Source organism: Arthrobacter sp. 01T428 (assembly GCF_056398685.1).
In genome coordinates this window covers 224,555-282,225 of sequence record NZ_JBFTPW010000008.1, presented here as the reverse complement: position 1 = coordinate 282,225, position 57,671 = coordinate 224,555, and the positions used below count along the sequence as shown (strand labels likewise).

The following is a 57,671-nucleotide window of genomic DNA, read 5'->3' as shown; positions in this document are numbered from 1 at the left end:
TTCCCGGCCACGGCCCACGCGGCCACGCAACTGGTGGAGCTGGGAGAGGCCGTACTTGTCCGCACCGTCCACAATCAGGGTGTTGGCATTGGAAATATCCAGGCCGGTTTCAATGATGGTGGTGCAGACCAGGACGTCAAAACGCTTCTCCCAGAAGTCCACGATGATCTTTTCCAGGCGGCTCTCGGACATCTGCCCATGCGCCACTTCGACGCGGGCTTCGGGGACGAGTTCCCGGATCTGGGCGGCGATGCGCTCAATCGAGGACACCCGGTTGTGGACGAAGAAGACCTGGCCTTCGCGCATAAGTTCGCGCCGGATCGCCGCGGAGGTCTGCTTGTTGGTGAACGGCCCGACGTACGTCAGCACGGGGTGCCGCTCCTCCGGCGGTGTGGCCAGCGTGGACGTTTCGCGGATGCCCGTGAGGGACATCTCCAAGGTACGCGGGATGGGAGTGGCGCTCATGGCCAGGACGTCCACGTTGGTGCGCATCTTCTTGAGCGCTTCCTTGTGCTCCACACCGAAGCGCTGCTCCTCGTCCACGATCACCAGGCCAAGGTCCTTGAACTCGAAGTCCTTGGACAGCAGGCGGTGCGTGCCAATGACGACGTCCACGGAGCCGTTCTTGACTCCCTCCATGGTTTCCTTGGCTTCCTTCGCGCCTTGGAAGCGGGACAGCGGCTTGACGCGCAGAGGGAATCCGGAGAATCGCTCGGTGAATGTCTCATAGTGCTGCTGGGCGAGCAGCGTGGTGGGAACCAGTACCGCGACCTGCTTGCCGTCCTGCACCGCCTTGAACGCGGCCCTGACCGCGATCTCGGTCTTTCCGTAGCCGACGTCTCCCGAGACCAGGCGATCCATGGGGATCTCGCGTTCCATGTCGGCTTTGACCTCGTTGATGGTGGTGAGCTGGTCCGGCGTCTCCACATACGGGAAGGCTTCCTCAAGTTCCCGTTGCCACGGCGTGTCCGGCGCGAAGGCATGTCCGCGCGAGGCCATGCGGGCGGAGTACAGCCTGATGAGCTCGCCCGCGATTTCCTTGACGGCCTTCCGGGCCTTGGACTTGGTGCTCGCCCAGTCCGCCCCGCCCATCTTGCTCAACGAGGGCGTATCGCCGCCGACATAGCGGGTCACCTGGTCCAGCTGGTCCGTGGGCACGAAAAGCCGGTCGCCGGGGGCACCGCGCTTGGACGCCGCGTATTCGAGCACGAGGTACTCGCGAAGACCGGCGTCTCCCCCGGAAGAACCGGCAGACGAGCCGGCCACCTTGCGCTGGATCAGCTCCACGAACTTCCCGATCCCGTGCTGTTCGTGGACCACGAAGTCACCGGCGTGCAGCTGGAGGGGGTCGACGGCGTTGCGCCGCTTCGAGGGCATGCGCCGCATGTCTTTCGTGGACCCGGCCGACGAGCGGCCCAGAAGGTCCGCTTCCGTGAGCAACCCCAGCTTGAGGCCGTCCAGCACAAAACCGCGTCCGACGGCGGCAGTGGTCACCTCGATGATGCCGGCCTGGGGTTCGTGGGCCAGGGAGTCGACGCGGGAACACGGGATATCAGCATCATGGAACAACTCGGCGAGACGCTGGGCAGGACCGGGCCCGTCCGTGGCCACCACGATGCGCCACTGCTCGCGCACGTGGGAGCCGATGAATTCGAGCATCTCCGCGACGTCTCCCTGGTAGCCGCGCGGTTCACGGGCGTGCAGGTTCAGGACGTCGATGTCGAGGACCAGGTCTTCGTCGGTCGCCAAGGACGTGATGGACCACCAGGAGACCCCGTGGGCCAGTGCTGCGCTCCGGGTGTCCGTCAAGGATTGGAAGCTGGCCGCATGCAACGCCGAGGCGGCTTGGGAGCCCAGTACCGAGTCGAGATCGAGGGGAGCCGTCCCGCCGTCGGACGCCGTGGACCAGGCTGCCTCGAGGAATTCCTCGTTGGTAGCCGCGAGGTCATGGGCTCGGGTCCGGACCTTTTCCGGTTCGATGACCACACCGATGGAACCGGCCGGCAGCTGGTCCACGAAAGGCACCATGGCGTCCACCAGGACAGGCGCCAGGGACTCCATGCCCTCGACGGCGATGCCGCCCGCGATCTTTTCCAACATGTCAGCGGCGGCCGGCATCTCGGCCTTGAGCCTTGCCGCCCGGGACATGACGGACGGCGTGATGAGGATTTCCCGGCACGGCGGGGCGTGCAATTCGCTGGGGTGGTGCACGGCCGGACCGGAGAGCGAACGCTGGTCTGCCACCGCAAACCAGCGCATCTGGTCCACTTCGTCGCCGAAGAATTCCACCCTGATCGGGTGGTCCTCGGTGGGTGGGAAGACGTCCAAAATACCGCCCCTGACGGCGAATTCACCACGGTGGGTCACCATGTCCACGCGGGAATAGGCAGCGTCGGCAAGGCGGCGTACCACGTCGCTGAAGGGCATTTCCTGCCCCACCCTCAACGTCACCGGGACCAGTTCTCCGAGGCCCGCCACGACCGGCTGGACCACGGCGCGAACCGGCGCCACGACCACCCGCAAGGGACCCGCCGTCGAGCTCTCCGGGTGGGCAAGGCGGCGAAGGACCGAGAGCCTGCGGCCCACTGTGTCCGAGCGCGGGGAGAGCCGTTCGTGCGGCAGGGTTTCCCAGCTGGGGAAGGCCGCCACCGAGTCCGCCGGGAGATAGGCAGCCAAGGCCTCGGTGAGGTCCTCGGCTTCGCGGCCCGTTGCCGTCACGGCCAGCACCACGGCGCTGTCTTCAAGACTCTGGGAGGCGAGGCCATCGGCCATCTCGGCCAGCAGCGCGGCCCGCAGACCCGCGGGGGCGCTGATCTGGTAATCGGAACTGCGTTCGGTGAAGGCCCGGGAGGCCTCGGGCCGGACCCGGGCGAAGGTCCGGTCCTCACCCAGGGCCCGACGCAATCCATCAAGGGATGCGACAGTGCCGGCAGGGCTGATTCCTGAGTTGACCGCTGACGGTTGGCCTTTGGGGCTCATGGATGGCACTCCTGGAGTGGGGAAGGCAGCACGAAAACCCGAAATTCTCTCGAATCCCGGGGCGTTCCTAGCCTACCCCGCCCACACCGTAGGATGTTTGGGAGCCGCAAGAGCTTTCAACCGAGATATTCACGGAGGACCCCCATGGCCCTGAACGCATCCACCACCCTGCCCTACGGCGTCGACCGCGTAGCCGCCACTTTCATCGACGAAGACTTCCTGCGCCACACGAGCGAGTATGTCGGCGGCACTTTGGAATCATTCCAGATCGACGGCGACGTCGCCGGACCCTTCACCACCACAACGGTCCGCACGTTGCCCACCACGCGCCTCCCGGAGATCGCCCGGAAGTTCGTGGGCGAGAAGCTCACCGTCACCCAGACCGAGAAGTGGGACGCCCCGACGGCCGATGGCTCGCGAACCAGCAACATCTCCCTCAAGATCTCCGGCGCCCCGCTGGATGTCACCGCAACGCAGCGCCTGGTGGCCGACGGCGGCAGCACCCGCGTCGAGCTCGAAGGTGCCGTCACGTCGTCGGTTCCGTTCCTCGGCGGCAAGATCGCCGACGCAGCCGAACCGATGGTGGGCAAGGCCTTGAACATCCAGTCCCAGCAGGCCCAGGCCTGGCTCGAAAGCCACTAGCGTGCAGTTGGCAGCCGGGCTGTCGATCGTGCTGATCGTCGCGGGTGCGTGGTCCCTCATCGTGTGGCCACAGTTCCTGCGCCGCGTCATGGCCGACTCCCGTGCTCGCGACGCCAACGGGAAGGCCACGAAGTTCCTCACCGTCCACGTCGTGCTGGTCGCCATCTCCATGGTGCTCGGACTCGCGACGGCGGTCATCGGGATCACGGCGCTGCTCACGTAACGCCCCTTCCGGCCCCAACTGACTCGCATTTGTTGTCGTTATGACGCCTCATAACGACATTAACTGCGAGCTAGTTGGGGCCTCGGCGGGGTGGGTGACCGTTCCGCTAAAATAGAACACAGGTGCGCCGGGAAGTCTGGTCGGCAATAGTTTTGTCGACCCCGCACTCCCCAAGGAGCCACATGGCGAACCGCCCCCACGACGCTGCCCCCTTAAGGGTATTCAGCAGATCCAGTTTCCCGGAATATCAACGGATCCTGGCTATTCTCCGCACTGAAACCGTTGGTGGCGCGCTTTTGCTCGCCGCTACTGTGGCCGCACTCGCCTGGGCAAACTCGCCCCTTGCCAACGGCTACTTCGCGCTGCGCGAAGTGAAGATCGGCTACGCTCCCTGGCACCTGGAATTGAGCCTGGGCCACTGGGCCTCCGACGGGCTCTTGGCCGTTTTCTTCTTTATCGCCGGACTGGAACTCAAGCGTGAATTCGTGGCCGGGGAACTGCGGAAGCCGGCAAAAGCGATCGTTCCGGTGGCGGCAGCGGTGGGCGGCGTGGTTCTTCCCGCGCTCATCTACGTGGTGATCAACCTCGGCTCGGGCGCGGAAACACTCAAGGGCTGGGCCATCCCTACTGCCACTGACATCGCTTTCGCGTTGGCCGTCCTGGCGGTCATCAACACGCATTTGCCCGCGGCATTGCGGACCTTCCTGCTGACACTGGCAGTGGTGGACGACTTGATTGCGATCGGCATCATCGCCTTCTTCTACTCGAGCGGCCTACAGCCCTTCATGCTGCTGGTCGCGGCGGTGCCCTTGGCCCTCTTTACGTTCCTGGTCCAGAAACGCGTCCGCAGCTGGTACCTGCTGCTCCCCTTGGCCGCAGCCACGTGGGCCTTCATCCATGCCTCGGGCATCCACGCCACCGTGGCGGGGGTCCTGCTTGGTTTCGCGGTGCCGGTCGTAGCCTCAGGCAAGAACGGCGAACCTGCCGCCGGGCTCGCCGAAAGCTTCGAACACCGCTTGCGTCCCTTCTCCGCCGGCTTTGCGGTGCCTGTTTTCGCTTTCTTCTCCGCCGGCGTGGCTTTGGGCGGGGCCGAAGGACTGGGAGCGGCCCTGCGCGATCCCGTGGCGGTGGGCATCGTCCTGGCCCTCGTGGCCGGCAAGACGGCTGGAGTGCTCGGCACCACGTTCCTCATCACCAAGACCACCCGCGCGCGGCTGGATGACGGCCTGGCATGGATCGACGTCGCAGGGCTGGCCATGCTGGCGGGCGTCGGTTTCACCGTCTCCCTCCTGATCGCCGAGCTGGGCTTCGGTAGCGGTTCTCCGCACGACGACCACGCGAAAGTGGCCATCCTCGCCGGTTCCCTCGCCGCGGCGGTGCTTGCCGCCGTCGTACTCAAAGCCCGTAACCGGCACTACCGCCACGTGGTGCGGGAGGAGCTAAGGGACGACGACGGCGACGGCGTGCCTGACGTTTTTACCCGCGCCTGACGTGCCGGGACCGCATACGAGTAGCCCGCATTTTAATGCGAGTAATGCCCTTTTCAATTGGGGTGGTCGGCACGCTGTTTGGGCGGAATCTGCAGGAATACCTTGCTGCTATGGACGCGAATAGTATGGAACGAGTGTGGCATGGGGCCCACAGGAAAGCCCAAGAGAAGAACTGGTCATTGATCTTTGTTTGGGTAATTCTCGGTCTCATGTCGATTTCGGTGCTCATCGCAGCGGGTACCCAAATGATGCGATGACTAGGCCAATGGTACAAAAAAGCTCGGACCGGTTTTTCGGGTCCGAGCTTTTCTTTGCCTCGTGCGGTTTTCCAACCTTTATATAGTCAGCCGTGAAGGCCGCAGCACAGCTGCGGTGAACCATTCGGCCTTACCGCACGAATCCCGCGACGGCGGCAAGAATTGTCGCGGCGACGAGGGCGAGCAACAATCCCACAACCACGAATTCCGCCCGGCGGACCCTATGCTGGCTCTGGCGCCATTCGCGCCTGCTCTCCAAGGTAATCATGCTTCGAGGCTAAATCCGGACCACGGGCCGAAATAGAGTGGAGGGTACTCGACCTCGGCCCACCCGCACTAGAGAGCCTGGGCCAACCCTTGGCCCGCCTCGGCCTGGCGCAGCGCGTCCTCCGCGGCAACCCACGCGAGCATGGCGCACTTCACCCGGGCAGGATACTTGGCAACGCCAGCCAGGGCGGCAGCGTCTTGGAGAAGTTCCTCATCCGCTTCCAGCTTGCCGCGCGAACGCATCAATTCGCGGAAGTGGTCGATCGTGTGGCGAAGAGACACCGGGGACATGCCCGGTGCCATTTCACTGAGTATGGACGCCGACGCCATCGAAATGGCACATCCGTCGCCGTCCCAATGGATTTCCGTGACAGCCTGTCCGTCACCGGCGGTGCCAAGACTCAGCCGGAGGGTGATTTCGTCCCCGCAAATGGGATTCAGCTGGTGGCTCTGGCCCGTGTAGCTCTGTTCCGTGCCGGGGGTGCCGGTTCCCGGGGCCGGAAGCTTGGCAAGGTCTCCGCCGCTGCGCGCCTTGGAATGCTCCAGGATCAACTGCTGGTAGAGCGAGTCCAGGCCGCTCATGATGTGGCTCCAGGAGCCGCTACCCCAAAGTACGGCCTGATCCGGGCAACCGCATCCACCAACAGATCGACTTCATCGGATGTGGTGTAGAGGTAGGTACTGGCCCGCGTGGACGCGCTCAGGCCCAGCCTGCGGTGCAACGGCTGGGCACAATGATGGCCCACCCGGACGGCGATGCCCAGCTCGTCGAGGTACTGCCCGACGTCGTGCGCGTGCACTCCGGCGACGTCGAACGCGGCAAGACCAGTCCGTTCTTCTCCCGGCCTGGGGCCCAGCACACGCACGCCGTCGATGGCGCTGAGGCCGGTGACAAGCCTTTGGCCGAGCTCCGCCTCACGACGGGCGATCCGCTGCATTCCTGTTTCGCTGAGGTAGTTTGCTGCGGCAGCGAGGGCCACAGCCTGCGAAATAGGCTGGGTTCCAGCCTCGAAACGCTGGGGAGCAGGCAAGTATTGGGCTTCCTCCATGGTCACTGTGGTGATCATGGAACCGCCGGTCAGGAACGGTGGCATGGCATTGAGCAGTTCGCTGCGGCCATAGACCGCACCGATTCCCGTGGGCCCCAGCATTTTGTGGCCGGAGAACACGGCGAAATCCACGTCCAGCGCCTTGAAGTCCAAGGGGAGGTGCGGCGCGGACTGGCATGCGTCCAGGACCACCAATGCGCCTACTTCCCGCGCCATTCCGACCAACACGCCAACGGGGTTGATATTGCCGAGGACGTTTGACGTGTGGGTGAAGGCCAGAATCCGGGTGCGCGGGGTGATGAGGCGTGCTGCCTCCTCGAGACGCAGCGCACCGGCGTCGTCGAGGGGAATGTACTTGAGGCTTGCCCCGGTCCGCCGGCACAGCTCCTGCCACGGAATCAGGTTGGCGTGGTGTTCCATTTCGGTGACAAGGACTTCGTCCCCCGGCTTGAGGGCGAAGCGTCCGGCTTCCCCGCCCGCTCTGCCTACGCTGGCGTTCGAAAACGAATAGGCCAGGAGGTTCAGCCCGGCGGTGGCGTTGGCGGTCCAGATCAGCTCATCGTCCTCCACACCCACAAAACGTGCCACGGTGGAACGTGCGTCTTCGAAGGCGTCGGTTGCCTCTACCGCAAGGTGGTGCGCTCCGCGATGGACGGCCGAGTTCCGCTGTTCATAGAATTCCTGCTCAGCCTCGAGCACGCTCCGGGGATTCTGCGAGGTGGCCCCGGAATCCAGGTAGACCAGCGGTTTGCCGTTGATTTCCTGCCCAAGAACGGGGAAGTCGTTGCGGATGCGACCGACTTCATCGTCATCGAGTGCGGAAACCTGGGCATCTCCCCACGCGGGGGTGGAAACCATTGTCAAAACCGGTGCTCCTTGTCAGGACTACGTGGCAATCGCCAGCGGCGGACCGCCAGGACTGGCGGCGTCACCTTGTAATTGTCCCACCAATAGGAGCGTTGGCCCTACTCCTCCGGCTTCGCGAGCTCGTCCCACAGTTCGGAAAGCTTCTGCCTGCGGGACACTCCGAGCTTGCCGTAGACCCGCTGCAGGTGGGCGTTGACCGTGTTCACGGCGATACCCAGGCGGGCAGCCACCTCCGCGCTGCTCAGCCCGGAGGCCACCAGGGCAGTCACTTCGCGTTCACGCTGGGAAAGCTTGACGACGCCGGGAAGGACCGAGGATCCGGCCTCCGGACTGGCCGGGTGGGGTTCGTCAAAAACGAAAGCCTCCTCCTGGTCCAACGCTTGCTGAGGTTCTCCGATGCCTACTTGCCCAGTTCCCATTTCCTGTCCTGCTTCCTGTCCCGACGGCATGCCGGACTCGACACTCCACACCAGCTCGGACACTCCGGCCCCCAGCTGCCGGTCTCCCCGGGTGCCGGTACGGGCCGCAAGGCCGAGATTCAACATCTCAAGCGCCCGGTGCCCCTTCTTGGCGGCAGACCCGGCGAGTTGGAGCAGCTTCCGGTGCGAGTGCTCAGCGCCAATCAGCACTGACCGGGCGGCGGACGAATAGCTTTCGGCGAGCTGCGAGGCCAGGTAGTTCCCTCCGCTGGCCCGCGAATCGTAGGCAGCCAGGGCGCGACGGACCTGGTTGACGTCCCCCAGCAACCACGCAGCCGCGGCAAGTCCGCCGAGCGCCGGCGGGAGGAGCCCGTCAGGGTCGGCTTCATCCAGCCGGGCCTTGGCCTGGCGGAACTGTTCACATGCCAGTTCCAGGCTCCCCTGCCTGGCAAGTACGAGTGCCCTGTACAGATGCGCTGAGCCACCGAAATAGCTCATCCGGTTGCTGAAGCTGGAACTTCCGGCGCAGAACATTTCGGGCCCGCCCCATTGCCCGCGCCAGATCAGGTTGGACCCGTGGATGGTCAGCACAGTGGAGTGGAAGTCCACGGGGCAGCGCGGCAGCCGCCCCACCGCTTCGAGCGCCAGGGTCGAAAGTGCGACGGCGTCCGCGAACCGTCCGCTGACAGCCAGCCCCTGGGAGACGAGCGCCATCAACAGCACGCCGGCCTGGGTGGGCGGGGGTGGATGGCCCTCCGATCTCAATCCAGGATCGACCAATTGGCTATGGCAAAGCCTTTGGAACAGCTCGGTGTTGGCTGAAGGCCAGCTACCGTTTTGGGCGTCCAGATACAGCTGGAGGACGTCCAGTTCGTCCCGGACGGCGGACTCGCCAAGATGGGCTGGCTCGCCGGGCTGGATGCCGACGGCGGCAGCCTCCAGCCGCCGTCGGGCATCCTGGAGGACCGCCTTCAGCACATTGGCTCCCGGCGATGTCGGCAGAAGCGCATGCAGCAGAAGCCACACAGCGTGGGCGAAGTCGAGCGTCAGGACGTCGGGGGTGTTCGCCACCAGACCCTTCAAGACCGTCACAGCCCCGGGAAAGTCCCTCGTCTGATAGAGCGCCCTCGCCAGTTCCACGCCGGCAACCAGTCCGAGTTCCGGCGCCCGCACCGCTTCCGCGGCCCGCCGGGCCCTCCGGTTGTCGTGAATGTCGTTCGCGGCGATGGCCACGGCCAAAAGATCGGCGTCCGGCACCGGTAAACCGCTTGCCTGTTCTAGGTCCACGCGGCGGAACAGCGTCCACAGCGAATCATCGCCAACGGGTGAGGACGTCGCGTAGATGCTCCTCCGAAGTTCGAGGATCCGTTCAGGTCCCAAGTGCTGCCGGGCCAGCCTCGCTTCGATGGCATGGCTGAGCGTTGCCGTCTCCTGGCTGTCTTTCAGGACCCGGATGGTTCCGTCGGACCGCAGCGCTTCGATCGCCCGCTTTGGGCCGAGTTGTTCAAGGACGGCCAGCGGTATCGGCTCCCCCACCGCCAGAATGTCCACCACCTGCCGCTGTGGCACGGAATAGCCCTCAAGCCGGTGGCGGGTCAGCTCGAGCGCTTGCGAACCGTCCAAGCGGATTGGTCCGGACAACATCCAGGAATCGGCCTGTTCCACGATCTCGCCACGCGCTGCGGCTTCGTCCACCAACAACTTCGCGGTCTGCAGGTTTCCACCGGTGAGGGTATGGATGTCCCGGACCAGGCTGCGGGCTGCGCGCCCGCCGAGGCGATCATCAAGGAATTCGCGAAGCTGCTCCTGCGTGAGATCGTCCAGGGTCACCACCGACAGCTGCCGCGACACCACGGATTCCATGAGTTCCATTCTCAAGGGCCGGTCCGAGCGGTGGGTGGCAATCAGGCGGATGTCCGGTTCAACAAGCAGTTGGCTCAGGAGCCAAAGAGACATGTCATCCAGGAAATCTATGTTGTCCAGTACCAGCAGTGCGGCGGATCCGGAGGTCGCTGCGCCACGCACCGCTTTGCGGCAAGCCGCCACGATGGAACCCGGCCACACTTTGGCCCTCGCCGGCAGGTCCGGAACAAGTGCCATGGCGATTCCAAAGGGAATGTCCGCGAACGACTCCGAGACGTTGTGGGCGATCACGCTGAAGGAACCGCCCAGCACTGAAGCCGCTGCGTCCAAGAGGGTGGTCATTCCGGAGCCTCCCGGTCCCGAGATGACTATCCCGGCCGGTTCCGGCCCGGACAAGGCAATAACAATCTCCTGGAGCTCCGCGGCCCGAATAATCGGGGGCGGGGTGTGGGTCCCTTCGGTATCGTCCATGGTCCTGTCTCATCTTCGGGCCGCCGGACACACGTTCCTGACGGCTGTGGCACGGACCGGTGTCATTTCCAAACGTTACCTTCGGGTTTCAGTCCCTGGATTGAGTGGTAACTACTTGGTTTTCCGGGGCTACTTGCACGAAACATCCCCGCTCCACGGAGCCTCCGGGCGACGCACCACGACGCCGTTTCCACCCCGGTTTTCCCGCCGGATTTGCATCCTCTGTTACCGCTCTGTGATCTGACTGTGTAAGCTGGTGCCGCAAGAGTAAGTTCCGGCTGGCTACTTCTGGGGAGTTGAAGCGCAGCCGATTTCCGCAACAACTCTGTCGTGACACACCGTTTGGCCGTGTACGACGCTGCCGCACGTTCAGCTGCAGCTCGCCTTATCCATTGCCCAGGTCTCGTATGTCTATGTCCCCAACAGATATGTCACCCAAAATATGAAACACCTGTTCACAGCACTCATCGCCGTGGCTGTACTTGCCTTTGGTGGGTTCGCCACCATCTCAGCTGTCCAGTCATCACACAAATCCTCCTATCAGGCCGGCGACCGCGGTTCATATTCGCGGCCAAGCTCATCGCCTTCGCCTTCATCCGCGCAAACGCGCACCGCTACGCCGGCACCGACGCCGACGCCCACGCCCACGCCCAGCAATGTTCCGGCCGCGGCGCCGTCGAGCACGCCCGCTGCCGCCGCCCCCGCTCCGGCTGCAACAGCCGCCGGCGCACCCGCACCAACGGCAGCGCCCCTCCCCGTCACGGGAACCTACCCCCTCCACACCAACATCGTGAGCACCACGTTCTGGGTGGGCGAGATCTTCAATGCCAGCCTCTCGGACGGCTCCCAGGTCTGCTCCACCTACAACGGCCAGTGGGCCTTGCAGCACACGGGGGTCAACATGGGAACCACTCCGTCCAGCGCGAGCGGTTGTCCCGGCAGCACTTACGGCGGTTGCGACGGAGTCAGCTCCGGCACCGGCACGAGCTTCCAGTGCGCCACGGAACAGCGCGTAGCCAGCAATGGGTACTTCCCGCTGCACCAGCCCAAGCCTTTGCAGAACCCGTTCTACTTGGACCTGCCTTACGACGACGTCAATGACAGCGTCGCTTTCGCCGAGCGTTGCAATGTTATTCCGTGGGCCGCCGCGGACAACGCCAAAACGGGCGTCAACCACTGTGCGGACTCAAGCTACAGCTACATGAAGAACGCATGGGTCCAGATCACCGGCCCCAATGGCGCCGTTTGCTACGGACAAGTTGAAGACGCCGGGCCCTCGAGCGGTTCGCTCTACCACGATTCGGCCTACGTCTTCGGCGCGAACAACGCCCGTCCGGCCAACAAGTCCTTCTCCGGCGACCCGAGCCAGGGTGCAGGCATGGATGTCTCCCCTGCATTGAACGGCTGCCTGGGCTTCGCCGAGCTGAACGGCGACAATGACCACGTATCGTGGCGTTTCGTTGACCGTGCCAGCGTGCCGGCCGGTCCGTGGCTCAACGTTGTCACCACTTCGGGAGTCACCAACTAATATCCCGGGACCCACGGGTCAGCAGGACATTACCCACTCCGGGAGTGTCGGACGCCCATGCCACCCAGCCGCAATGGCTGCCTGGCATGGGCGTCCGCGTGTCCGCCACCTTTCCAGGGCTGTCCCTAGCCGGTCCGCACCACGGACGGCCCCGGCGTCGCGATTTCCTGAGGTTGGCGTTGGATCCTCCGAACCGGGCTGACCCACACTCCCGACGAACTCGCCGAGTACGCCTTGGGCAAGACCTGGAGGCAAATCACTGCGTCCAATATCCGCATCAACGGAAAGAAGGGCGCCATCAACAAAAAGCGCGGGTTGCGCATCGAAACTGCGGCAAGGACTGTCAAGAAGAGGTCCGGCAGGAAGACCCCAATGAGAACGTCCTGGGGCCGCAGGACGCCTGACAGAAAGATAAAAACCTCTGAGCGATTGCCGAAAATCCACACCTCGATGGCAGCGAGGGACGATAGCAGGAATGCCGGCACCAGAAGGACGAAGAAAAGGCAGCTGGCTACGAGTTCAACAATGTACAGCCCCAGGACAAACCAAAATCTGCTGAATTGCAGGCCGTGCCGCCTGACGGTTTGCCAGAAACCAAGAATCCACCGCCGCACCTGCTTGATATAGTCCTTCAGGTTGTCCGGATCCTGGGTGTACGCAACAGCCGCAGAGGGATGGAATGCGATCCTTCCCAGTTTCTTCGCATGGATTTCAAACGTCATGTTGAAGTCTTCGATCACCAGTCCCGGCGCCAGGACCTCTATTTTTGCGAGTGCACTGGTTCTGTACATGCTGGCGAATCCGGGCACGATGGAGACGACATTTGCCCCTTGCGCCGCTTGGCCGTATTTGAGGAGCAATTGGACCACGATGTACAAGCGCTCCCGGTAGGCCACGAGGAATCGGCCGATCGCCGTCGGAGGTGCCGGGCTCATGATCGATTTGGCCCGTCCCGCGACGGCAACCACCGTCGGATCGTCAAACAGCGGCAACCCCGTTTCGAGGTAATCCGGCGTCGGGCGTGTGTCCGCGTCCAGGAGCATGACCACCTTGAACCGCTTGCACAGGTCGAAGTGGGCGATGCCCGCCGCGAGTGCGCCTGCCTTGCCACGGTTCGGTTCAAGGTCAAGGACCTTCACCCCCGCGGCCCGAGCAATAGCTGCGGTGTCATCAGTGGACATGTCCGAAACGACGTGGATGTTGCGGCGAGGTACCAAAGCGGACGCGGCGAGGATTGTCTCCCTGATGACCAGGGCCTCGTTGTGGGCGGCCACGAGGACCGCGACATTCGCCGGGTAGAGCCGCACCCCCTTCGCACGATGGCGGGCCCGCGGACGCCGAGGGATCGGTACCGTGCCGCCGCGCAGCAGCGCGATCCACCCCCGGATCCGGGAAGACAACCCCTTGACCCGCCACGATTCCTCACCCGCCAGGCGGACCAGCCCGGCAACCGACCAAAAGATCGTACTGACCCCCAGAACCAAGAAGATCGAAAGCAGAACTATCACGGCGACGGAGCTCCCACTGTGTCGTACATTTCGTAATCATCGGTAGCAAGCTGGCCATCACTGAAGAGGTTCAGTCCAAAGCTGATGGCCTCGGCTCCTGCCGGAACGGGCGGCGTATCCCAGATCGCCTGCTCGTAACTGGTGTTGGCCGCGAACCACGGACTGGCCGTCCAGTAGGTCCACGTGCCCAGCTTGTTGCGGTAATACACTTCGAATTGGGTCTTCGCGTTGGACTGGTACCACGCCCTGAGCGAATAGCTGTGGCCGGTACTCACGCTCGGAGCGCATGCTCCCAGATCGAGGACGGGAAGCAGCTTGGCATCACCGGACGAGTATTCGCTCACGTCCAGGCGTCGGGCCACAGCGCCGGAGTGTCCAGGGGTCAAGGTGCTCAGGACCACAGCATTCTTGCCATAGGACGACACCTGCCAGCATTGCGGCAAGCCATACTTTCCAGCCGTTTCCAGCCCCGGATTCCGAAGGGCATTCGTTCCTGGTGCAGCCGGCGCCGCCATGGGACCGTTCACCACGGGTTTCGCCACGCCGCCGATCACGTCATGTACCGTGCGCACGGCCATGGTCCCTTGTTGTGTCCTGGCCGCCAGCCAAGTGGCGAACTGTTCGAACAACGCGGGGCTGATGGAGCGGGGGCTGCCGCTGTTGTCGACGTCGTAGAAGGTCAATTGCAACCAGCCCCCGGCCTTTTCGGCCTGCGTTACTGTCGCCTGAAGGTCGGCCAACGTCCACTTGCTGCCGACCTCGGATGTTGCCCGCGTCCGGAACAGGTCCGCCGGACGGACGGTTTCCGCTGCAGCGCAGCCCGCGCAGTCGATGGGAGTGGTTATCTCGCCGAGGCCACGCGCGCTGTTGTAGCCACATCCAGCGACCTGCTCTTCCGACTTCGTCGTCGAAGCCGCAAACGGATAGGCAAAGGAGGTGACCTTGAAGCCCCAGTCCGTAAGGTTCACGCGATCGTTGCAGATCTGCCTCGATGCTTCGTCAGGCTCTACGGAAGTCACATCGGCAAGGGTGACCGTATGGCCACCGATTTCATTCTGGTCCGCGGCCAGGGTGTGGAGATTGTCCGTTGTCATGTAGTCAGGCGCTCCAACAAAGCCCGAATCGATGAAAAACGTGCCCCGGAGGCCGTGGTCCTTCAAGATCCGGGCCGCCTCCATCTGGCTTGACCGGCCCGCATCAAACGTCAAGCTAACGGATGAGAGCGGGGCGGCAGACGGCGTGGGGCTGGTGGTTCCGGATCCGGATCCGGAGGGAGCCTGGCTTCCGTTGATCAGCGATGTTGCGCCCGTCAACAGGAGCAGCACCGACACCCACGAGGCAGCCCAAAGACCTGCCCGCTTCCTCGACATGCGGATCGGTCCGGATGCGATGCCCTTCCCCCGCGGACTCATCGCCAACCCGCACTGCCGTGGTTCCTGAAGGGGCCGGTGGCGACTGGGGGAAGCCTCGGTCTCAAAGGCTTATTCACCACCGGCCCCCGCTCAGGGGCCCTCTCGATGAGGGCGCGCTGCCGTCCGGCAGCGCCGTCAATTGGCGCAGGGTCCATGGGAGGGACCGTGCTGGATCCCCCAAGAGCAGGTTCGAACTCCAGGCAAACGCCTTCTCGGTTTAATCCGCCGCGTCCTAATGCCGCTCGGACCAGAGCGTCCATTTCCATTGTGAGACCTGTCTTTCCCCCGTTGCCCTCAACCAACTGACACCATCAGCGTAAGAACCAGGGCGACGACGGACACGAGTACGCTCTACCCGTCTTTACACTCAACCTTGACGTCCGGACGGTGCCACTACTCGTGCGCTGCGCGCGCAACACCGGGCTCAAACGTCGGGGCGCGGGCAGGGGCGAATCCGATCCGTTCGTGGTCAAATGGTGCAATCAGGCAGTCGGAATTTAAGGATGGCGGAAGAGAGTGTCCAGGAACCGGGGAAGCGGCGCGTCCGTTTCGACTGAGTCGGACGGCGCGCGGGACGCCCGTCGCTCGTCGTCCCCGGCCAAGGGACCTCGCCGCCAGCTGTCAGCTTTCGCCCGGGCCTGCATTGCCGCAATCCTTGTGGCGGTGGGGATGGGAGGCATCCTCGTGTGGCGTTTTACCACGGACGCAAACGGTTCCCTCGAGCCCCCGTGGTTTTCCGGCTACGTCGACGTGACTGTGGTCCCTCAATACGCTTTCGAGACACCCGTGGGCGAGGGCACCAAGAATGTCACGCTGGCGTTCGTGGTGGCAATGGCTGGACAGCCCTGCACACCGAGTTGGGGTAGCACATACAGCCTCGATGCCGCGAAGACCTCGCTCAAGCTCGAAGAACGTATCGCCAAGCTTCGGTCAAACGGCGGCGCCTTCGCTGTGTCCTTCGGCGGCTCAGTCAACAGCGAGCTCGCCAACTCCTGCTCGAATACAACAGATCTGGAAAGGGCCTATCGTGCGGTCCTGGAACGCTACAACCCCGGAACAATCGACTTTGACGTTGAGGGCGACAACCTGGCGGACAGCGCGGCCTGGCAGCGCCGCGCCGCAGCCGTCGCTGCCCTCCAGAAGGAGAGGATCAAGGAAGGGCACGCCCTCTCAATTTGGCTTACCCTCCCGGTCACCCCGCAAGGGCTGACCGACGCCGGAACCTCCGCCGTCGACCAGATGCTCGCCGCCGGCGTCGAACTCTCCGGGGTCAACATCATGACCATGAACTACGGTTCAAGCCGGAGCGAATCGCAAAGCATGCTCGATGCCGGAACCTCAGCGGCCCAGTCCACCAACGACCAGCTAAGCATCATCTACCAGCGTGCGGGAATCACCCTCAACAGCGAACAGATCTGGGGAAAGATGGGCCTGACACCTATGATCGGCCGGAACGACCTCCCGGGCGAGATATTCGACCTTGACGCGGCCCGCGGATTGAACTCATTCGCCATCAGCAAGGGGGTTCAACGGGTGTCCATGTGGTCCTTGAACCGGGACACGTCGTGCCCCCAGGACACCCCCGAGGATCCGGCTAGCCATGTGTGTAGCGGGATCGAACAAGGAACCCAACGCTTCTCCGATGTATTGAGCGCGGGATTCCACGCCAAACTGCCCTGACCCGCCGATCAACGATCCCGCCGATTGGCAGAGGATCATGCCTGGCCTGGACGGTCCGCCCTGTTCTGGTTCTTGGCTTCGGCCGGGCGGGCGAGGTGCCTTCCGTTACCGTGCCGAAACAGCTTCTTAAGCCACTGCATGGATACCTCCGGTTTTCTTGGGACTGTCTCTACCGGATTGCCTGGACGGCTCCGGTTGCCGGTGCTACTTCACTTGGCTGACCGTGACGATGTTCAGCCACGGTCCCGCGGGAACCTGGTCCCGTGGCACGAACTGCCAGTCGACTTTGTCCGACTCGCCATCAAGATCGGAGAAACCAAGGCACCCGTTGAGCGCGGGCGAGACGTCCATTCCGGCCCCGTTGAACTTCTTGTTGGCCGGACGGGCGTCATTGGAGCCGAAAACGTAGTCCTTGTCGTGATACTGGCCCGGACCCGCATCCTCAATCTGTCCGTAGCATTCCCGGTTGCCCATCCGGATCCTGACCCATTGGTTCTTCATGTAACTGAAGGAACGGTTCTGGGCATTGCCCGCGAAACCCGGATCGTTTGCCCACGGGATGACACTGGCTCGCTCCGCGAAGGCGGTGGGATCGTTGACGTCGTCGTAAGGAAGATCGAGGTAGAACGGGTTCTCCTTTGGAGTCATGCTGGTCGGTGCATAGCCTTTGGCCTGCGTTCTCGCCTCGGTCTTGCAGCCGTTCGTCACGACGCCGTCACAGCCTCCATAGCTCTGCATCCACTGGGAGTCGTAGGTCGACATCACTTGGCTCCCGTCTGCCGCTTTGGGATCAAAGATCTCGCCGACCCAAAAGGTGGTGGATACAATCCCGGTGTGCCAGGGATACCGGCCGGCTGATTGCGTCGGACTCGGGCTCGGGCTCGGTCCACCGCACGCTGCCGTCAGCAGGGTCAGGACCGCAAGCACAGCCGCTCCACCTCGGCCGTGACGCTTGGATCCGGATGCTGGGCGATTCACATCGTGCTCCTGGAAAAGGGTTCGTCGGATCTTTCCTTGGACAAGGGCGGGCGACCGGTCAGCGCGTACTCCACTCACCCAGCCGCCCGTCCTTACGCTGTAGGCTATGCCGTCCCTTCGTTCACGACGCGAGGGTAATCTTCCAACCTGCCGGATCCAAGACTTTTGCGGGTTTGTAGTCGGCCGCGACGTTGAGGATGATCTCATCCAAGGTGGTCTTCGGCTCGAAGCCAACAAGCCCGAAGGACTTGCTGTTGTCCGGAACCCGCCGGCGCATGTCCTCGTAGCCCTCTGAGTAGGCCTGCTCATAAGGCACCAGAGTGATCGCGCTGCCGCTCCCAAGGAGTTCGACAATCCTCTCGGCCAACGTCAGGATCGAAATCTCGTAGCTGCCGCCGAGGTTGTACGCATTTCCGTAGGCAAGCGGTTCCTCGGAAATGCGGACGATGGCCGGAACGATGTCCCCGACGTAGGAGAAGCACCTGGTTTGATGGCCGTCTCCGTAAACCGTCAGGGGTTCACCGACGAGCGCCTGCCGCACAAGCCGCGGAACAACCATTCCATAGCGGCCTGTCTGCCGCGGACCGACCGTGTTGAAGAGCCGCACGATGGCAACCGGCAACCCGAATTGGCGCCAGTACGCGTGGGCAAATGCCTCGTCAATACCCTTGGCGGCTGCGTAGGTCCACCGGGACTTGAGCGCGGATCCCAGGATGCGGTCCGCTTCCTCCGAGAGGCTGTCCGAGGTGTTCTTCCCGTAAATCTCGCTTGTGGATGCCAGCAACAGCGAGGCACCTGATTCAAGGACCGAGTCCAGGACCACTTCGGTGCCATGGATATTCGTGCGGAGGCTCTCCAACGGGTGGTCGACGATCAAATTCACGCCAACCGCAGCGGCCAGGTGGAAGACCCTGTCGGCACCCGCCACCACCTTGTCCACTGCGTCACGGTCGAGAATGGTGCCCTCGACGAAGTGGAAGTTCCTGTGGCCGATGACGCCTTTGAGATTCTCCAGGCGTCCGGTCGACAAGTTGTCCAGCACGGCGACTTCGTCCCCGGCCGCCAACAAGTACTCAACAAGATGGCTTCCTATGAACCCGGCACCGCCGGTGATTGCTGTTTTCATTACTCCTGCTTCCGTCGAAAACCTGGTGGATCTAGAGCCGGGTTACGTTGCCGGCCTTGGGCAAGCGGTATGTCGTATCCAGGACTGCCGGGGCTCCGGCCAGCCAGTCAAGTTCCATCTGGCTGTGCCTCGTGTGCAGGATCACCAGGTCCGCACCCCAGTCAGCAGGCGATTGCTCGGATTGAAGGGTCCCGCCATGGCCGTCGGGAGCCGTCTGGCACCAAGGATCCGAGAATGCCACTTCCGCTCCGTCGGCGATCAAGGCGGCAATGATTTCCAACGCCGGGGATTCCCGGAGATCTTCGACGTCGGGCTTGTACGCAACCCCGAGGACCATGACGCGTGCACCGGAAACACCGTGGTTGCGGTCCGACAGGATACGCCGGGCCTTCTCCACCACCTGGTGCGGCCTGCCCGCAATCCCGGCCATCGCTTGCTCGATCACCGGGGCTGTCAAGCGGGCCTTGCGCAATTGCCACAGCAAGTAGTGGGGGTCGCACGGTATGCAGTGTCCGCCGACTCCGGGACCGGGTGTGAACGCCATGAATCCATACGGCTTGGTGGACGCGGCATCGATGACGTCCATGACTTCCATGTTGAGTTCGTGGCAGATATCGGCGAATTCGTTAGCCAGGGCGATATTGACGGCCCTGAACGTGTTCTCCACAAGCTTGGTCATCTCGGCGACATCCGCCGACGGCACCACGTGAACCAACTTGGTGCTGGCGCTCAGGAGCCGTTCGGCAACTTCGCCGCACGCCGGGGTCACGCCGCCGACTACCCGGGGGACGTCTTCGTGGGAGAACGAATCCACGCCGGGGTTGATGCGCTCGGGCGAGAAGGCCACGAACACGTCATGGCCCGGGATAAGTCCCCGCGCAGCCAGGGGCAAAGCCAGGAGGTCGCGCGTGGATCCGACGTACGTTGTGGAGGTCAGCATCAGCAACTGGCCAGTGGTGGCGAAATCGACCACCGAGGCACAGGCCGCCCGGAGAATGGAGAGGTCCGGAACCAGGTACTCGTCCACGGGAGTGGGAACGCACACAACCACTGCCGCCGCGCGGGCAAGCAATGACAAATCGCTGCTCAGCATGAAGGTCGGGTCCAGCAGCGCGTTGCTCAGCCGCTCCCTGTCGGAGTCCAGAAGATCTGCCCGTTGCTCCCGGATCACGGCCAGGCGGGCGTCGGACACGTCAAGGCCGAGGACACGCCGACCGGAAGCGTTGATGGCGAGCGCCGTGGGCAGGCCCACATAGCCCATGCCCACGATCGCCACGTCGAAAGTAAACGCCTGATCTTGCGTGGTTGTCCGTGTTCCCGCGCCCTCCGGCCAAGCTGGTGCCTGCGTGTGCAAGGACTGCGAGCTCCCGTTGGGCTCTGCCTTGAGGGTCTTTACCTTCGTGTTCGGTGCCATGGTCAGTCGACCTCCCGGTGCCTGTTGTCTCCAGTGTGAAAGAAAGCCGGCGGCGGAACGGGACGTGCCCTGGTCTCAGAGGGCACATGACCGCCCGCCGCCGGCTCGATTGTGGGGGTGCCCGCGGAATGCGGGAAACCGGTCGCATTGGAGTTGACTTCTCGCTGGATCACCGGGTGGTTTTCCTGTAGCAAAGAATTCTTCCTGCGTTTCATCTCGAGACCCACTTATCCCCAAATGAGTGGCGGTTGCCATCAGGAAAAGCGTATTAACGAACCCCCAAGGCGGGCGCGAGTGGGCTCTACCCGTCTTTGGATGCGAGGTCCCTCCCGCGGCGATTGACTACCCGTCCGAGCGCTTTTAACCACTCGATTCAGTACTCGCTTTTAGGCCTTTCGCCCTTTGCGTGCCGTCTGTTCAAGCGGACGACGGCGGAACGCGGCTTCGGGGAAGCGGTCACCCGATCCCAGTGGTCAACCCAGTCGCGCCTGCGGCTAGCCCAGTCCCTGCGTGCCGTGGGCACCGTTCATCAAGTCTTCGCGGTGGCTGATGCCAAGCTTGGCGAACATTCGGTACAAGTGGCCTTCAACCGTGCGCAATGACAGGCCCAAGCTCAGCGCAATGTCCTTGTTGCTCGATCCCGACTGCACGAGCGTCGCGATTTCCTGTTCGCGCCGGGTCAGCTTCTGGAGATCCGGTGAGGCTCCTTCAACGGCAGGGCCGGCCTTGTCGAGAGCGGCGGTGCGACGCTTGAGGAGTCGCTGTCCTTCGAGCTGGCGCGCCTTGTCCCCCCTGCTTTCCAGGATCCGTAGGGCGTGGCTGGCGCAGTCAGCGGCGGCAAGCTCCAGTCCGTCCTTGGCTGCCGAATCACTCAGCTCAATGAGGCGATCCGCGTCCTTGTGCGCGAGGGCAAGCCCGACGCTCAAGGCGAACTCCGCAGTGCGGCCTTCGCTGCCCTGGGCTACCGCTACCAGCCGACGCGCCACACTGGGGTCTCCCAGCCTCAGGACCAACATCAGGATGTCGATCTCGGCGCCGATAGCCCCGTCCGCGGCCGCGGAATCCGCAAGGGACATGAGTCTCGAGATCGCCGTTTGCGTTCCGGTGTGCTCGGCTCGCGCAACTGCCGCATGACCTTGTGCCAGCAGCGACGGATGCACGCCTTCCCGGACCAATGTGTCGTATTCGTTCGAGTACGTCATCGCGGTTTCCCGGCGTTTCAGGATCGACGCCGCGTAGGCGGCGGCAGCAACGGCGTCGGGCAAGTCGCTCCCCATGTCGGAGACGCGCAGCATGCTGACAGCCTGGCGAAGCCGGGGCAGGGCCACTCCCAGGTCTCCCCGGCGCAGGTCCACCATTCCGGCAGCCAGGTGGAGCATCCCGCCCGAATAGATCAGGGAGTTCGGTGCTTGGGAAACATGGTTCTTGAGGAACGTTTCAAGAACGCCGAATTCGCCTGCCTGCTGCAAAGCCAGGATGTATCGGCGCATCACCATTCCTGCGTACTGGAGGCTCCAGTCGCCGCTCGCGGCGACCATTTCCTGTATCTCCATCAGAATCTGGATGGCGGACACCGGCCGTCCCGTGACCGCCATGGCCTCTGCGAGGAGGGTGCCCGCCACGAGGCGGGACTCGTCGTCGTCCGCTTCTTTCCAGATCTGGCGGAGTTCCCGCTCTGTCTCGACGTAGTGGCCTTCGGTTTGGAGGCCTTCCAGCGAAAGGAGCCTGCTTCCCAGTTTCCCGCGTTCCAGCTCATCGGGGTCGATGCCCTGACGGGATTCGGCAAGCCTGGCCAAGGCTGCCTCCCATTCGTACGCAGCCTGTTTGATGGCGTTCGGCCCGACGCCTTGCCGCCCGGCGAGCTGGGCCGCCAACATCGATGCCTGCCGGACCGTCCGCGGATCATTGGTCCGATCCACGACCCCCGCAAGCGAGGACACCGATCCCCTGATGTCGCCCCGGTACCATTTGGCCCGCGCCACCTCTACTTGGGCGGCAAGCCTCAGGGACGGATCCTTGATCGCGCCGGTAACCCGCTCCACGTAGCTGGGGATGAACAACCGGTTTGCCAGCTGGGCCGCCTCCAGGATGTCGGAGTCCGGAACCTCGGTGCCCGATTCCAATCCCCAGGAGACGTAGCGCAGCAGCCCGTCCATGGTCTGCGGCTTGGACTCCATGAGGTTCACGATGCGCCGCCGGATGGTCATGCTGTGGGCGGTCGGGACCAGCTGGCGGATGACTTCGCCAACCAGCGGCTGGGCCAGCCGGACATGCCGCTCGGGGTCGGACGCAATCTCGATGAAGTGCAGTTCCTGCAGTTCGTCCACGGCGCTGGAGTCGCCGGCCCGTTGCACGACGTTCAGCGGGACAGGCTCGGCGAGGGCCACCGTCTCCAGGGTGTCGCGCTGCGCGGCGCCCAGCATCAGGATCTGGTTCCGGACAAGGTCCATCAAACGCACGCTGGTTCCCCGAAGCTCACCCGAAAGCATCCAGGCGTCGTTGCGGCAGACCAGTTGGCCCAACGACTTGGCGTGTTCGATGAGTTCCAGCAGGAACATCGGGTTTCCACCCGAGTACTTGCAAAGGACGGCGCTGGTGCCCTGGACGACGGGCGCATCCAAGGCCTGGGCGCAAAGTTGGTTGACTTCCTGCTCGTTGAGCGGCTGCAAGTCGAATCGGTCCACGAGTCCCTCGGACCACATCGAGAAGACCTCTGCGGGCGGCGCCGGATACGGACGGCAAAGGAACACGACCTTGGCGGCTTCCGCGGCTGCCAACTGGGCCAGGACAGCCACACTGCTGTCATCGATGTGATGTGCGTCCTCCACGATCAGGACCGCCGGTGCCGGATGTGGCTGGCCTGCCGGGTTCAACGCCGCGACCACGGCCCTCAGGACCGACAATGGCTCGTTGATCTGGCTCGGGGTCAAGGCCGTCAAAAGGGGCGCCAAGGCTGCGAACGGTACCGAGGCCAGGGTTGGACCGGCAAAGACCCTGAAGGGGCGGACACGTTGCCCTAATTCATAGACCACTTCGTTAATCAGTGCCGTCTTGCCGATGCCCGCGTCACCGAAAAGCAGGACTCCGGGCCCATTGGCGTCGAGAAGGCAGTCGACGACGGCGGCCATCACATTGAATCGTCCGACAAGCGCATCGGCCGCAACCACTTCAGTCATTTCGCACCACCTTCGACGTTGCCAAGCGCGAAGCTCAGCTCAGAGCGTTCAACGATTTTCAGCTTGCCGAAGATCTGGTAGAGATGCCCTTCCACCGTGCGAACTGAAACATGGAGCTTAGCGGCGATACCCTTGTTGCTCTCCCGGTTCGCCGCCAGCTTGGCGATCTCCATCTCGCGAGCGGTCAGCTTCAATCCCTCTTGGTTTCCGCTTTGCGGGGTGCGCAGGCGCTGCCGGCACGTTTCCGCGAGCTGCCGCGCCTTCCTGAGGGCCGTCTTGTCCAACTGAACCTGGTCCAGCTGCAACACCGTCTCCGCGATATCGAAGGCAAACCTGTCGTTCTGCATGTCTTCGGCCAACCGTGCAGCCTCAAGAAGAAGCTCTGCGCTTCCGGACATCGTCGCCCGTGCGTACGCAACGCACAGTTCCGCGAATCGTCCCTGGCAGCGGAGTGCCGAGTCCAACAGCCGTGGAGCGGCTGCCACCGCGCCAAGCCGAACGGCTGAACTGAGGCAAAAGATCTCGTGACCGGGGGCGCCCTCGTCCCGGTCGGCGTCGGCCAAGCGGAGGAGCTCCTCGACGGCGGCATCCGGGCCGTCGACCCGATCACGGGCCAACGCCGCGAGGTACCTCTTCGTCCGTTCCTTCCGCCACGTCGGCCGGCGCAGCTGGGTGGAGGCTTCCTTCAGGTAGCGCAGGGCCTGCTCCTGTTCGCCCTGCAAGGCCGAGGCGTAGGCCGCCGCAGTGCAGGCGACATCCAACATGCCTTCGTTGTCCTGGACGCGCAATTGGCTTATGACCGGAATGAGCGCGTCCAAACCGTCCTGGCCCCGTCCCTGGAGGCACCGGAAGATCGCTTTGGGAAGATCGATCGCTGTGGGCAGTGCCTCGGCGACGGAAACCAAGAGGTCGTCGCCGGGTTGGACCATTTCCGCCTCTTTATCCCACCGTCCTGCAAGTACGAAGGCGAACCGCAGCCGCGATGTGGCGCGTCGGGCCGCCGCGACCGAAACAGCGGGATCATGGCAGTCAGCCGTCAGCTGTTCCGCCATGTCCGCCGCCTCGGATTGCCGTCCCGTCAGGGCCCACGCCTCGCACAGCCAGCTTCCGGCGAGGAGGCGGAACTCGGTGCCGTGCGATTCAAAGTCTTGAAGAACTTCTTCCAGTCTTGCCGCCATCTCAGCGTAGGAACCCGAATAGCTGGCTGCCTGCGATTCGGCAAGGACAAGTTCCTCCCGAAGTGTTGCGATGTCCTGCTCTTCGCCGGTTTCGGCTTCGAGCCGCTGCCTTACGCGGGCCAGCGTTTCGCAGGCTTGCGCCGTGGTTTCGGGAAGGGCCAGAAGGACTGCGGCCTCGGCCAGCTTGAGCCGGACCCATTCGGCCAGGGTGGCTTCATCCCCGGGTTCATCCAAGTGAAGACCCAGCAGCTCCCGGGCCGCAGCGACGTCACCCAGTGTCATCATCGCGCGGGCTTCCTCGGCTACTGCCCCGGGCACCGTGGAGTGGCCCGGAATGGACCGGACCAAGCGCAGGGCCAGCCGCGCATCAAGTTGCCGGTTCGCCATCGCGGCAGCTTCAAGCGCTTCTTCCCTTCCCAGCTTGGCTCCGCAGTCCAATGCCCAAGCGGCCATGGATAGCAACATCGAGCGTTGGCCAAGGGCCGGATCCATCGATTTAAGGAGCAGGCCCCGGAGTTCGTTGCTGCGGCCAGGGGGTACGTTCGCCCGGACCACGTCACCGACCAGCTGGCTTTGGAGCCGGGCCATCCTGGGCAACGAGTCGTCGACGACGAGGACGCCCCTTTTCTCAAGGGAGTCCACATCGTCCGCCGAGGCGAGTGCCAGCAGGGATTCCAGGGGCACGGCCCTGGCCAGTGAAAGGATCTCCAGGACTTTGCGCTCACCGTCGCCCATTCGCCCAAGCCGCGTGGTGATCAGATCGGTGATTGCCCTGCCATGCTGTTCGCTCCGGGACGTCAGGACCCAGACGCCGTCGCTTTTCAGGAGCGAACCCGATTCGGCGAGCTCCGCTGCGAGCATCTTGAGGTAGTGCGGGTTGCCCCCGCTGGCCGTCCACAGGGCATGGGCGCCGGACGGGGAGACCTGTGCTCCGAGCCCGGCTTCGAGCCAGGCGTGCGATTCCTGGAAAGTCAGGGGCTTGAGGTCGATCCGGTGCAGGAAGCCATCCCCGCACAGCCGCGTGATCTCGCCGCAGAGCCGCTGCGGGTCGGTGCAGGTGAGGACAAGTTGCGCTGTGCCGTTCCTCGCAAGTTGGGCCACTGTCATGGCCGCCAACTCATCAAGCTCGGTCGCGTTTTCTATGACCAGGTACACCGGCTTTCCCTCGGAGCGCTCACGGAGCAAATTGGTGAGTGCCGACAACACCAGGACTGGATGCGCCAGGTATCCCGGGTCAAGATCGCTCAGAAGGATATTGAGGGCGCCGTACGGTGATCTCGCCAACGCCGCGCTGCCGCGGATGACGACGACGAATGAGCGCCCGCGTAGTTCGTTCACCGCGCGAGTAGTCAAGTAGCTCTTGCCGCTCCCCGACGGCCCAGTAACAAGGACGCCACCCTTGGAAGCTGCCAGCGCGACGGCGATGTCCTCAACAGCGGCTCTGGGTCCGATCGGCGGCCAGGCCGTCGAAATTACCGATTTGCCTCCGGTTCCATCCGACGAAGACGTCGCCGAAGATGCGTCGAACGCCTGGTACCGGGACGCGTTCCCGGACCGAACGGCATGGACCGTAGATGCACTGCCTGCTGTCAACATGAGCGAGACCCCCAGTGATCGAGTGGTGACACCCCCCAATTAACCAGCTGGCCGTCAGGCCCACACCAGTAGTGAGTACTCGACTTTCCTGGTGCCGGATACTCGTATACGGGTGTGAGTACCTTTCCCCCGGGTGGCGGGTACTCGTCGTTGGCAGTGGCGTCCGTTCGAATCGAGAGTGCACTACTACTCCCCCGCGGCCATTCCCGGCTTCAGCCTGTACTCGACGCTCCCTGCGCGACGGCCGCGGCTCCTGCAAGTTCGTCCCTGCCGGTGATCCCCAATTTCGAATAGCAGCGGTACAGGTGCCCTTCGACCGTCCGGACCGAGATAAGCAGCGTGTCCGCAATCTGCCGGTCGCTGAGTCCCTGGACCGCCAGATTGACGATGTCCCATTCCCTCTTGGTCAGCTTCGGAACCACGGACTCGTTCTGCGTTTCCTCGCTGCCCTGGCCGAGTTCTTCGTTGCAGTGCGCCAGCCCCGCCCGCGCTACGGCGCTGAGCTCCTTGGTCTGGCCGCGATCCGGTGCTGCCAACGCCAATCCATATGCCTTCGCGGCCAGATGGTAGGCAGTGGCGGCCTGTAGCTTCTCCCCTGCGGACAGGTACCGGGCAGCTCCCCCGAACTTGAGTGCCCGTCCGTACTCGGCGAGCGCTTGTGCCCACTCGCCCTCCGTTGCAGCCGCGGTTTCACAAAACCGGTCCAACCTGCTGGTGTCTCCCAGGCCGAGCGCAAGCTCAAGGGCATGAAGTTCAAGGTACGTCGCGTTTTCCTTCGCCGCGTCGTCAGCGTTTTGGTGCAACGCTTCCACTCCCGAACCGTCGGCGTTGAGGAGTTCAAGTCCGGCGTCGAAAAAACTGTTTGCCTGTGCCGCGAGAAGGTGGGTGCTGTGTTGTCCCCAGGCTTTGAAGTCCGCCCGGAACCGTTCGGCTTCAGGCAGCCCGGCGCCGGCTGCGGCATAGAAAGCCATGGCGGCACACAGTCCGAAGAGATTCTGCGGATCGCTGTCCCTCAAGGCTTCGAGTCCCGCCGTCAGCAAGGGCAGGGCGTCGCCGGTTTTTCCCTGCCTGATGGCAATGTATCCGGCCACCACGTAGGCCGCGCCGCCATAGGTCGCCATCGAGACGCCCGACGATTCGTAGTACCTGTCGAGGAGATTTTGCGCGTCGGCCCAGTCACCTACGGCCAACGCGCAGATGACGAGGCGGGCGGAGATGAACTCGGGGATGAAGAAGACATCGTTCTCCTGGGGCTGCGCCAAGGCGGCAGCTTCGAGAACCAATAGCCTCGCCTGGCGCCCGCGGCCGAGGGCGCACATCATTTCTGCCTTAAGTGCGAGTGCCAGGCCCCTGAACAGCGGGGCCAAGGAGCCTTCCACGGTTCCCGACTGGAGGAGCACCCGCTCCAGTTCCGGGCCCATCCTCTTGTAATCGCCATCGACGGAGCCGGCGAGCAGCCCGATCACGGTGGCGGCGAGCGTCACCGCGGCTTGCGCGGCCGGCGTCCGCTGGCCGTCGAGGCCGGGCTGCTGTTCGCCCCATTCGCGGAGGATCTCGGCCTCCGCCCGGATCAAGGAAGCCGATTGCCCGACGGCTGCACGCGTGGCCGCGCGAAGGACGCTGCTTGATACGACCTGGGAGGGTCCGGCGTCGCCATTCACAGTTTCCTGGGCCAAGGCTGCCGCGGCCTCGTCCCGGCGGCCGAGATTGAAGTATGAGCGGGCCAAAACGGCTTGAGCAATCGATTGCCATTGCACGTCCCGGACCGCGGACGCCATACGCAATGCGGTCTCGCTCTGCAGTAGCCTCGCAGAAAGGACCGCGGCCCGGATCAAAAGACGATCGGGCACGTCCGCCCCGCAATCAAGTGACCATGTCACCATCCGCAACAAGGAATCCGGGTTATCCTCCAACACATCCATCCGGGAGATCAGCTGCCGATGCAGTTGGAGGCTCTGCGCGGCCGGGACGATGCTTCTCAGCACCTCTCCGTAGACCGGATTGACGAGCCGGAGATTTGGCAACCCGTTGCCTCCGGGCTTGATCAAATGCTGGTCAACCAGCTCCTGGACGGCCGCTTCACCGGCCACAACGTTAATCAACGTCTCGTCCACCGGTTCTGCCAATGCGATCAAGTTCAAGGCTTCCCGGCCCGCGGCCGAAATGCGCATCAGCTGAAGTTTGACGACGGCCTCCAGCTTTACCGTGTGGACCGGAGTCGCGGCCGTCTTGAGCCAAACGCCGTGCCGTTGGACGAGGGTTCCCGAGCTCTCAGCTTCGCGGACAAGGGTCTTCAGGAGGAGGGTGTTGCCGCCCGCCTCCGTCCAGAAACCATGGCTCGTGCTGTTCAAGACGATTCCCCCGAGCAATGCCTCGCACAGTTCGTGGCCTTGCTCAGCGGTCAAAGGCTCCAGGTCGAACCATTCGGCGGTCCCCTCGTGCCACATGCGCAAGAGGGGTGCTGGAACTCCCGGCCGTGGAACGCATGCGGCCACGACTTTGGCCCATCCTGCCTGGACAAGCTCGGTCAGCATCGCGCACGTGGCATCGTCCAGGTAGTGCGCGTCATCGACCAGCAGCAAAGCCGGTCCTGTACCTACGCGGATGCCCTCGAGGTGATCCCACAGTGAGCGAAGCACGGCAACCCGGGAAGATATGTCGGCGAGTGAAAGATGGGCAAGGAAAGGAGCCAGTACCCCATACGGGACAGCGGTCAGTGACGGACTTCCGTGTATCGGGACTACCGCAACTTCCCCGCCAAAAACGCTGCCCAGCTGGGCCAGGAGGGACGACGCGCCGAGGCCGGAATCGCCCACGATGAAGACTGCCGAACAATCATCCGCGCGGATGGCGGCCGTAATTCCGGGGAGCAAATGCCCATAGTCGAGCCACGGTTCGGGCGGCCTTGTAGCGCGTTCTCCGGCATGAGCATGAACCGCCGCAGCGTTGTCATGACTGCGCGGTTCCTTCAAGCTCGCTCCTCGATGAGATTCCCATTTTCGTGAAGATTTGGTAAAGGTGGCCTTCCACTGTGCGCACGGAAACTTGCAACTGGTTGGCTACCTCTTTGTTACTCAACCCTTGACTGGCCATCTTTGCAACCTGACGCTCCCTTTCCGTCAGTTCGGGTCCAAAAGTGTGAGGTGTCAGGGGAAGTACCGGCACGGTCCCGACCAAGCGGTCCAGCCGTTGCTGGGCAAGCCTTGCGGACGCTGAATCGCCGGCTTCCCGGGCGATGTCCAAGGCCAGGACGGCACAGCGGGACTCCACCGCATCCAATTTCAGTTCCTGGGCAACCGAAGCTGCAAGTAGTAACGTCTTCGGGTCCTTCTTGCGGGTTCCCTCCGCCACCATCCGGTTGACTGCGGCCATCTTGCCCTGGCGGCGGGACGAAACCTGCTCCAGGAGCAACAGTTCCTCCTCGGTGCCGTGGACGGTGGCGCCGAAGAGGCTGATGGACGCCGTGGTGATCCGTCCTTTCGCCAAATCCCGGTTGGCCGACTCGATGAGGCTTTGCTTCGCCCCGGGATCCTTCAGCCAACGCCTGGCCATCTTGACGCAGAATTCGGCCATCCAGGCGGGGAACCAGGCCGTTTCCCCTTGTCCCTTTTCGGCCAATTCGAGAAAAGTCCGGGATTCCTTCACGTCTCCGGCCTGGGCGTACGCAAAAGCGAGCGCGGAGTAGGCCAGTGCTGGTCCGTAGTAGTTGCGCCTGATTTCCAACTGCGCCTGGGCGCCCAGCAGGGTGTCGATCGCGACTGAAGCCCGTCCTGCGTAGGTGTAGGAAACGCCCAGCGCCAGTTCGGCGGCACCGCCAAGATAGTGGATGTTCTTTGGTTGCTGATCGAGGGTCGCAGTCAGCATCCGGGCTAGTTCTTCCCACTGTCCGCTGCACAGGAGTGCGGCAAACAAGCCTTCGGACAACCAGTTGTGCAACCGCGGCCGCGCCTTTGCACGCTGTATCTTGTGCCTCAGCTCGCGCGCCAGCTCGATCGCTTCCATTTCCCTGCCCAACACCGCCCAGGCCATGATCAGCAGGCTCCCGCAGCTCAGCCTTTGTTGAAGATCGATGCCGTCCCGGTACTCCTGCTCCAAGGCTTCGGCAACTTCGGCATACTCGCCCTGATGGACGTGGAGCTCGAAACTCGCGAGCCTGAGCATCCCGCTTGCCCGTTCGATTTCCGTGGCATCCGCTCCGGTTTCCTGCGATCGGCGGGAAAGATCCTCCCGGGCCTCGGCGATGAGGCCGGGTATTTGGAGGTGCCCACCTGGAACCCACAGCAGCGCGCTGCAGAGTTCCTGGACATAGTCCGCGTAGTCATACGCCGGGAGGCGCCGAAGCTGCTCGGGCGTCACATCCTTCAAAGCGGCCACCGCGGCCTCGTGCTCGGCCAGAATAACGTGGGAAACGCAGCGCTGCTGGGCGGCAGCCACCCATTCCTTGTCCTCGCGGCCGATCTGCCGGGCGCATTCCAAGGCGAACCAGGGATCGAATTGCCTGTTCGCTGCCGTCGCAGCTGCCAGTGCCACTCCTGGTTCAAGGGTTTCGCGGACGTTCAGTGTCGAAGAGGCAAAGCCCAGGAGCGCCTCGGCATCAAGGTCCCGGGTGATGCTGCCGATCACCCCGGCGGCGAGCCGCCGCAGTTCATTCCGCCGTGGCAGATCCATCCAGCCCCGAATAACCTCACCCATGTACTCGTCTCGCAGCGCCACCCGGCGGGCGCCTGACGGTTCGACGCGCAGGTAGCCGGACCACTCCATCTCGGCAACCACTTCAGGTTCCAGGACGTCCAAGAGCACGGCGAGCGGGGCGGTTCGAATGAGGGCAAGCAGCTCCAGGGCTTCCTGGACCGCGGGGGTCTCCCGGGCCAGGCGCGAGCGGACCAGGTCGGTCAGGACTTCAGCGGAAGAAAGGTGGATTTCGCCCTTCATCGCCCAAACCTGTCCGGCCAGGTGCAGGTTGCCTGAGCGGAGCTGTTCGGTGACGATGGCCTGGAGCACCAAGGGATTTCCACCGCTGGACGCGTGCAAAGCGCTTGCAGCAGTAGCGGTCACCCGTTTTCCAAGGACGCCGCTCAGTAATTTAGCAACTTCCGCCCGTGAAAAAACCTGAAGTTCAACTTCGTCCAGGAGGCCGTCTTTCAACAGCCTGATCAGGTCTTCTGGCATGTCTGTGGCTTGGCGGACAGTGACGAGGACTTTCGCTGTCCCACTGATTAACAAGTGCACCAGAAGGGCCGTGCTCATGCTGTCCAAAGCGGGCAGTTCCGAAAGGACCAAGAGCACTTCGCGCCCCGCGGCGTCCGAACTTATCAAATGCGATATGCCGTGGATGATCGCGCCAGGGGAATCTGCGGCATCAACGGGAAGCCTCGCCACCAGATGGGCCAGCGCCCCAAAAGGAGTGCTGACGTCCGTGGAGCCGTGGAGGTGCAGGACGTGAGTCTTTGGAGTGAGCCGGGCCTCAACCGAACGGGCGAAAGTCGCTTTGCCGACGCCCGGCGCGCCAACCACCACCACTCCGTACAAAGACGGGTCGCCGAGCGCGTCAATAACCGTGTTCTGAAGATCCTGCCGGACCAGGGACGACCATTTTCGACGCTCTGCAGCGCCCAGTGCTTGCCGCTCCGTTGCGGGTCGCTCTGTTTCAGACTCCGGTGTTGCTCGCAATTTAGATCACGCTACCTTCGCAGCTCTGGCGGACGTGACGTTCAGCGGGTCGTTTGCTTTTGTATTTCCTCTTCACCCCCAGCAGTGATTTGCAAAGTATCATAGCGATCGGCGTGAATCAATTAGCCAGCCGACTAACGATCAGGGTACTTGTTAACCACCGAAATGAGTGCACGTAGGCCCACGCTGCTAGGCCTTGACGGGGTGGAACTTCTGCTGGGCGGCAAGCAAACCTTGAGTCATCAATACCTCGACGGCATCCGCAGCTTCATCCAGGAGGAATGGCAGCTCCTTTTTCTCGGAAGCTCCAAAATCCCTGAGGACATAATCCGCGGTGTCCATTCTTCCGGGCGGCCTGCCCACCCCCACGCGAACCCRCAAGTAGTCCTTTGTAGCCAAGGCCTTGGAAATATCCCGCAGGCCGTTATGCCCGCCCTCTCCGCCGCCGATCTTCAGCTTGACCGTATTGAAGGGAATATCAATTTCGTCGTGGACGGCAATAACGTGATCAGGGGCGATGTCGAAGAACCTGGCCAGGCCGGATACGGGTCCCCCGGAAACGTTCATGTAGCTCATCGGTTTCGCCAGCACTACGCGCGGTCCGCCGATCCCCAGCCTGCCCTCGACCACTTGCGCCCGGGCCTTGTGGGCTTTGAAGCTTCCACCCATCCGTGAGGCCAGTTCGTCCAGGACCATTTGGCCGACGTTGTGGCGGTTGTGGCTGTATTCAGCGCCGGGATTGCCAAGGCCTACGATCAGCCAGGTGTCTGTCATGGAGTCATCCTAGGGAATCAAGAGTGTGGAATGAAAAAGAAGTGGCCGGGACCCCTCAGGGACCCGGCCACCCGCTAAGGCTAATGCCGCAATTAGTCGGAACGACTATTAAACCGAACGACTACTCAGCGGCAGGAGCTGCCTCTTCTTCGGCCTCCGAAGTGGCCTCCGAGATGTTGATGATGAGGGTCTCGGGATCGGTGAGCAATTCCGAACCGCTCGGGAGGACGATGTCCGAAGCGTGGACGTGTTCGCCGGCCTTGCGGCCTTCAATGCTGATTTCGACGAAGGTCGGCAGGTGCGTAGCCTCGGCTTCGAGGGAAACCGTGGTGGCTTCCTGGTTGGCGACAGCGCCAATGGCAGCTTCACCGATAACGTGGACGGCAACGTCAACGGTAACCTTTTCGCCCTTGCGGACGGTCAGGAGGTCGATGTGCTCGATGATCTGCTTGATCGGGTCGCGCTGGATGTCCTTCACGAGGGCAAGGTGCTCTTCGCCGTTGACGTCCAGGGCCAGCAGGGCGTTGGAAACGCGGACGGCCAGAGTGGTGGCGCGGCCCGGGAGGTTGATGTGGATGGGCTCAGCGCCGTGACCGTAGATGACGGCGGGGATCTGGCCGGCTGCACGGGCGCGGCGGGCGAAACCCTTGCCGAATTCAGTGCGCAGTTCTGCTGCGAGCTTCAGCTCAGACATGTGTACTCCTTGATTACTGTGGCGCCGGCGAATTGCCGGCAAGTCGATCAGCAAGGGCGGAGGTCTGTGGTGACCTTCCACGCCCGGCGGAATGCCAGCCGCTGAGCAGCAGGTTTGGTCCGCCTTCGTTGAAGGAGATTCAGACCCAGTCGATAACGGAGACCCGCAATCCGGTTTTAACCCGGATGTGCTCTCCCTCGCCAAGGTATCTCCAAGAGTTTAGCAGCCGGGTCGCGCCAAAGGGAAAACGGCCCCGCCCCGCCCCAACTGGCTCGCATTAGTTGTCGTTTTGAGGGCTCATAACGACAACAATTGCGAGTTAGTTGGGTTGGACCAGCGATGAGTGGGCCCACGCCGGCGAGGGCCCCGGCCTGAGCTTGCGAAGGCTGGGAGCCGGTGGGGATCAGGCGTTGCCGTCGAAGAGGCTGGTGACGGAACCGTCGTCGAACACTTCGCGGATGGCGCGCGCAATCAACGGTGCGATCGACAGGACCGTGAGCTGCGGGAAGCGCTTGTCGGCCGGAATCGGCAAGGTGTTGGTGACGACCACCTCGCGGGCACCGGAATCGGCCAGGCGCTGTGCCGCCGGCTCGGAGAAGACGGCGTGGGTGCACGCGATGATGACGTCCTTGGCGCCGGCGTTCTTGAGGACCTGGACGGCGCCGGAGATCGTTCCACCGGTGTCGATCATGTCGTCGATCAGGACGCAGGTGCGGCCTTCGATCTGTCCGACGACGGTCTTCGAGACGGCCTGGTTCGGCACCGTGAGGTCGCGGCTCTTGTGGACGAACGCCAAAGGCGCACCGCCCAGGCGCTCGGCCCACTGTTCCGCAACGCGGACACGGCCGGTGTCCGGCGAGACAACGGTGATGTTGTCCGCTTCGACCCTGGTGCGGATGTAGTCGGCAAGCAGCGGAATGGCCATGAGGTGGTCCACCGGGCCGTCAAAGAACCCCTGGATCTGGGACGTGTGCAGGTCCACCGACATGATGCGGTCCGCGCCGGCGGTCTTGTAAAGGTCTGCCACCAAGCGGGCGGAGATCGGCTCGCGGCCGCGGCCCTTCTTGTCCTGCCGGGCGTACGGGTAGAACGGCGACACAACCGTGATCCGCTTCGCGGACGCGCGCTTCAGGGAATCGATCATGATCAACTGCTCCATGAGCCAGTTGTTCAGCGGGGCCGGGTGCGCCTGGATGACGAAGGCATCGGTGCCACGGACGCTCTCCGCTGAGCGCACATAGATCTCGCCGTTCGCGAAGTCGTAGGCGTCGATAGGCAGGAGTTCGGTCTCCAACTCCTTGGCGATTTCCTGCGCCAGCTCGGGGTGCGCCCGTCCGGCGGCGAGAACTAGTTTCTTCTCGCCGTGTGCGGTAATTTCGCTCATGCCTGTGTGCCCTCTTCTGTGGTTGCCGGAGTACTTGAGGAATCGGGGGTGGCAGTGAAGCCAAGCGCGGCTTGCGCAGCCTGCGCCCGTTGGGCCGAGTTGCTGCCCTGCCGGTTGGCGATGACCCAGCCTTCCGCGTTGCGCTGGGGAGCGACACTCAGGGTGAGGGCTCCGGCGGGAACGTCCTTGCGGATGATGGCACCGGCGCCGCTGTATGCGCCGTCGCCGATCGTTACGGGGGCCACGAAGACAGTGTTGGAACCGGTCCGTACACCGGAGCCGATCACCGTGCGGTGCTTCTTCTCGCCGTCGTAGTTGGCCGTGATGTTGCCGCAGCCGATGTTGGTGTCCTCGCCGATCTCGGCGTCGCCGGCGTAGCCGAGGTGGGACAGCTTGGAACCGCGGCCGATCGTCACGTTCTTGGTTTCGTAGAAGGCGCCGATCTTGCCGGTCTCCCCAAGGACAGTGCCGGGACGCAGGTAGGTGAACGGGCCAACGCTGGCTCCCGCACCGATGGTCGATCCTGAGCCGTGGGTGCGGGTCACCTTCGCGCCTTCGCCCACCAAAACGTCGGTGAGGGTCGTGTCGGGGCCGACGACGGCGTCGCGCGCCACGGTGGTGGTGCCGTGGAGCTGAGTGTTGGGCAGGAGGCGGACGTCTTCGTCCAGTGTGACGGTGGAATCGATCCAGGTGGTGGCCGGATCAACGACCGTGACGCCTGCACGCATCCACGCCTCGATGATGCGGCGGTTGTGCTCTGCGCCGAGCGCGGCGAGCTGGATACGGTCGTTGGCGCCCTCGACCTGCCAACGGTCGGCGGTGACGACGGCGGAAACCCGGCCTCCGGCGTAGCGCGCCAATTCAAGAACGTCAGTGAGGTATTTTTCTTGCTGGATGTTCTCGGTGGTCACTTTGCGCAACTGCTCGCGAAGCACCTTTGCGTCAAAAGCGTAGATGCCGGAGTTGACTTCGCGGATGGAACGTTCGGCGTCGCTCGCGTCTTTGTGTTCGCGGATGCCCAGCACGGTGCCGTCCTCGGCACGAAGGATGCGGCCATAGCCATTGGCGTCATCGAGCACCGCGGTCAGGACCGTCACGGCGTTGCCTTCGGATTCGTGCGTGGCGACCAGCTCGGACAGAAGGGAACCGGTCAGCAAAGGCACATCACCGTAGGTGACCACTACCGTGCCAGTGAGTTCTGCCTTCGCGTCCAAGGCGTCAAGGGCTACTTCCACCGCGCGCCCGGTCCCCGGAACATCGTCCTGGTCCACGATGACGGCGTCGGGATCGATCAGTTCAATGTGCGCGGCGACGAGGTCCCGCTCATGGCGGACCACGAGGGCCAGCTGCCGGGGATCGATGGAGCGCGCTGCGAGGATGGCGTGCGCCACCATGGAGCGTCCGCCGATTTCGTGGAGGATTTTGGGAGTCCGTGACTTCATCCGCGTACCGGCTCCGGCAGCTAGGACAATTACAGCGGCGGGGCCAGTAGTATCGGGGCTCACGAAGTCGCTCTCCTTGCTCGGTTACGTCCGGGCGAACCCGGCTGCGGCATCTGCTCTATCCTACTCTTGCCGATTCACAGCCTTCCGTGCAGCCAGTGGACAGCTTCGGGAGAGACGGTGCCTTCAGAGGCGGCGCCGGCAGACCACCGACAAGTTCCGCCCATAGGATTCGAACCTATACTCCACGGCTCCAAAGGCCGGGGTGCTGCCATTACACCAGAGCGGACCGTGCGCACTTAGCCCTTGCGGACGCAGGGTCCGCGGGGTTCCCGATTGACCGGGTCGCACACACAAGAATCTAGTTTGCCATGACCATCGCGGTGTTCGCGACTTGGCGCAACCCCGAGTCCTTTCCAGCGGTATTGGCGGGCACTCCAGAGGCCGCTTCACGCTTGCCATAAGGCATGATGGATGCGTGAGCAACAGCACAGGACTTCCCCGGCAGTCGACGGGTTCCAGGGTGATCAACCACCCACCCGCAGCCCAGGTTGTCCGTGCCCGGATGACAGGCGCCCAGCGCCGCTCCCAGCTCATCGAAATTGGCCGGGGCCTCTTTGCCGCCCGCGGCCTGGACGCCACGACCATCGACGAAATCGCAGCCGCCGCGGGCGTGTCCAAGCCGGTGATTTACGAGCACTTCGGCTCGAAGGAAGGCCTCTACACCCAGGTTGTGGAGTTCGAATTCCGGATCCTCCTCGACGCCATCAACGAGTCCCTCGCCGCCGAAGCCAAACCACGCGTCCTCGTTGAACAGGCGGCACTTGCCTTGCTCGGCTACATCGAGGAGCGGAGCGACGGCTTCCGGATCCTCATGCGCGACGCCCCGCCCTCCCAGCCCGAAGGCGCCTTCTCCACCCTCCTCTCCCACGTGGCCGATCGCGTAGAGGACCTCCTCGCCGACGAATTCGCCCGGCGCGGTTTCAGCGCAGCCGACGGCGCCATGTATGCCCAAATGCTCGTGGGCATGGTGGCGATGACCGGCCAATGGTGGCTGGACCACCGCGAGCCCGACAAACGCGCGGTAGCCGCCCACCTGGTCAACCTGGCATGGAACGGCCTGACGGGCCTGCAAAAGGAGCCGGAACTCCGGAGCGAGGGCTAGGGCGTCTGGTTGGCTTTTGCGGTTGCGGTTGCGTCCGTAGTCGCCTTCCCACGTGTCCGCGGTCGCCTCCGCGGTTGCGTTTCCGTGGTCGCCTCCGCGGCGCAACTGCCCTTCGCCGTCGCCGTCGCCCTTGGTCGCCTACGCGGAGCAACGGCCCTTCGCCGTCGCTTAGACACAGCGCATATGGGGTCTTCCGGTCGCTGAGCGACCTCCAAACCCCGATGCGCCGCGATGCGCTCCTACCCGAAGGCCCGCAGCACCGCTCTTGCCATCGTTCCGTTTGGCGCCTGGCCTTCAACGCCGAGGCGCTCCGTCGACGCGCAAAATTCCTATCGACACTGGAATCCGCGCAGCGATTTTCTCGATCTGCGTCGCTGGCAAATTTGGGGGTCGAGAATCGCCCCCGATTCACCAAACAACCGCTTCGACCCGCGCCCGGACCTCCGACGCCGATGTGCCCCGTCGACGCGCAAAATCCCTATCGGCACTGGAATCCGCGCATTGATTTTCTCGATCTGTGTCGTGGGCAAATTTGGGTGTCGAGATTCGCTCGTTCGCGACGACCTACAGTCTCCCTTGTGCCTCGAGTTCCACGGCCCCTACCCATCCCACCGCTGGCGGACGACGCCGGCAGTCCGCCCCCGCGAGGTGACTTACCCCCGCCGGAGGCGGTTCTTCCGAAAGGAGCGCATCGCGGCCCTTCGTGGGCCGGAGGTCGCTCAGCGAGCGAGCGGACCCTCTTGCGTCGAAGCGGCGTTCCGAGGGCCCCGAAGCGAGCTTGCGAGCTTTGGGAAGGAACCTCCGCGCTAAGCGACGCGGAAGAGCCGCCTACGGCACCCCAGGCGACCACGCACCAAGGCGCAGCCCAAGGCGAGCCGCGCCTACTCCCCCAGGATCTCCGCCGCCTCGAGCCATTCGAGCTCCAGGCCTTCTTTTTCGTCAAGGAGTTCCTGGAGCTTGGTGTTCAGTTCGCCGAGGGCGTCGAAGTCGCCGGATTGGGACTTGGCCGCCATTTGGACGTGGAGCTTCTCTTCTTGTTGCGCGATTTTGCCCAGTTGACGGTCGATCCTGTTCAGGTCTTTGCGGGCTTCGCGCTTCTCTGCTTCGCTGGGCCCGGAGGCTGCGGCACTCGAGCCGCTTCCCGCCGTCGGCCTCGCGCTGCCGCTCGACGCGCCGCCGGTCACTGCGCCGCTCGCCAGCGCGGCTTCGCGCAATTCCAGGTACTGGTCCACGCCGCCCGGAAGTCCGCGGAGCTTGCCGTCACCCAGGAGTGCCATTTGGGAATCCGTGACTCGCTCCAGCAAGTAGCGGTCGTGGCTGACAACAACCAGCGTGCCGGGCCAGCCGTCCAGGACGTCTTCGACGGCGGCAAGCGTGTCGGTATCGAGGTCGTTGGTGGGTTCGTCGAGCATCAGGACGTTCGGTTCGCCCACAAGCAGACGCAGAAGTTGCAGGCGGCGCCGTTCGCCACCGGAAAGGTCGGTGACGGGAGTCCACTGCTTTTCCTTCGTGAACCCGAGCTGCTCCACGAGCTGGCCGGCCGTGAACTCCTTGCCGCCCACGCTGAAGGAGCGCTTCTCGCGTTCGATGACCTCGATCACGCGAAGGTCGGACACGTCATCGAGTTCCTTGACGTCCTGGCTGAGCACCGCCGTGACAACAGTCTTGCCGCGCTTGACCTTGCCTGAACTCGGCGTGATCTCGCCGTTAAGGAGCCTCAGGAGGGTGGACTTTCCGGCACCGTTGACGCCCACCAGCCCCAGCCGCTGCCCCGGAGCCAAGCGCAAGGTGACGTCGTCGAAGAGCTTCCGGCCGGCGTCGTCCCCCTTGAAGTCCAGGGAGACGCCTTCAAGGTCCAGCACGTCCTTGCCGAGGCGGGCGGTTGCCATCTTGCTGAGGGCCACCGAGTCGCGCGGATCAGGAACATCTGCGATCAGCTCGTTGGCGGCTTCGATGCGGAACTTGGGCTTGGACGTGCGCGCAGGGGCGCCCCGGCGCAGCCACGCCAGCTCCTTCTTGACCAGCTGTTGGCGCTTGCTTTCGACGACGGACGCGGTGCGGTCACGCTCGGCGCGGGCCAACACGTAGGCAGCGTAACCGCCGTCGAACGGGTCCAATATGGCGTCGTGCACTTCCCACGTCCGGTTGCAGACTTCGTCCAGGAACCAACGGTCGTGAGTCACCACAAGGAACGCGCCTTGGTTGGCGCGCCAGCGGGTCTTCAAGTGCCGGGAAAGCCAGGCGACGCCTTCCACATCGAGGTGGTTGGTTGGTTCGTCGAGCATGATGACGTCGTGGTCTTCGATGAGCAGCTTGGCCAGGGCGACTCTGCGCTTTTGTCCGCCGGAGAGGGCATGCACGTTGGCGTGCCAATCGACGTCGGCCACGAGGCCACCCATGATCTCGCGGATTTTGGGGTTCGCGGCCCATTCGTGGTCGGCTTGGTCGCCGACGATCGCGGCGCCGACCGTGAGGTCGCCGTCGAGCACGTCGGACTGGTCGAGGTAGCCGACGTTGACGTCGCCGCGTTTGGTGACGCGGCCGGAGTCCGGCGTCGAGCGCAATGCCAGCAAGCGCATCAGCGTGGATTTGCCGTCGCCGTTGCGCCCGACCATGCCGATCCTGTCGCCGTCCTCCAAACCAAGGGTTACGCCGTCGAGGATGGTGCGGGTTGCGAATGAAACGGTGAGGTTTTCACCGCCAAGCAGGTGGGCCACTGGGTACTACTTTCTGGTGTGAACAGTCAGGGCGACGTGTCAAAGAAGGGTATCGGAGATGATTCGGGCACCCGGAACCGGGCCGTGCACAGCAAGGGCGTTGTGTCCCAGGTGCCGAAGGTCCTCGGCGAGCCCCTCGGCCGCCCGGGGGTTGTGGGCAAGCAAAGCCACGGTGGGGCCGGAACCGGAAACAATCCCGGCCAAGGCACCGCTGGACTCCCCTATCCCTATGGTGTCCCGCAATTGCGGGGCCAGCTCGATCGAGGCGCGCTGGAGGTCGTTGATGAGGACTTTGCTCAAGGCATCGGGATTCCCGTCGCGCAGCGCCTGAAGGATCTTGGCGTCCACCTCGAGCGGCTCGGGGATGTCGAGTCCCTCGGTGGTCCGAAGCCTGTCCAAGGTGTGGAAAACCTCGGGTGTGGAAAGTCCGTAGTCTGCGCAGACGAGGACCCAGTCCATCTGCGCTTTCGCGAGTGCAGGTGAGAGTTCGTCGCCCACGCCAAGCCCGACGGCGGTACCTCCGAGAAGCGAGAACGGCACATCCGCGCCCAGCTCGGCTGCAAGGTGGGCCAGTTCTTCGCGTGACAAACCACTGTTCCAGAGGGCATCGCAGGCCAGGAGTGTCGCCGCGGCGTCGGCCGAGCCGCCGCCCATGCCCCCGGCGACGGGGACGCGCTTGGTGATTTCCAAATGCACGCCCGTGGCTTTCTCCGAGACATCCCTCATGATGGCGGCAGCCTTGTAGGCCAGGTTCCGCTCGTCCAGCGGGATGTCCACACCGTCGAGGTCCAAGGTGCTTGAGGGAGCGATGCTGACCGTGATCCCGGTCCCCTCCGTGCTCGTTGCGGCTACTTCCTCGTACAGGGACACCGCGAGATACACGCTGGCCACAGAGTGGTAGCCGTCGGGCCGCAAGGGGCCGACGTTGAGGGAAACGTTCACTTTGCCGGGTGCCCGGACGCGTACGGTCCGTGCGACGAAGCGCCCGCGGTTCGCACCGCCGATTGCCGGATTCATGCGTCCAGGGGGTGGCGTGCCTCGGCGATCCGGACAAACGCGTTGATATCGAGCACCTCTCCGCGGGCAGTCGGATCAACGCCTGCAGCGACAATGAAACGTTCGGCCTCCGCCGCGCTCCCCGCCCACGTCGCGAGGGCCGCGCGGAGCGTCTTGCGCCGCTGGGCAAAAGCGGCGTCGATGACTGCGAAGACCTGTTCGCGCGTGGCGTGCGTTGCCGGCGGCGCGCCGCGGGTGAAGGACACCAGGCCGGAGTGGATCTTGGGGGCCGGCCAGAACACATTCATGCCGATCACGCCGGCCTTGCGCATGTGGCCGTACCAGGCGGCCTTGACCGAGGGGACTCCGTAGATCTTGGAGCCCGGCCCCGCGGCCAGCCGGTCCGCCACCTCGTCCTGGACCATGACCAGCCCGTGTTGCAGGCTCGGGAAATGTTGGAGCAGGTGCAGGACCACGGGGACGGCGACGTTGTACGGCAGGTTGGCCACGAGAGCCGTGGGCTGAACCGGAAGTTCGGTGACCTTCATGGCGTCGGAGAGGACCAGGTGGAATTCGTCCACGGCTTCCGGGCGCCACGTGCGCACCGTTTCCGGCAACTTGCCGGCCAGTACGGGATCGATCTCGACGGCGACAACTGTCTTGGCGGCGTCGAGCAGGCCGAGCGTCAGCGAACCCAGCCCGGGGCCGACCTCCAGCACGGTTTCCTCGGGATCAATACCGGCGGCGGAGACGATCCTCCTGATCGTGTTGCCGTCGATGACGAAGTTCTGGCCCAGGGTCTTTGTGGGGCGGACACCGATTTCCTCGGCGAGCCGTCGGATGTCCGCAGCTCCCAGAAGGGGCGCGACGGCGGCGGGTTCGGAATTCGGTTCAGTCACCTAGGTATCGTATCGTCTGAGCGACTGGCGGGAGCGCCGCCTCTTGGCTTCAGCACGCGAAAAGGCCGGGCCCGAAAAATTCCGGACCCGGCCACTTTCATTTTTGCCTAGCTGGATGCTGCCCATCCGCAGCCCCACGGAGACAGGCCGCGCTGCGCGTAGACGCGGTTGGCGATGTCGATCTGCTGGGCCTTGCTGGCGGCGGCGGCGTTGGGAGCGTAAGCGCCACCGCCGGAACCGATCCAGGTCTGGATGTCGAACTGCAGGCCACCGTAGTAGCCGTTGCCGGTGTTGATGGCCCAGTTCCCGCCGGACTCGCACTGTGCGATCTTGTCCCACATTGCCTCGTTCGGCGCACCCGTAGGTCCGGAGGCAACAGCTGCGGCAGGTGCGGGCTTGGGGCGTTCCTTGGTTCCGACCGTTACCTTCGCGGAGACCGGCTTGACGGTGACGTCAGAGGAGACCAACGTCCGGGAAGCCTCACGGCCATCCACCAGGACGAGCTTGAACGTCTTGCTGAGCAGCCCGAGGACCCCTTCCTGGGTGACCGTCTTCTGGTCGCTGAACTGGGTGGCGTCCTCCGTCGTGACCGTGTCGAACGGGACGTTCTCGGTCTCGGTGGCGGTCTTGCTGGTGTCCACCCGCGAAACCTTGATCACCATGTTCTGGACAACGGGAGCCGAATTGGGCTGCGAAACCCGGTCGTTGGCGCCAAGCGAGACGCCGGCATCGCTGAGGACGGTGCCCACGTCGGCCGCCGTCGTGGTCTTTGCCGAACTCTGACCGTCGACAATCAGGCTGATCGTCTTGGGGGTCAGGATCGAAACGTAGGATCCGGAGACGGCCAGCTGCGTGTCTTTCGGCTGCGAGACGGCCGATGCGCTCGCGACGCCGAGCTCGGAAACGAGGCCTTCGACGTTGGGGGCGGTGGTGTTGACCGTCCGCTGGGCGCCATCAAGGCTGACGGTGACGGCCTTGGCCAGGTTGACGTTGATGATGGAACCGTTCTGCACCGAGGCGTCCAAGGCCGGGGATACCCGGTCTTCAGCCTTCAGATCGACCTTGGCTGCCTTGACCACTTGGTCAACGGTGTTGCCGAAGGTCTGGACGGAACTCACTTTGCCGTCGACGTTGAGGGTGACTGATTTGTTGTTGCCTGTAAAAGCAACCACTCCCAGCACCAGTGCCGAAAGCACCAGCAGCTGCGCACCGACTTTGACGAAACTGAACTTGCCGCCCGTGGTGAAGAACTTAACCATGTTTGCCCGTAACTTTTGGACCATCCGGGCACGGGGAAAAGCGCACAGGGGCCTCCTGCCGCGGTCCCGGATGCCTGCCGAAGCATGCTGGAGGACTGCAGCGGAGTTGTGCGCCGCCACACTCAATTCAACTGAAAACACCAATTGCGAACGGAGTTAGTTGTCCGAAGGCCTTCCCCGACCCCGGCTACTGGTTACCCACTGTAACCGAAGCGTTATAAAGTGACCAAGATTTTTACATACTGGGTATGTAAACCGGATTCGGCTCAGTCCCAGGAACCGTACGTTGCGACGGTGTTTTGGGCCAGTTGCGAGCACAGCGTGGAAAGCTCGGTTCCGGTCACTTCGGCCATGGAACGAACGGTGTACGGCACCATGTAGCTCGCGTTCGGACGGCCCCGGTAGGGGTGCGGCGTGAGGAACGGGGAATCCGTTTCGACGAGCACCAGTTCCGGATCCGCGATGGCCAGCGCGTCCCTCAGATTGGCGGCGTTCTTGAACGTCATGGTGCCCGCAAAGGACATGTACCAGCCGTTCAGGTTACAGATCCGGGCCAGTTCTTCATCGCCCGAGAAGCAATGGAACACCACCCGCTCCGGGGCCCCCTCCTCCCGGAGAACCTGGACGACGTCGTCATGCGCGTCACGGTCGTGGATCTGGAGGGTGAGGTCCAGCCGCTTCGCAATATCGATGTGGCGGCGGAACGAATGGCGCTGGTGCACCAGGCCGTCGCCATGGGTGCGGTAGAAATCAAGGCCGGTCTCACCGATCGCACGAACCCGAGGATGCGCCGCAAGCTCCTCGATTTCCGCGAGCGCCGATTCCAGCTCTCCGCGTCCCGCGTACACGGGGGCATCGTTGGGGTGGATCGCGACAGCTCCGAGGAGCCGCCGGTCCGCGTCCAGCGCCTGGACCGTGAACCGCGATGACTCGAGGTCGCAACCTACCTGCACGGCGCCCTGGACCCCCACGGCTTCGGCCGCGTCCAAAGCATCCGCGACGGCTACTTCGAGCAGGCCGTGCCGGAAATCGAGGTGCGTGTGGTTGTCCATCACGGGGACCGGCAGCGGTTCGGGAGCGGGCGGGTATTCCTTGCGGGAATCGCCGGTTTCAGTTGCGCGGTAGGAAGCCGGTGGGAGGGAATTGCACATGGATCCACCCTATCTTTCCCTGCTGATGCCTTCCGGACCGCGAACTAATCCCCCGTGTATCCATTCCTCAAGAACATGCCTCTGTCTGCGGCGGCCCTAGGCTGGGTAGTCTGGTACAAAAGGCGGTATATCCCGGCCAGGGCACCGCGGCCCGGCTGGGGTTTCTGTCATGGCTGAGGGGATTGTCCATGGACTCAAAGCGACACGGCACCGTTGACGAAGAGTTGCTACGGGACGAGGCCGCGGTTGCCTTGCCGCCTGAGCGCGAGTCCCTTAACGGGCACAAGCCGAGCGTCATGGATCCTGGGCAATTCCATGCTGCCAGCGAGAAGATCCTGGCGGCCATCAACAAAGTGATCGACGGCAAGGCCGAGGCCGCCACGCTTGCCCTCACCGTGCTCCTCGCCCAAGGCCACCTGTTGGTGGAGGACGTGCCGGGCGTTGGCAAGACGCTGCTCGCCAAGACCCTCGCCCGGACCATCGATTGCAAGGTCAGCCGTATCCAGTTCACCCCGGACCTGCTTCCTTCGGATGTCACGGGCGTCTCCATTTACAACCAGTCCTCGCGGCAGTTCGAGTTCAGGATGGGTGCGGTGTTCGCCAACATCGTGATCGGCGACGAAATCAATCGCGCCTCCGCGAAGACGCAGTCCGCCCTCCTCGAATGCATGGAGGAACACCAGGTGACAGTGGACGGCCATTCGTACCAACTGGGCGAACCGTTCATGGTTGTCGCGACGCAGAATCCCATCGAGATGGAAGGAACGTATCCGTTGCCGGAGGCGCAGCGGGACCGTTTCATGGCCCGCATCTCGATGGGCTACCCCGACAAGCTCTCGGAGATCGAGATGCTCGAGACGCATCAGGCTGTCTCACCCCTCGCCAAAGTCACCCCTGTGGTCACTTCCGCGGACGTAGCCGCGATGATCGCCACGGTACAGCAGGTTTACGTTTCCCAATCGGTCAAGGAATATACGGTTGCCTTGGGCCGGGCCACGCGCGACAGCGCACGCCTGCGCCTCGGAGCCAGCCCCCGTTCCCTGCTGCAACTACTGCGGGCGGCCAAAGCGACGGCCGCCCTTGACGGCAGGGATTTCGTCCTTCCCGACGACGTCATTTCCGTCGCTGAGTCCGTTCTGGCACACCGCATCATCCTTGACCGCAAGGCCGCGAGTTCCGGTGACACTCCGCAGAGCATCATCCGGGCCATCCTGGCCTCCCTCCCCGTCAGCCAGGACGCCGGCGCGGAACGCCGCGGCGCCTAGGGAAGCGAAGAAGGGGGCAGGCATGGCGCTGGTCGATCTACTTCCGAAGCATCTGTTCACGACCCGTGGGTGGGGCTTGCTTGCCAGCGGCGTGGGTTCCTTGCTGCTTGCCCAGATCATGGGCAGGCGGGATCTGCTGGCCCTGGGGATCCTGCTGTTGGTGCTGCCGCTGGTATCGCTTGCCGGGGTCCGTATCCTCAAACCGCGCTTCCAGGTGTTCCGCGAATTCCATCCCTCCTCCGTGGAAACCTCTTCCACGGCCACGGTGCGGTTGGCAGTGGCACGGACCGGTGCAGCCGCCGGGCCGGTGATCATGGAGGAGCAGTTGCCGCCGCGCTTCGGCGAACCTCCGGCCTTTCGCTTTCCTGCCCGCGCCGCTTCCGGCGGTACCAGCCGCTATGAATACCATTTGCGTTCCGGCAAGCGCGGCCAGTTCAAGATCGGTCCGGTGACGGCCGAGTTCTGCGATCCCTTCGGCTTGTCGCTGCACCGCCACGAGATCGACGACGGCGACATCCTCACCGTGACGCCTGCCGCCGTCGAACTCCCCGCCACCGGCCTGGCCGGCGCGCGCGGAAACGACGGCGTGACGGCCACCCGGATCCGCGCCAACCCCAGTGACGACGACGTGATGACCCGCGAATACCGGCACGGGGACCCCATGCGACGCGTCCACTGGGCCGCGACAGCGCGGCACGGAGAGCTCATGGTGCGGCAGGAGGAATCCGTCACCACGCCAGAGGCGACCATCATACTGGACCAGCGCTATTCCGCTTTCGTGTCCGGCCCGGCCGCGGTCTTCGGCCCTGCCCACGACGACGCTTTTGAACTGGTGAGCAGCGAGAACTTCGAATGGGTCGTGACGGCGGCGATGTCGATCAGCACCCACCTCGCCGATCGCAACTATTCGCTGCGGTTCCTGGATGCCGCGGGACACCCCGCATTCCGTTCATCCCGCTCCGCCCCGTATCCCGAAACCGAGGAATTCAGTGGTTTGGGAGGCCTGCAGTCCATTGCCGAAAGCCTCGCCGCCATCCAGCTCAGCGGTCCACGGCACGTCCACGGCGAGCGCGGCCGTAAAGAAACCGCCGCCGTCGAGGGTGCAGAGGCCCCCTTCGACGACCACCTGATGGACAAGCTGGCCGCGCACCGCCTCCGTGGCCCCGTTCTCGCGCTGCTCGGCAACATGCCGCTGTCCGAAGCCCGGGCGTTGGCGCCGGCCGCCGGCTACGGGGCCAACGCATTTGCCCTCGTTGTTACCGACCACCCGCGCCATGTCCAGCCTGTCATCGAAGCCCTCAAGCTGGGCGGATGGCGTGCCGTCGCCGTGAGCTCGAGGACGGACCTTCCCGCCGCCTGGGCCGGCTTCGATCAGGGAGAGATCCTCGCAGCTGCTGCCGCAGCGATGGACGTCCGCCGTGGCGCGGCGGTGCCACGATGACCACAACCTCCAGGAACGGCCCTCCGGGACGGCCCCCGAGCCCGGAGCCGCCGGGGACAAGTGACTCATCCTCCAATAGTCCGGGAAGGTCCAGCGGTCCGGGAAGGGCGCCCCTTTCCCCGCGGAAGCCGGGACCTGGAGCCTACCCTTGGGCAATGTCGGCGGCCATCGCTTTCGCCGTACTCGGAGCCTCGCTCTCCCTCAACGGGGTTTTCAGGGGCTGGGCGTGGTTGGTTCCCGCTATCACCACGGTGTTCGTCGTCGGATTGACCCTCGCCGTCCTTCGTGCCTTGAGGGTCCACCCGGTACTCACCACTTTGGGCGGGTTTCTCGCCTTGGTGTTCATCCTCGACTTCACGTTCTTCCGGCCGGAAAGCATCGCGGGCTTCATTCCTTCCGGCGCGACCCTTGACACGCTGGGCCAATTCCTGAAACGGGCCGGCGAAACGGTGGTATCTGAGACGGCACCCGTCTCCCCGAACGCCGGAATAGTTTTCGTTGCGTGCGCGGGGCTGGGCTTGGTAGCTCTCCTCATCGACGCCTTGGCCGTCCCGCTCGGCATGCCCGCGACAAGTGGACTGGGCCTGCTGGTAGTCCTCGTGTTCCCGGCGACCATCAAGCCGCAAGGCGGCGGCCTGCCCGGATTCCTGGCTGCCGCCGTCGGATTCATCCTGATCCTGGGCTGCAGCCAGTGGTTCGCACCGGACTCGAGGCTGCAGACCGACAACGCCCACGGTACGGGGCAGCTCAAACGGTCCATGGTGATCGGTGGCGTGGCCCTGGTGCTGGGGCTGCTGTTGCCGTTGGCGGTTCCGGGCTTTGAGCGCGGGACGTTTCCGGTCGGTTCGAGGCTGAATCCCTGGGGCGTGTCCAACGGCCTGAATCCCATGATCACGCTCGGCAACAGCCTGCGGAATCCCACCGGTGACGGCAGCATCACCTACGCCACGAGTTCCACGGCCCCGGTGTACTTGCGTTCCGTCACCATTGACAAGTTCGACGGCGATACCTGGGCGCCGGACGACCGCGAAGCCTCCCGGCGCATCGGGCCTGGCCGGATGGCGCCCGACTACCCGCTCCCCGCCGAGCTGGTCCGCCAATTGACCGTGGTCGATACCGGACAGTTCACCAGCCCGTATCTCCCGGTCCCCTATGCCCCGACCGCCGTCAACGGCCTGAGCGGACGCTGGTCCTGGGATCCCGAGACACTGAGCATCCGCGGCGAGGACAGCACCACCCGGAACCAGCAGTACACGGTATATTCGGCGCTGCCTTCCGTGACGTCCGCGACGTTGAGCCAGGACAATGCCAAGCCCACCTCCATCTCGCAGGATTTCATCCAGTTGCCAAGCAATGTTCCTGACATTGTGAAGAACACCGCCAAGACAGTGACGGCAGGCGCCAACGGCAACTATGCCAAGGCGATGGCGATCCAGAACTATCTCCGCTCGTCCCAGTTCAGCTACTCCCTGCAGGCTCCCGTCCAGGGCGGTTATGACGGCAACGGCCTGTCCGTGCTGGCGGATTTCCTGCAGCAGAAGAGCGGCTATTGCGTGCACTTCGCTTCCGCGATGGCCGTCATGGCACGGCTGGAGGGAATCCCGAGCCGCATCGCCGTCGGCTACGCGCCGGGCCACGCCACGGGGGCCACTGTTGCCGTGGCGGGACAGGAACCCCTTCCCGAATACCAGGTGGATGCCCGCGACGCCCATGCCTGGCCCGAGCTCTATTTCGAACGAGTCGGTTGGGTCGCCTTCGAACCAACCCCTTCCCGCGGCGTGGTCCCGCCCTACGCGAGCGACCCTGTTGCAGCGGGCGGCCCGAGCACCAACCTGCATGACGAAAACCTGGCCCCGGGTGCCTCGACTCCCGCGCCGAGCACCGCCGCTGTACCGCCCGTTGCGGGTCCGGGGGTCGGATCGGGCACGGGCACCGGTTCCGCGGCCATTTGGTACGTCACCGCAGCGGCGCTCCTTTTGGCGGTGTTGGTGGCCTCCCCGCGGCTGGTCCGCTCCGGTATCCGGGCGCGGCGCCTGAGGCCGGGTGGTCCGGTCCTGGCGTGGGCTGAGCTCCAGGACCTCGCCACGGATTACGGTGTACCGCCGGTGCCGAGCGAAACGCCGCGGCATTTCGCGGCCCGATTGAGCAACTCGGCTGTGCTCGGCGCGCCCGTGGCGGCAGCGTCGCCGTCGGGAGCCGACGACGACGCCGGGCAGCACGCAGTAGCCTCGCTCACGGGCGACTTCGAACGGCAGCGTTACGGTCCCCCGGCGGGCGTCCCTGCGGACACTGCGGCGGAGCAAGCGAACGCGGCCCCGATCCGGATCGCGGCTGTCCGTGCGGCGTTCCGGCGCAATGCCACATGGTTCGAGGCCTTCCGGGCGGATTGGTTCCCGCCATCCTTGATGTCCCGGTGGTTCCAGCTCCTATCGACCCCCTTCCGTTGGCTGGGTGGCATGTCCACCGCCGCGGCTCGCCGTGCGGCAGCATCCTGGCAAAGGCTGTTCAGTTCCATCCGCTGGCGGCCCTGACCCAACTCACTAGCAGTTGTTGTCGTTATGGGCGCCTAAAACGACAGTGAGGGGCCACGCCGCCAGGGTTCCCTGGCCGAGCTTGCGAGGCGAGGGTGGCGGTGGGGATCAGTTGGGATGGAACGGCAAAGGCAGGGCACCGGAACCCAAAGGTTCAGTGCCCTGCCTTTCACTCAACGGCAGTTCCCCGTTGCGAGAGGTCCGCCGAAGTCCTACTAGTCGGCGTAGGGATCCGCGATGCCGACGTACTGCGTGGTGAGGTATTCCTCGATGCCTTCGAAACCGCCTTCACGGCCCAGGCCTGACTGCTTCACGCCACCGAACGGTGCCGCGGCGTTGGAGATGACGCCTGCGTTGAGGCCGAGCATGCCGGTCTCGATCTTTTCGCTGACGCGCAGTCCACGGTTCAGGTCCCTGGTGTAGACGTAGGCCACCAGGCCGTATTCGGTGTTGTTGGCCAGTTTGATGGCCTCATCCTCGCTCTTGAAGGTGATGATCGGCGCAACGGGCCCGAAGATTTCTTCCTTCAGGATGCGCGCGTCCGCGGACACGTTCTTGAGCACGGTGGGCTGGTAGAAGTAGCCCGGGCCGTCCACCGGGGCACCGCCGGTGACGGCGACCGCTCCGTTGGCAACGGCGTCGGACACGAGTGCATGCACCCCGTTTCGGGCCTTGCCGTCGATCAACGGGCCGACCGTGGAGTCCGGTTCGGTACCGCGCGCGGTGTTCAGTGCCGAGATCTTGGCAGCGAACTTGTCGGCGAAGGCGTCAGCGATGGAGTCATGCACAATGAAGCGGTTGGCTGCAGTGCAAGCCTCGCCCATGTTGCGCATCTTGGCCGCGACGGCGCCTTCGACAGCCCTGTCCAGGTCGGCGTCCTCGAAGACCACGAACGGGGCGTTGCCGCCGAGTTCCATGGAGCTGCGCAAGACCTTGTCCGCGGCTTCGCGCATGAGGGCCTGTCCGACGGCGGTGGAACCCGTGAAGGAGATCTTGCGCAGGCGGTCGTCCTTGATCAGGGGCCCGGTGACGGCGCCGGCCGTGGAGGTCTGGATGACGTTGAGCACGCCTGCGGGGAGGCCTGCTTCCTGCATGACCTGTGCGAAGAGCAGGCTGGTCAGCGGGGTCAGGTTGGCGGGCTTGAGGACCATGGTGCAGCCGGCGGCCACCGCGGGGGCAATCTTGCGGGTGGCCATGGCCAGCGGGAAGTTCCACGGGGTAATCAGGAGGCACGGACCAACCGGCTTCTTCTGGACGAGGATGCGGTTCTTGCCGTCCGGAGCTGCGGAGTAGCGGCCGCTGACGCGGACGGCTTCCTCGGAGAACCAGCGCAGGAACTCGGCTCCATAGGCTACTTCACCGCGGGCTTCGGCCAAGGGCTTTCCCATTTCCAAGGTCATGAGCAGTGCGAAGTCTTCGGCACGTGCCGTGACCAGCTCGAATGCCCGGCGCAGGATTTCGCCACGCTCGCGCGGAGCTGTACGGGCCCAGGAAGCCTGGGCGGCTGCGGCAGCGTCCATCGCCGCGGCGCCGTCTTCCACTCCGGCGTCGGAGATGCTCACGAGCACCTTGCCGGTGGAGGGATCCTCGACGTCGAACGTCTTGCCGGACGCGGCAGGCAGCCACTGGCCGTTGATGAGCAGCCCCGTGGGAACGGAGGCGAGAAGTTCGCTTTCGCGATCGGCGGTAACAGTCACAGTGACTCCTTCGTCAGTCAGCGCACGTTGTAGGGATGCACCAACACTTGATTTTTGTGGAATTACTGTCACGGTACTGCCCGCCGCGAAGCAGTGTCTACGCCTTCGCGCACTGCCGCGGGCGCAAGAGTTTGTGCAGTTGCACAGCCCCGGAGTGGGGGCTGAAGCAACCGCGCCGCAAGCACGGCCTAACGCGCCGCGAGCACGGCAGAGTACAGCTCGCGCTTGCTGATGCGGGCGTCCTCGGCCACTGCGGCCACCGCCTCCTTGAGCCTGATTCCCTGGGCGATGAGTTCATTGACGGCGGCAACATGGTCCTCAGGCTTGCCTGGCGCCTGTTCGGGGGCGCCGGCGACGACGACGGCGATCTCGCCGCGGACCTCGTTGTTTTCGGCCCACTCGAGCAATTCCCGGATGGTTCCCCGAATGACTTCCTCGTAGGTCTTCGTCAATTCGCGGCAGACCGCGATGCGACGGTCCGAGCCGAAACGCTCGTGCAAGGCACGGAGCATTGGCTCAAGCCTGTGCGGGGCCTCGAAGAACACCATCGTCCGGCGTTCGTTGGCGAGGTCCGCAAGCCGGGAGCTGCGTTCTCCGGCTTTGCGGGGCAGGAATCCTTCAAAGCAGAACCGGTCGGTGGGCAGCCCCGATAGCGCCAAGGCCGTCAGCACGGCGGACGGGCCGGGGAAGGCGGTGACGAAGAGCCCGGCGGCCACGGCTCCCTCCACGAGGCGGAAGCCGGGGTCGGACACTGCGGGCATTCCGGCGTCGCTCACCATGATGATGGTCTTGCCGGCCCGGACGTGGTCCAGCAGTTCCTCGGTCTTGGCGGCCTCGTTGTGCTCGTGGTAGCTGATGACCCGGCCGGACACGGTGATGCCGAGCGACTGGACGAGCCGATGCAGGCGCCGGGTGTCCTCCGCTGCGACGATGTCGGCCGTCTGCAGCAACTCGATGAGCCGGCTGGAGGCATCGCCAACGTTGCCGATGGGAGTGGCAGCCAGCACTATCCGGCCTACGCCGTCGGGCAGGTCAGGAAGCGCGTGCGCCTCAAGGGACTCCGCCGAATCAGGAACGGTGGTTTCATCCGGGGAGCTCAGCTGTTCAGTCACCCAACAAGCCTAATGCCCTGGCTCCGCCTCCGGCCTTCAGGGAGCTACCGGAGGCAAAAGGTAGCATGGGCTGAGTGACCGATACCTCCGTGCGCCCCGCCCCGCAAACCTGGTTGATACGGCCCCGGGAGGCTTTCACGGCCGAGGCCCTGCGGACGCGGCTCATTGGAACCATCCAGAGCTGGCGGGATTATCCGCCGTCGTTGAGGCTGTGGTTCTGGCTGATCCCCGCCATCACGGCCGTGATCGGCGGGATTCTGCGTTTTGTCCGCCTCGGTGACCCGCATAGCCTCGTCTTCGACGAGACCTACTACGTCAAGGATGCCTACTCGTTCCTGGTCAGCGGTTACGAGCGGAGCTGGCCGGACAAGGCCAACGATGCCTTCAATGCGGGCAACCCCAACGTCCTGCTCAACTCCCCCGAGTACGTGGTGCATCCCCCGGTAGGGAAATGGATGATCGCCTTCGGGATGTGGCTCTTTGGTTCGGACAATTCCTTCGGCTGGAGGTTTTCCGCGGCTCTGACCGGCACGCTCTCCATCTTCCTGGTCGCCTTGATCGCGCTGAAGCTGTTCCGTTCCCACATCCTGGGCGCGGTGGCGGGACTGTTGCTCGCCGTGGACGGCCACCACCTGGTCATGTCGCGGACCTCGCTCCTGGACATCTTCCTGATGTTTTGGCTGCTCGCCGCCTTTGGCGCCCTGCTGATGGACCGCGACGACGGACGACGCCGCTTGGCGGCACGGCTTGCCGCGCTGGCGGGCGGAGCCAAGGACGGCCGTCCGACGGCGGTGCACCTCGCCTCGGGCCCGTGGCTCGGATTCCGGTGGTGGCGGCTGGCGGCGGGTGTCTGCCTCGGCTTGGCGGTCGGCACCAAGTGGTCGGCGCTGTTCTTCGTTGTTGCTTTCGGCTTGATGACGGTGTTTTGGGACATGAGCGCGCGGCGCATTGCGGGCATCCGGAGCTGGCCCAGCGCAGGCATCATCAAGGACGGCATTCCGGCGTTCTTCACCATGATTCCCGCGGCGACTGCCGTGTATTTGTCGACCTGGACCGGTTGGTTCCTTTCCAACGACGCCTACTACCGGCACTGGGCCGACACGAATCCTTCCGCCACGTGGGGCTGGATTCCCGGGCCGTTGCGCTCCCTGGCGTACTACCACGTGCAGGCTTACAACTTCCATCAGGGCCTCAGCTCGCCGCACCCGTATTCGGCGAGTCCGTGGACCTGGCTTGTCATGGGGCGGCCCACATCGTTCTACTATGAGTCCCCCAAGCCGGGCACTCCCGGCTGCGATCTGCCCAACTGCACTTCGGCGATCCTGTCGGTCGGCAACCCGGTGGTCTGGTGGGGTGCCACGATTGCGCTCTTTGTGGTGCTGTTCTGGTGGGCGGGACGGCGCGACTGGCGGGCAGGGGCCATCCTGGCCGGGGTCGCCGCCGGGTATTTGCCGTGGTTCATGTACCCGGAGCGCACCATGTTCTACTTCTATGCGCTTTCCTTCGAGCCCTTCCTCGTGCTGGCCCTCGTCTATGGATTGGGACTGGTGCTCGGCAGGAGCGGGGCTCCTCCATGGCGGCGCCGCTCCGGCCTGTACCTGGTGGGCCTTGTGGTGGTCCTTGCCGTGCTGTTGTCGGCGTTCTTCTATCCGGTGTGGACGGCGGAAGTGATCAGCTACCAGGACTGGCGGATGCGCATGTGGATGCCGTCCTGGATCTGAGCGGCCTGACCGGAAGGCCAGGACGGCTCGCACACTAAACACCCCCGCATGAACGAAGCGGCCCGCCTGGGATTGGAGATTCCCAGGCGGGCCGCTTTTCTCGTCGTTTCGGTGGTGCTACTTCTCCGGCGTGCCGGCTTCCGCGCGGACCTCCGGGTCCGCATCCGCGCTGTGTTCCGCAGCAGCTTGGTTCTTGGGTGCAAGTCCGCGACGACGGCGGGTAGGCCAGGTGAAGATGAGTGTCAGCAGGGCCGTGATGAAGACCAATGCACCGATCGCAATCCCGGAGTCCATCCAATATTGCCCCGGGAACAAGCGGATCAGCGTGTCGTCGAGCGCAAATGTCCAGGTGCCGTTGGCGAAGAAAATGTGGTGGAAGTCCGTGAAGAACTGCTGCCAGCCCAAGGCCGCAAGCGTGCCCAGTCCAAGGATGAGCACCAAAGTGACGATCGAACCGGCAAACATTCCGCGGCGGATTCCGCCCGTGCTTCGCTTGCGCAGATAGAGCATGGCGATGATGCCGATGATGATCATGAGCGCGCCGGCACCGAATGCGGAGAGCATCACGGTCTTGACGTCGGCCATGTGGGAAACTTCGCCTTCCTTGAACAGCTTCTCGCCGTTCTGGTTGACGAGCTCGCCCAAGTAGCGTGGACCGGACCAGTTGCTGAGATAGTCCAGGGCGTAGGACCCATAAGTCATCCGGTCATCGGCGTTGAAGCCGTAGCCGTCGCCAGGGAATCCCGGCCGGTAGTACTCCACCCACAAGAACAGCGGGCTCGCCACGGCGCGGATTGCCAGCACCAGGAGGACCACCGGGTAGAAGACGGCCAGCAGGACCTGGAAAATGCGCGGGGCCAGCGGCTTGGCGTTGGCGGCCTGCTCCCGCTCGTGGTTGCGGCGTTCCACTTCGGCTTCCGGGGGGCGGACCTGAAGGGCCGACGTCGGCAAGGGCTCCGCGAAGAGGGCTGGTTCCTGTCCGGCCTCCGCAGCCTCGGCGGCTTTGCGGTCTGCCCGGCTCTCCGCCTGTTGTCCTGCGACGGGAGGTCCTGCGACGGACGGTCCTGCCACGGGCCGTCCCGCGGGCGGCCGTGCAGCTTCGCCTGCGGTTGCCGCTCCCACGGCGCCGTCTCCCGGTCTGCCCTCTTCGGGCTCCCGTGTGCTCAAAGAGTCCCGGGCTCCGTCAGGGGCCCCGGCCGGACGTGCATCAGTGGCTGCGGACTTGGCCGCGGGCTTCATCCATTCGAAGGCCGGCTCGTCGCCGTCGTCGTGGATATCCGCGTCCGGATCTTTGGGGATCGGGCTCTTCTCGGTCACTTGGATTTCACTTCCGTAGGATTCACATGCCGGAGCAGGAACGGTCCGCTGGCAATCTTCTCTGCCATCGAGCCTACCGTCAGCCCTCGCGGAGAGACGATGAGCCACCCCGGCGGACGTCGGATTGCGGCCGGACCCGGGTGCCGTCAGGCGGCAATCTCCCGGTATCCGGCGTCGTTTGCGTCCAGGTCACCCGTGGCGCCGGCGCGGAATGCCCGCCCGCCCAGCACCAAGGCATAGATCCAGTATGCCGCGAGAACGAGCGAACCGATCAGGATCTTGGCCCACACGGGAAGCGGGCTCGGCGTGACGAAGGCCTCGACGAGTCCGGAAACGAACAGGACAAGCACCAGGCCCAGGGCCACGGTGATCAGGGAACGGCCTTCTTCCGCGACTGCCTGCATCCTGCGCCTCGGACCCGGTGAAACCATCGCCCAGAAAATGCGGAGACCGCCCGCGGAGGCGATGAACACAGCCGTCAACTCCATGAGGCCGTGCGGGAGGATGTAGCTGAAAAACACGTCCATCTTGCCGGTGGCGGCAAACACGCCAGCCGCAACTCCCAGGCCCTGGGCATTCCCGAACAGCATGTAGGGTACCCAGAATCCGGTGATGCCCAAGGCCACGGCCTGCGCCCCTATCCAGGCATTGTTGGTCCAGACCGCGCCGGCGAAGGATGCAGCAGGGTTCTCGGAGTAGTAGTCAACGAAGTCGTGGTCGACGTATTGCTTCACGGCGTTGCTGCTTCCGAGGGCCCTCAAGGCGTCCGGGGACGTTCCGATCCAGAACGTGTAGGCACCGGCCACAAGGCAGAAGAAAACCCCGCACCAGACAGTGAGCCACCGCAATCGGTAGAACGCGGCTGGCAGGGACACCACGAAAAAGCGGGCGAGGTCTTCCATGAAATTCGATCGTGCCCCGGTGAAGCGCGTGCGGGCCTGGGCGAGGGCCGCCGACAAGGAGGCGGAGAGTGCGCTCTCCGGGGCCACGGACCGGATGAGGGACAGGTGTGATGACGCCACTTGGTACAAACGCAGCAGCTCGTCGGCTTCGCCGCCGTCCAGGCGTCGTTTGTGCGCGAGCTCGTGCAAGCGGGCCCATTTGGTCCCGTTCACCACGGAGAAGGCATCCATGTCCACGGCTCTACCCTAATCCCCACCCTCCCCAAACAGTCCCACATCCACGCAAAGCCCTCCTCCGCATCGGTGGCCGCGGTTAGACTCGATCCAGCGGGAGCCGTCCGGTCCTGCGGAGGTCGTGGCAATGCTTGGGGGCGGGCTTGAGTTCTATCATTACCGGCGAGGCCGTAGTCCTTGAACTACGGCCGGCATCGTTCGGGGCGAGGGCCCTTGGGCTCATGCTCGATGTCCTGGTTCACGTCGTGTTGCTGGTGGGCCTGTTGTTCCTGATCGGTATGGCGGCACCGGATGTGGACGTGGCCGCGGGCAACGCGATGGTTTTGTCCAGTGGGGTGCTGTGCCTCGTGGTGGTCCCCGTGGCGGTGGAAACGCTGAGCCGTGGCCGTTCTCTGGGCAAGCTGGCTACCGGGCTCAGGATCGTGCGCGACGACGGCGGATCCATCCGTTTCCGGCACGCAGTGATCCGCGGCTTGATCGGGTTCCTGGAGATCTACGCGACGTTCGGCGGATTGGCCATTGCCGTGGCACTGTTCAATGACAAGTCGAAGAGGCTCGGGGACGTCATGGCAGGAACCTATGCGCTCAGGCAGCGCGTTCCTGCCGAACCCAAAATCCTCCCCTTCGCGCCTCCGCACCTGCAGGCTTGGGTGGCGCTCGCCGATATCGGCAGGGTTCCCGACGGGACGGCGAGGCGGGCCTCACAGTTCATCCAGCAGGCCTGGCGGATGGCTCCGGACTCACGCGCCCGCCTGGCCGCGGCCCTCGCAAGCGAGCTGGCGGCTTACGTCGCTCCACCTCCGCCGCCCGGAACGACGCCGGAAGGCTACCTGAACGCAGTGTTGGGCGAGCGGCGAAACCGGGATCTGGAACGGCTGCGTCGCGCTGAACAACGCAGCGCCATTATGGGCGACCGGCTCAACAGGCTCCCGTTCACGCGCTAGCAAAGCGCGCGGCACGCACGGTGCGCAACGCAGTCGGGCACAACTGCCTCCACGTCCCGGCAGGGCTTAGCGCTTCGCGTAGCCGGCCCAGGCGATGTTCCAGTCCCCGAAGCCTTCAAGCGGTTCCACCGCGGGGGCTCCGGTGTTCAGTACCTGCACCACATCCCCCGTACGCATGTTGTTGAAGAACCACGCGGCATCGGCCGGGAGCAGGCCAACGCAGCCGTGCGAGA

The 57,671-nt window shown here is 64.2% G+C and carries 42 protein-coding genes and 1 tRNA gene (2 of these 43 running past the window's edge); 13 read left to right on the top strand and 30 right to left on the bottom strand.

What is annotated here, in order from left to right; all coding sequences use genetic code 11:
- Positions 1-2,979, bottom strand: partial view of a transcription-repair coupling factor gene (mfd, locus tag AC1DJB_RS12015; protein WP_284989812.1) — the 5' portion only. It extends 738 nt beyond the left edge of the window; 2,979 of the gene's 3,717 nt are visible here — the first part of the coding sequence; it begins with the start codon at positions 2,977-2,979; the stop codon falls past the left edge of the window.
- A gap of 144 nt (positions 2,980-3,123) precedes the next feature.
- On the opposite strand from mfd, the gene AC1DJB_RS12010 reads away from it, so the two are divergent.
- From AC1DJB_RS12010 to nhaA, 3 genes are all read left to right on the top strand, one after another.
- Positions 3,124-3,621 carry a DUF2505 domain-containing protein gene (locus tag AC1DJB_RS12010; RefSeq protein WP_441437688.1) on the top strand — a complete coding sequence of 166 codons (498 nt, stop codon included), beginning with the start codon at positions 3,124-3,126 and terminating at the stop codon, positions 3,619-3,621.
- Between the two features lies 1 nt (position 3,622).
- Positions 3,623-3,844: an SCO4848 family membrane protein gene (locus AC1DJB_RS12005; RefSeq protein WP_307052623.1), complete on the top strand. Its 222-nt coding sequence runs from the start codon at positions 3,623-3,625 to the stop codon at positions 3,842-3,844.
- Positions 3,845-4,026: 182 nt separating this feature from the next.
- On the top strand, positions 4,027-5,334 hold the full coding sequence (gene nhaA / locus AC1DJB_RS12000; RefSeq protein ID WP_441437687.1) for a Na+/H+ antiporter NhaA: 1,308 nt from the start codon (positions 4,027-4,029) through the stop codon (positions 5,332-5,334).
- Positions 5,335-5,721: 387 nt separating this feature from the next.
- On the opposite strand, the gene AC1DJB_RS11995 is transcribed toward nhaA, so the two are convergent.
- The 5 genes from AC1DJB_RS11995 to AC1DJB_RS11975 form a co-directional block, all read right to left on the bottom strand.
- A complete protein-coding gene (locus AC1DJB_RS11995; protein WP_172465507.1) occupies positions 5,722-5,859 on the bottom strand; it encodes a hypothetical protein in 138 nt (45 codons plus the stop codon).
- 68 nt (positions 5,860-5,927) lie between these two features.
- Positions 5,928-6,440, bottom strand: coding sequence for a Fe-S cluster assembly sulfur transfer protein SufU (gene sufU / locus AC1DJB_RS11990; RefSeq protein ID WP_059387921.1), 513 nt, complete (start codon positions 6,438-6,440; stop codon positions 5,928-5,930).
- Positions 6,437-7,771, bottom strand: a complete 1,335-nt coding sequence (locus AC1DJB_RS11985; RefSeq protein WP_476910288.1) for an aminotransferase class V-fold PLP-dependent enzyme — start codon at positions 7,769-7,771, stop codon at positions 6,437-6,439. The genes sufU and AC1DJB_RS11985 overlap by 4 nt, the downstream gene beginning before the upstream one ends.
- A 101-nt stretch (positions 7,772-7,872) precedes the next feature.
- Entirely contained in the window at positions 7,873-10,527 is a 2,655-nt protein-coding gene (locus tag AC1DJB_RS11980; RefSeq protein WP_476910287.1) for a LuxR C-terminal-related transcriptional regulator, read from the bottom strand.
- Positions 10,528-11,067: 540 nt separating this feature from the next.
- On the bottom strand, positions 11,068-11,289 hold the full coding sequence (locus tag AC1DJB_RS11975) for a hypothetical protein (RefSeq protein ID WP_441437684.1): 222 nt from the start codon (positions 11,287-11,289) through the stop codon (positions 11,068-11,070).
- A gap of 28 nt (positions 11,290-11,317) precedes the next feature.
- Here AC1DJB_RS11975 and AC1DJB_RS11970 point away from each other — a divergent pair, with 28 nt between their 5' ends.
- Complete coding sequence (locus AC1DJB_RS11970) at positions 11,318-12,055, top strand: hypothetical protein (protein WP_284989820.1); 738 nt, start codon at positions 11,318-11,320, stop codon at positions 12,053-12,055.
- A 125-nt stretch (positions 12,056-12,180) separates the two neighbouring features.
- On the opposite strand, the gene AC1DJB_RS11965 is transcribed toward AC1DJB_RS11970, so the two are convergent.
- Both AC1DJB_RS11965 and AC1DJB_RS11960 read right to left on the bottom strand, forming a co-directional pair.
- Positions 12,181-13,563, bottom strand: coding sequence for a glycosyltransferase family 2 protein (locus tag AC1DJB_RS11965; protein WP_284989821.1), 1,383 nt, complete (start codon positions 13,561-13,563; stop codon positions 12,181-12,183).
- On the bottom strand, positions 13,560-14,741 hold the full coding sequence (locus AC1DJB_RS11960; protein ID WP_441437697.1) for a polysaccharide deacetylase family protein: 1,182 nt from the start codon (positions 14,739-14,741) through the stop codon (positions 13,560-13,562). The genes AC1DJB_RS11965 and AC1DJB_RS11960 overlap by 4 nt, the downstream gene beginning before the upstream one ends.
- On the opposite strand from AC1DJB_RS11960, the gene AC1DJB_RS11955 reads away from it, so the two are divergent.
- Both AC1DJB_RS11955 and AC1DJB_RS11950 read left to right on the top strand, forming a co-directional pair.
- On the top strand, positions 14,689-15,003 hold the full coding sequence (locus AC1DJB_RS11955; RefSeq protein ID WP_307052687.1) for a hypothetical protein: 315 nt from the start codon (positions 14,689-14,691) through the stop codon (positions 15,001-15,003). The two genes, AC1DJB_RS11960 and AC1DJB_RS11955, sit on opposite strands and share 53 nt — an antisense overlap.
- Positions 15,004-15,491: 488 nt before the next feature.
- Complete coding sequence (locus AC1DJB_RS11950) at positions 15,492-16,655, top strand: chitinase (protein WP_441437683.1); 1,164 nt, start codon at positions 15,492-15,494, stop codon at positions 16,653-16,655.
- A gap of 204 nt (positions 16,656-16,859) precedes the next feature.
- Here the strand turns inward: AC1DJB_RS11950 and AC1DJB_RS11945 are convergent, their stop codons facing one another.
- The 5 genes from AC1DJB_RS11945 to AC1DJB_RS11925 form a co-directional block, all read right to left on the bottom strand.
- A complete protein-coding gene (locus tag AC1DJB_RS11945) occupies positions 16,860-17,633 on the bottom strand; it encodes a hypothetical protein (protein WP_059387926.1) in 774 nt (257 codons plus the stop codon).
- 121 nt (positions 17,634-17,754) lie between these two features.
- Entirely contained in the window at positions 17,755-18,759 is a 1,005-nt protein-coding gene (locus tag AC1DJB_RS11940) for a dTDP-glucose 4,6-dehydratase (RefSeq protein ID WP_059387927.1), read from the bottom strand.
- Between the two features lie 31 nt (positions 18,760-18,790).
- On the bottom strand, positions 18,791-20,173 hold the full coding sequence (locus AC1DJB_RS11935; RefSeq protein ID WP_284989824.1) for a nucleotide sugar dehydrogenase: 1,383 nt from the start codon (positions 20,171-20,173) through the stop codon (positions 18,791-18,793).
- 494 nt (positions 20,174-20,667) lie between these two features.
- On the bottom strand, positions 20,668-23,349 hold the full coding sequence (locus AC1DJB_RS11930) for a helix-turn-helix transcriptional regulator (RefSeq protein ID WP_441437682.1): 2,682 nt from the start codon (positions 23,347-23,349) through the stop codon (positions 20,668-20,670).
- Positions 23,346-25,880 carry a helix-turn-helix transcriptional regulator gene (locus AC1DJB_RS11925; protein WP_441437681.1) on the bottom strand — a complete coding sequence of 845 codons (2,535 nt, stop codon included), beginning with the start codon at positions 25,878-25,880 and terminating at the stop codon, positions 23,346-23,348. Before AC1DJB_RS11925 ends, AC1DJB_RS11930 begins: the two co-directional genes overlap by 4 nt.
- A gap of 46 nt (positions 25,881-25,926) precedes the next feature.
- On the opposite strand from AC1DJB_RS11925, the gene AC1DJB_RS11920 reads away from it, so the two are divergent.
- Positions 25,927-26,166 carry a hypothetical protein gene (locus AC1DJB_RS11920; protein ID WP_172465510.1) on the top strand — a complete coding sequence of 80 codons (240 nt, stop codon included), beginning with the start codon at positions 25,927-25,929 and terminating at the stop codon, positions 26,164-26,166.
- Positions 26,167-26,335: 169 nt separating this feature from the next.
- Here the strand turns inward: AC1DJB_RS11920 and AC1DJB_RS11915 are convergent, their stop codons facing one another.
- The 7 genes from AC1DJB_RS11915 to AC1DJB_RS11885 form a co-directional block, all read right to left on the bottom strand.
- Positions 26,336-29,095 (bottom strand): LuxR C-terminal-related transcriptional regulator, encoded by a 2,760-nt coding sequence (locus tag AC1DJB_RS11915; RefSeq protein WP_476910286.1) that lies wholly within the window; start codon positions 29,093-29,095, stop codon positions 26,336-26,338.
- Positions 29,073-31,793 carry a helix-turn-helix transcriptional regulator gene (locus tag AC1DJB_RS11910; RefSeq protein WP_284989828.1) on the bottom strand — a complete coding sequence of 907 codons (2,721 nt, stop codon included), beginning with the start codon at positions 31,791-31,793 and terminating at the stop codon, positions 29,073-29,075. The genes AC1DJB_RS11915 and AC1DJB_RS11910 overlap by 23 nt, the downstream gene beginning before the upstream one ends.
- Positions 31,794-31,982: 189 nt before the next feature.
- Positions 31,983-32,567, bottom strand: coding sequence for an aminoacyl-tRNA hydrolase (gene pth, locus AC1DJB_RS11905; RefSeq protein WP_476910285.1), 585 nt, complete (start codon positions 32,565-32,567; stop codon positions 31,983-31,985).
- 121 nt (positions 32,568-32,688) lie between these two features.
- Positions 32,689-33,261, bottom strand: coding sequence for a 50S ribosomal protein L25/general stress protein Ctc (locus AC1DJB_RS11900; protein WP_476910284.1), 573 nt, complete (start codon positions 33,259-33,261; stop codon positions 32,689-32,691).
- Between the two features lie 403 nt (positions 33,262-33,664).
- On the bottom strand, positions 33,665-34,645 hold the full coding sequence (locus tag AC1DJB_RS11895; RefSeq protein ID WP_028266439.1) for a ribose-phosphate diphosphokinase: 981 nt from the start codon (positions 34,643-34,645) through the stop codon (positions 33,665-33,667).
- Positions 34,642-36,150, bottom strand: a complete 1,509-nt coding sequence (glmU, locus tag AC1DJB_RS11890) for a bifunctional UDP-N-acetylglucosamine diphosphorylase/glucosamine-1-phosphate N-acetyltransferase GlmU (RefSeq protein ID WP_441433685.1) — start codon at positions 36,148-36,150, stop codon at positions 34,642-34,644. Before glmU ends, AC1DJB_RS11895 begins: the two co-directional genes overlap by 4 nt.
- 154 nt (positions 36,151-36,304) lie before the next feature.
- Positions 36,305-36,376: transfer RNA gene (locus tag AC1DJB_RS11885), tRNA-Gln, on the bottom strand.
- A 189-nt stretch (positions 36,377-36,565) separates the two neighbouring features.
- Between AC1DJB_RS11885 and AC1DJB_RS11880 the strand changes: the two genes are divergently transcribed.
- Positions 36,566-37,252, top strand: a complete 687-nt coding sequence (locus AC1DJB_RS11880; RefSeq protein WP_442880124.1) for a TetR/AcrR family transcriptional regulator — start codon at positions 36,566-36,568, stop codon at positions 37,250-37,252.
- Between the two features lie 881 nt (positions 37,253-38,133).
- Here AC1DJB_RS11880 and AC1DJB_RS11875 read toward each other — a convergent pair.
- From AC1DJB_RS11875 to AC1DJB_RS11855, 5 genes are all read right to left on the bottom strand, one after another.
- On the bottom strand, positions 38,134-39,969 hold the full coding sequence (locus AC1DJB_RS11875; protein ID WP_476910283.1) for an ABC-F family ATP-binding cassette domain-containing protein: 1,836 nt from the start codon (positions 39,967-39,969) through the stop codon (positions 38,134-38,136).
- A 39-nt stretch (positions 39,970-40,008) separates the two neighbouring features.
- Positions 40,009-40,986, bottom strand: a complete 978-nt coding sequence (locus AC1DJB_RS11870; protein ID WP_284989831.1) for a 4-(cytidine 5'-diphospho)-2-C-methyl-D-erythritol kinase — start codon at positions 40,984-40,986, stop codon at positions 40,009-40,011.
- Positions 40,983-41,864 (bottom strand): 16S rRNA (adenine(1518)-N(6)/adenine(1519)-N(6))-dimethyltransferase RsmA, encoded by an 882-nt coding sequence (rsmA, locus tag AC1DJB_RS11865; RefSeq protein ID WP_284989832.1) that lies wholly within the window; start codon positions 41,862-41,864, stop codon positions 40,983-40,985. The genes AC1DJB_RS11870 and rsmA overlap by 4 nt, the downstream gene beginning before the upstream one ends.
- A 107-nt stretch (positions 41,865-41,971) precedes the next feature.
- Complete coding sequence (locus AC1DJB_RS11860; RefSeq protein WP_059387941.1) at positions 41,972-43,123, bottom strand: resuscitation-promoting factor; 1,152 nt, start codon at positions 43,121-43,123, stop codon at positions 41,972-41,974.
- A 266-nt stretch (positions 43,124-43,389) separates the two neighbouring features.
- Positions 43,390-44,274, bottom strand: a complete 885-nt coding sequence (locus tag AC1DJB_RS11855) for a TatD family hydrolase (protein WP_306961210.1) — start codon at positions 44,272-44,274, stop codon at positions 43,390-43,392.
- Between the two features lie 188 nt (positions 44,275-44,462).
- Here AC1DJB_RS11855 and AC1DJB_RS11850 point away from each other — a divergent pair, with 188 nt between their 5' ends.
- The 3 genes from AC1DJB_RS11850 to AC1DJB_RS11840 all read left to right on the top strand — a co-directional run bounded on the left by AC1DJB_RS11850 (position 44,463) and on the right by AC1DJB_RS11840 (position 49,511).
- The gene (locus tag AC1DJB_RS11850) at positions 44,463-45,539 is read left to right on the top strand and encodes an AAA family ATPase (protein WP_476910282.1); all 1,077 of its coding nucleotides are present in this window, start codon (positions 44,463-44,465) and stop codon (positions 45,537-45,539) included.
- 22 nt (positions 45,540-45,561) lie between these two features.
- Positions 45,562-46,980 (top strand): DUF58 domain-containing protein, encoded by a 1,419-nt coding sequence (locus AC1DJB_RS11845; protein WP_284989836.1) that lies wholly within the window; start codon positions 45,562-45,564, stop codon positions 46,978-46,980.
- 155 nt (positions 46,981-47,135) lie between these two features.
- The gene (locus tag AC1DJB_RS11840) at positions 47,136-49,511 is read left to right on the top strand and encodes a transglutaminase TgpA family protein (RefSeq protein ID WP_476910281.1); all 2,376 of its coding nucleotides are present in this window, start codon (positions 47,136-47,138) and stop codon (positions 49,509-49,511) included.
- Between the two features lie 215 nt (positions 49,512-49,726).
- Here the strand turns inward: AC1DJB_RS11840 and AC1DJB_RS11835 are convergent, their stop codons facing one another.
- Complete coding sequence (locus tag AC1DJB_RS11835) at positions 49,727-51,208, bottom strand: NAD-dependent succinate-semialdehyde dehydrogenase (RefSeq protein ID WP_059387943.1); 1,482 nt, start codon at positions 51,206-51,208, stop codon at positions 49,727-49,729.
- A 188-nt stretch (positions 51,209-51,396) separates the two neighbouring features.
- Entirely contained in the window at positions 51,397-52,239 is an 843-nt protein-coding gene (gene rsmI / locus AC1DJB_RS11830) for a 16S rRNA (cytidine(1402)-2'-O)-methyltransferase (RefSeq protein WP_441437696.1), read from the bottom strand.
- A 155-nt stretch (positions 52,240-52,394) separates the two neighbouring features.
- Between rsmI and AC1DJB_RS11825 the strand changes: the two genes are divergently transcribed.
- The gene (locus AC1DJB_RS11825; protein ID WP_284989840.1) at positions 52,395-54,041 is read left to right on the top strand and encodes a dolichyl-phosphate-mannose--protein mannosyltransferase; all 1,647 of its coding nucleotides are present in this window, start codon (positions 52,395-52,397) and stop codon (positions 54,039-54,041) included.
- Between the two features lie 117 nt (positions 54,042-54,158).
- Here the strand turns inward: AC1DJB_RS11825 and AC1DJB_RS11820 are convergent, their stop codons facing one another.
- Both AC1DJB_RS11820 and AC1DJB_RS11815 read right to left on the bottom strand, forming a co-directional pair.
- Complete coding sequence (locus tag AC1DJB_RS11820) at positions 54,159-55,358, bottom strand: TIGR01906 family membrane protein (RefSeq protein ID WP_307052641.1); 1,200 nt, start codon at positions 55,356-55,358, stop codon at positions 54,159-54,161.
- A gap of 146 nt (positions 55,359-55,504) precedes the next feature.
- Complete coding sequence (locus tag AC1DJB_RS11815; RefSeq protein ID WP_306961198.1) at positions 55,505-56,497, bottom strand: stage II sporulation protein M; 993 nt, start codon at positions 56,495-56,497, stop codon at positions 55,505-55,507.
- Between the two features lie 140 nt (positions 56,498-56,637).
- Here AC1DJB_RS11815 and AC1DJB_RS11810 point away from each other — a divergent pair, with 140 nt between their 5' ends.
- The gene (locus tag AC1DJB_RS11810; protein WP_476910280.1) at positions 56,638-57,438 is read left to right on the top strand and encodes an RDD family protein; all 801 of its coding nucleotides are present in this window, start codon (positions 56,638-56,640) and stop codon (positions 57,436-57,438) included.
- Positions 57,439-57,504: 66 nt separating this feature from the next.
- On the opposite strand, the gene AC1DJB_RS11805 is transcribed toward AC1DJB_RS11810, so the two are convergent.
- Positions 57,505-57,671 carry the final stretch of a L,D-transpeptidase gene (locus tag AC1DJB_RS11805; protein WP_476910279.1) on the bottom strand. It continues 1,021 nt past the right edge of the window, so 167 of the gene's 1,188 nt are visible here — the last part of the coding sequence; the start codon falls outside the window, past its right edge; the stop codon is at positions 57,505-57,507.

What these genes read in the sequence shown, in the direction of transcription:
- AC1DJB_RS11900 (WP_476910284.1), bottom strand. Translation starts at nt 33,261, where the DNA reads ATGTCTGAGCTGAAGCTCGCAGCAGAACTGCGCACTGAATTCGGCAAG.
- AC1DJB_RS11855 (WP_306961210.1), bottom strand. Translation starts at nt 44,274, where the DNA reads ATGTGCAATTCCCTCCCACCGGCTTCCTACCGCGCAACTGAAACCGGC.
- AC1DJB_RS11980 (WP_476910287.1), bottom strand. Translation starts at nt 10,527, where the DNA reads ATGGACGATACCGAAGGGACCCACACCCCGCCCCCGATTATTCGGGCC.
- nhaA (WP_441437687.1), top strand. Translation starts at nt 4,027, where the DNA reads ATGGCGAACCGCCCCCACGACGCTGCCCCCTTAAGGGTATTCAGCAGA.
- AC1DJB_RS11840 (WP_476910281.1), top strand. Translation starts at nt 47,136, where the DNA reads ATGTCGGCGGCCATCGCTTTCGCCGTACTCGGAGCCTCGCTCTCCCTC.
- AC1DJB_RS11955 (WP_307052687.1), top strand. Translation starts at nt 14,689, where the DNA reads ATGAAAAACGTGCCCCGGAGGCCGTGGTCCTTCAAGATCCGGGCCGCC.
- AC1DJB_RS12010 (WP_441437688.1), top strand. Translation starts at nt 3,124, where the DNA reads ATGGCCCTGAACGCATCCACCACCCTGCCCTACGGCGTCGACCGCGTA.
- AC1DJB_RS11960 (WP_441437697.1), bottom strand. Translation starts at nt 14,741, where the DNA reads ATGGAGGCGGCCCGGATCTTGAAGGACCACGGCCTCCGGGGCACGTTT.
- AC1DJB_RS11935 (WP_284989824.1), bottom strand. Translation starts at nt 20,173, where the DNA reads ATGGCACCGAACACGAAGGTAAAGACCCTCAAGGCAGAGCCCAACGGG.
- AC1DJB_RS11845 (WP_284989836.1), top strand. Translation starts at nt 45,562, where the DNA reads ATGGCGCTGGTCGATCTACTTCCGAAGCATCTGTTCACGACCCGTGGG.
- AC1DJB_RS11940 (WP_059387927.1), bottom strand. Translation starts at nt 18,759, where the DNA reads ATGAAAACAGCAATCACCGGCGGTGCCGGGTTCATAGGAAGCCATCTT.
- AC1DJB_RS11870 (WP_284989831.1), bottom strand. Translation starts at nt 40,986, where the DNA reads ATGAATCCGGCAATCGGCGGTGCGAACCGCGGGCGCTTCGTCGCACGG.
- AC1DJB_RS11850 (WP_476910282.1), top strand. Translation starts at nt 44,463, where the DNA reads ATGGACTCAAAGCGACACGGCACCGTTGACGAAGAGTTGCTACGGGAC.
- AC1DJB_RS11860 (WP_059387941.1), bottom strand. Translation starts at nt 43,123, where the DNA reads ATGGTTAAGTTCTTCACCACGGGCGGCAAGTTCAGTTTCGTCAAAGTC.
- AC1DJB_RS11930 (WP_441437682.1), bottom strand. Translation starts at nt 23,349, where the DNA reads ATGACTGAAGTGGTTGCGGCCGATGCGCTTGTCGGACGATTCAATGTG.
- AC1DJB_RS11995 (WP_172465507.1), bottom strand. Translation starts at nt 5,859, where the DNA reads ATGATTACCTTGGAGAGCAGGCGCGAATGGCGCCAGAGCCAGCATAGG.
- sufU (WP_059387921.1), bottom strand. Translation starts at nt 6,440, where the DNA reads ATGAGCGGCCTGGACTCGCTCTACCAGCAGTTGATCCTGGAGCATTCC.
- AC1DJB_RS11895 (WP_028266439.1), bottom strand. Translation starts at nt 34,645, where the DNA reads ATGAGCGAAATTACCGCACACGGCGAGAAGAAACTAGTTCTCGCCGCC.